Origin of the sequence: Marinobacter sp., from assembly GCF_033722195.1 — a bacterium.
Classification (GTDB): Bacteria; Pseudomonadota; Gammaproteobacteria; order Pseudomonadales; family Oleiphilaceae; genus Marinobacter.
In genome coordinates, this window is record NZ_JAWVZL010000023.1 from 1 (window position 1) to 44,378 (window position 44,378).

Annotated in this window: 31 protein-coding genes; 8 read left to right on the plus strand and 23 right to left on the minus strand. The window is 63.1% G+C overall.

What is annotated here, in order from left to right:
- The first annotated feature begins 329 nt into the window (after positions 1 to 329).
- The 3 genes from R3280_RS06515 to R3280_RS06525 are packed head-to-tail and all read left to right on the plus strand — an operon-like array spanning position 330 to position 3,464.
- A complete protein-coding gene (locus R3280_RS06515; RefSeq protein WP_318997808.1) occupies positions 330 to 878 on the plus strand; it encodes a peptidylprolyl isomerase in 549 nt (182 codons plus the stop codon).
- 2 nt (positions 879 to 880) lie between these two features.
- Complete coding sequence (gene mnmC, locus R3280_RS06520) at positions 881 to 2,779, plus strand: bifunctional tRNA (5-methylaminomethyl-2-thiouridine)(34)-methyltransferase MnmD/FAD-dependent 5-carboxymethylaminomethyl-2-thiouridine(34) oxidoreductase MnmC (RefSeq protein WP_413468746.1); 1,899 nt, start codon at positions 881 to 883, stop codon at positions 2,777 to 2,779.
- 52 nt (positions 2,780 to 2,831) lie between these two features.
- Entirely contained in the window at positions 2,832 to 3,464 is a 633-nt protein-coding gene (locus R3280_RS06525; protein ID WP_318997779.1) for a CBS domain-containing protein, read from the plus strand.
- Positions 3,465 to 3,506: 42 nt separating this feature from the next.
- Here R3280_RS06525 and R3280_RS06530 read toward each other — a convergent pair whose 3' ends face one another.
- From R3280_RS06530 to R3280_RS06550, 5 genes are all read right to left on the minus strand, one after another.
- Complete coding sequence (locus tag R3280_RS06530) at positions 3,507 to 6,398, minus strand: hypothetical protein (protein WP_318997780.1); 2,892 nt, start codon at positions 6,396 to 6,398, stop codon at positions 3,507 to 3,509.
- Positions 6,399 to 6,568: 170 nt separating this feature from the next.
- The gene (gene ligA / locus R3280_RS06535; protein ID WP_318997781.1) at positions 6,569 to 8,593 is read right to left on the minus strand and encodes an NAD-dependent DNA ligase LigA; all 2,025 of its coding nucleotides are present in this window, start codon (positions 8,591 to 8,593) and stop codon (positions 6,569 to 6,571) included.
- Between the two features lie 339 nt (positions 8,594 to 8,932).
- A complete protein-coding gene (gene zipA, locus R3280_RS06540; protein WP_318997782.1) occupies positions 8,933 to 10,015 on the minus strand; it encodes a cell division protein ZipA in 1,083 nt (360 codons plus the stop codon).
- 137 nt (positions 10,016 to 10,152) lie between these two features.
- A complete protein-coding gene (gene smc, locus R3280_RS06545; protein WP_318997783.1) occupies positions 10,153 to 13,647 on the minus strand; it encodes a chromosome segregation protein SMC in 3,495 nt (1,164 codons plus the stop codon).
- Positions 13,648 to 13,670: 23 nt separating this feature from the next.
- The gene (locus R3280_RS06550) at positions 13,671 to 14,342 is read right to left on the minus strand and encodes a GntR family transcriptional regulator (protein ID WP_318997784.1); all 672 of its coding nucleotides are present in this window, start codon (positions 14,340 to 14,342) and stop codon (positions 13,671 to 13,673) included.
- A 264-nt stretch (positions 14,343 to 14,606) separates the two neighbouring features.
- Here R3280_RS06550 and R3280_RS06555 point away from each other — a divergent pair, with 264 nt between their 5' ends.
- Positions 14,607 to 15,539, plus strand: a complete 933-nt coding sequence (locus R3280_RS06555) for a GGDEF domain-containing protein (protein WP_318997785.1) — start codon at positions 14,607 to 14,609, stop codon at positions 15,537 to 15,539.
- A gap of 12 nt (positions 15,540 to 15,551) precedes the next feature.
- Here R3280_RS06555 and rluB read toward each other — a convergent pair whose 3' ends face one another.
- The 13 genes from rluB to sdhC all read right to left on the minus strand — a co-directional run bounded on the left by rluB (position 15,552) and on the right by sdhC (position 30,799).
- A complete protein-coding gene (gene rluB, locus R3280_RS06560) occupies positions 15,552 to 16,499 on the minus strand; it encodes a 23S rRNA pseudouridine(2605) synthase RluB (RefSeq protein ID WP_318997786.1) in 948 nt (315 codons plus the stop codon).
- A gap of 32 nt (positions 16,500 to 16,531) precedes the next feature.
- Positions 16,532 to 17,191, minus strand: a complete 660-nt coding sequence (scpB, locus tag R3280_RS06565; protein ID WP_318997787.1) for an SMC-Scp complex subunit ScpB — start codon at positions 17,189 to 17,191, stop codon at positions 16,532 to 16,534.
- A 44-nt stretch (positions 17,192 to 17,235) separates the two neighbouring features.
- Positions 17,236 to 18,063, minus strand: coding sequence for a ScpA family protein (locus R3280_RS06570; protein ID WP_318997788.1), 828 nt, complete (start codon positions 18,061 to 18,063; stop codon positions 17,236 to 17,238).
- Positions 18,064 to 18,093: 30 nt separating this feature from the next.
- Positions 18,094 to 19,308 (minus strand): tryptophan--tRNA ligase, encoded by a 1,215-nt coding sequence (locus tag R3280_RS06575; RefSeq protein WP_318997789.1) that lies wholly within the window; start codon positions 19,306 to 19,308, stop codon positions 18,094 to 18,096.
- Positions 19,309 to 19,483: 175 nt separating this feature from the next.
- Positions 19,484 to 20,356, minus strand: a complete 873-nt coding sequence (gene sucD / locus R3280_RS06580; protein WP_318997790.1) for a succinate--CoA ligase subunit alpha — start codon at positions 20,354 to 20,356, stop codon at positions 19,484 to 19,486.
- Positions 20,356 to 21,522 (minus strand): ADP-forming succinate--CoA ligase subunit beta, encoded by a 1,167-nt coding sequence (gene sucC / locus R3280_RS06585; RefSeq protein ID WP_318997791.1) that lies wholly within the window; start codon positions 21,520 to 21,522, stop codon positions 20,356 to 20,358. The genes sucD and sucC overlap by 1 nt, the downstream gene beginning before the upstream one ends.
- Before the next feature lie 170 nt (positions 21,523 to 21,692).
- Entirely contained in the window at positions 21,693 to 23,135 is a 1,443-nt protein-coding gene (lpdA, locus tag R3280_RS06590) for a dihydrolipoyl dehydrogenase (RefSeq protein WP_318997792.1), read from the minus strand.
- A 36-nt stretch (positions 23,136 to 23,171) separates the two neighbouring features.
- Entirely contained in the window at positions 23,172 to 24,416 is a 1,245-nt protein-coding gene (gene odhB / locus R3280_RS06595) for a 2-oxoglutarate dehydrogenase complex dihydrolipoyllysine-residue succinyltransferase (protein ID WP_318997793.1), read from the minus strand.
- Between the two features lie 25 nt (positions 24,417 to 24,441).
- On the minus strand, positions 24,442 to 27,279 hold the full coding sequence (locus R3280_RS06600) for a 2-oxoglutarate dehydrogenase E1 component (RefSeq protein WP_318997794.1): 2,838 nt from the start codon (positions 27,277 to 27,279) through the stop codon (positions 24,442 to 24,444).
- 313 nt (positions 27,280 to 27,592) lie between these two features.
- The gene (locus R3280_RS06605) at positions 27,593 to 28,297 is read right to left on the minus strand and encodes a succinate dehydrogenase iron-sulfur subunit (RefSeq protein WP_318997795.1); all 705 of its coding nucleotides are present in this window, start codon (positions 28,295 to 28,297) and stop codon (positions 27,593 to 27,595) included.
- A gap of 13 nt (positions 28,298 to 28,310) precedes the next feature.
- Entirely contained in the window at positions 28,311 to 30,083 is a 1,773-nt protein-coding gene (gene sdhA / locus R3280_RS06610; RefSeq protein ID WP_318997796.1) for a succinate dehydrogenase flavoprotein subunit, read from the minus strand.
- Between the two features lie 3 nt (positions 30,084 to 30,086).
- Positions 30,087 to 30,431: a succinate dehydrogenase, hydrophobic membrane anchor protein gene (sdhD, locus tag R3280_RS06615; protein WP_318997797.1), complete on the minus strand. Its 345-nt coding sequence runs from the start codon at positions 30,429 to 30,431 to the stop codon at positions 30,087 to 30,089.
- On the minus strand, positions 30,416 to 30,799 hold the full coding sequence (gene sdhC / locus R3280_RS06620) for a succinate dehydrogenase, cytochrome b556 subunit (protein ID WP_318997798.1): 384 nt from the start codon (positions 30,797 to 30,799) through the stop codon (positions 30,416 to 30,418). Before sdhC ends, sdhD begins: the two co-directional genes overlap by 16 nt.
- A 705-nt stretch (positions 30,800 to 31,504) precedes the next feature.
- Here sdhC and gltA point away from each other — a divergent pair.
- Both gltA and R3280_RS06630 read left to right on the plus strand, forming a co-directional pair.
- On the plus strand, positions 31,505 to 32,779 hold the full coding sequence (gene gltA / locus R3280_RS06625) for a citrate synthase (RefSeq protein WP_318997799.1): 1,275 nt from the start codon (positions 31,505 to 31,507) through the stop codon (positions 32,777 to 32,779).
- 118 nt (positions 32,780 to 32,897) lie between these two features.
- On the plus strand, positions 32,898 to 33,779 hold the full coding sequence (locus R3280_RS06630) for an NAD(P)-dependent oxidoreductase (protein WP_318997800.1): 882 nt from the start codon (positions 32,898 to 32,900) through the stop codon (positions 33,777 to 33,779).
- Between the two features lie 72 nt (positions 33,780 to 33,851).
- Here the strand turns inward: R3280_RS06630 and topA are convergent, their stop codons facing one another.
- The 3 genes from topA to fadB all read right to left on the minus strand — a co-directional run bounded on the left by topA (position 33,852) and on the right by fadB (position 40,078).
- The gene (gene topA, locus R3280_RS06635) at positions 33,852 to 36,485 is read right to left on the minus strand and encodes a type I DNA topoisomerase (RefSeq protein ID WP_318997801.1); all 2,634 of its coding nucleotides are present in this window, start codon (positions 36,483 to 36,485) and stop codon (positions 33,852 to 33,854) included.
- Positions 36,486 to 36,720: 235 nt separating this feature from the next.
- Entirely contained in the window at positions 36,721 to 37,896 is a 1,176-nt protein-coding gene (gene fadA / locus R3280_RS06640) for an acetyl-CoA C-acyltransferase FadA (RefSeq protein ID WP_318997802.1), read from the minus strand.
- Positions 37,897 to 37,930: 34 nt separating this feature from the next.
- Positions 37,931 to 40,078, minus strand: coding sequence for a fatty acid oxidation complex subunit alpha FadB (fadB, locus tag R3280_RS06645; RefSeq protein ID WP_318997803.1), 2,148 nt, complete (start codon positions 40,076 to 40,078; stop codon positions 37,931 to 37,933).
- Between the two features lie 467 nt (positions 40,079 to 40,545).
- Between fadB and R3280_RS06650 the strand changes: the two genes are divergently transcribed.
- Together R3280_RS06650 and R3280_RS06655 are read left to right on the plus strand one after the other, a co-directional pair.
- Positions 40,546 to 41,352 carry a hypothetical protein gene (locus tag R3280_RS06650; protein WP_318997804.1) on the plus strand — a complete coding sequence of 269 codons (807 nt, stop codon included), beginning with the start codon at positions 40,546 to 40,548 and terminating at the stop codon, positions 41,350 to 41,352.
- 192 nt (positions 41,353 to 41,544) lie between these two features.
- The gene (locus R3280_RS06655; RefSeq protein WP_318997805.1) at positions 41,545 to 41,976 is read left to right on the plus strand and encodes a universal stress protein; all 432 of its coding nucleotides are present in this window, start codon (positions 41,545 to 41,547) and stop codon (positions 41,974 to 41,976) included.
- Here R3280_RS06655 and R3280_RS06660 read toward each other — a convergent pair whose 3' ends face one another.
- Both R3280_RS06660 and R3280_RS06665 read right to left on the minus strand, forming a co-directional pair.
- The gene (locus R3280_RS06660; RefSeq protein ID WP_318997806.1) at positions 41,977 to 42,654 is read right to left on the minus strand and encodes a DUF6901 family protein; all 678 of its coding nucleotides are present in this window, start codon (positions 42,652 to 42,654) and stop codon (positions 41,977 to 41,979) included.
- On the minus strand, positions 42,651 to 44,378 hold a 1,728-nt coding region (locus R3280_RS06665; RefSeq protein WP_318997807.1), incomplete at its 5' end, for an ATP-binding cassette domain-containing protein. The genes R3280_RS06660 and R3280_RS06665, both read right to left, overlap by 4 nt.

A 44,378-nucleotide genomic window follows, 5' to 3' on the forward strand; every position in this document is an offset into this window, starting at 1 on the left:
GGCTCCGGGTCCAGAAACGCTTCGCGTCATTGGGTTATCTTTGGTGTCGATGCGCCGTCCCGGTCAATCAAGGCAATCAGACAGTTACTTTATATTGCCTGACAATCGAGAATTGTAAACCCATGCTCTGCCGGATTCTTAACTTATCGCCATCAGCGGCGCCGGGGATCTCTGGTAGAATGCGGAAGCTGGAGAACACGGTTTTCTGACTCAATATTCAAGGATGCAAGGTAACGATGAAGCTGTCCCTGGCCCCACTGACTACCCTCCTGTCGATCGCCCCCGCACGCCTGAGCGCGCTGACACTGGCTGCGGTCTTCCTGATTGGCATGACCGGCCCACTGAACGCCGCCGAGCCGCAAGCCCCGGAAGCGGACCAGAGCCTGCCCCGGGTCGTGATCGAGACCACCGAAGGCAACATCGAACTCACCCTGCGACCGGATGTGGCGCCCGAAACCGTCAGCAACTTCCTGGCTTACGCAGAGGCCGACTTTTACCAGGGCACCATTTTCCATCGGGTGATTCCGGGCTTCATGATCCAGGGCGGCGGGTTCTCCGAGAACCTCGAGCGCAAACAGACCCGTGATCCGGTGCCCCTGGAAGCCAAACCAACGGTGAAGAACCTCCGCGGCACCATTGCCATGGCGCGCACCGGCGACCCGGACTCCGCCACCTCCCAGTTCTTCATCAACCTGGTGGACAACGACTACCTCAATGCCGGCGCCCGCGGCCCCGGTTACACGGTGTTCGGCAAGGTAACCTCCGGAATGGGCGTGGTGGATACCATCGCCGGCAAGGCCACGGGCCGGCGCAACGGCATGGCCGACGTACCCCGCGAACCCGTGATCATCAAAGACATCCGCCGCCTGGGTTCCTGATGATGAACACGGCTAGCCCCAGGCCCCCTGCCCTGGTCGCCGCCGAAATCGACTGGCAAAGCGGCCAGCCGGTATCGGCCCGCTATGGCGACGTCTATTTCTCCCGGGACGATGGCCTGGCGGAGAGCCGTTACGTATTCCTGGCACAGAACCGACTGGCCGAACGCTTTGCCCGCCTGGGCATAGGCGAGGCCTTTGTGGTGGCCGAAACCGGCTTCGGCACCGGCCTGAATTTTCTGGCCACCTGGCAGCTGTGGCGTGACAGCGCAGCGCCGGAGGGTGCGACGCTGCACTTCGTCTCAATGGAACGCCATCCCCTGACACCGAATGACCTGGCCCGGGCCATCGCCCTCTGGCCGGAGCTGGCGCCCCTCGGCGAAGCGTTGCTGGCCCAGTACCCGGCGCTGACCGAGGGCCTGCACCGGCTCACCCTGGACGGGGGTCGGGTCAGGCTCAGCCTGTATTTCGGCGATGCGCTGGCGGCCCTGTCGGACCTGCGTTTCACCGCGGACGCCTGGTTCCTGGACGGCTTTGCCCCGGCCCGCAATCCCGATCTCTGGGCCGAGCAGATCACCAGCGCCATTGCCCGCCACAGCCATGAGGGCACCACTCTGGCCACCTTCACCTCGGTGGGCCGTGTGCGCCGGGCGCTTGCGGACGTGGGCTTCGTCATGAGCAAGAGTCCGGGTTACGGGCGCAAACGGGAAATGCTGACCGGTGTTTTCACGGTTCCCGGCAAGGAGGCCAGGCCCCAGGCTGCGGAACCGGAAGCGGTGATCATCATCGGTGCCGGTATCGCCGGCTGCCTGCTCGCCCACAACCTGGCCCAGCGCGGACGCCGGGTGACGGTTCTGGATGCCGGTGACGACGCCGGTGCCGGCGCCTCCGGCAACCCCCAGGGCGCGCTTTACGTCAAGCTGGGAGTTGACTTCAATCCCCAGACGCAGCTGGCGCTGTCGGCGCTGCTGTTCAGTCAGCGCTTCTATCCTCTCAACGCGCCTACTGCCTGGCACGGTACCGGTCTGTTCCAGATGGCTTACAACCACCAGGAGGCCGACCGCCAGCAGCGGTTCCTGGAACGCAACGACTACCCGGACACCGTGCTGACACCGGTGTCGGCGGCAGAGGCGAGCGAGTTCTGCGGCCTGGCGGTGCCGGCCGGCGGACTCTGGTTCGCCAACAGCGGCTGGCTGACGCCGAAAGCGCTGTGTCGCGCCCTGCTGGATCACCCCAACATTCACGCCAAGCTGGGCTTCCGTGTGACCCGGTTGATGCCCTGCAACGGGCGCTGGCATGTGTCCGGCCAGGTCGGGCCGCAACTGGCGGCGCACACCGTGGTGCTTTGTGCCGGCCACAAGACACCGGACCTGCTGCCCGCCAGCGGTGGTTTCCGTTTCCGCGCCATCCGGGGCCAGGTGACCTCGGTGCCGAGCGAGGCCCTCCACGCGCCCCGGGCCGTGATCTGCGGGTCGCGGTATCTCAACCCCAACCATGACGGCCAGTGCCTGACCGGCGCCACCTTTGACCTGCACGATGCGTCCGAGAACGTGTCCGCCGACAGTCACCTGGAAAACCTGCGGGAGCTGTCCGGCAACCTGCCGGCCCTCTGGCGCGGCCCGCAAGCGCCCTCCCCGGCGGCGGTCAGCGGACGGGTGGCGTTTCGCTGCACAACCCATGACTACCAGCCCACGGTGGGCACCCTGACGAGCCGCACGGGCAAAGTACTGGAAGGCATGGAAGTGTTCACCGGCCTGGGCAGCAAGGGCCTGGCCTATGCCCCGTTGCTGGTGGAGTTTCTTGCCGATCGCCTGACCGGCCAGCCGGAAGCGCTGCCGTTGTCGCTGTCGCAACGGTTGGGCCCGGAGCGCTGCCGGGTGGCGGATACGCAGAAAAGCGCTTGAGGTTTACGGCTGACGGCCGATAACCAGTGAGTGAACGACAGGGGGAGGCCTCATGGCCATATTTGTAAGTGAACCGGGAAGACCCATCGGAACTCGGCTGCCTGAGAGCGCCCGCAGTCGCCGCACCCCTGCCGTCACCGAAACCGACGAAATCCAGAAGCCCCAGCCCGGCTACAACGAGAATACCGACCCGGCGTTTCTCAACGCCCAGCAGGTCACCGCGCGGCGGGCCCTGGCGGAATACGGCGAGGCCAGCGAATCCAGCCCGGAGGCCCAGCGGCCCTACCTGCCGGTGTCCCGTATCTGCTCGACTTACCTGTACAGCGTGGAAGCAACGGACACCATGGCCACCGCCCTGGCCACCATGGACGAGCACGGAGTGCATCATCTGGTGGTGATGACGGAGGGTGAAGTGGCGGGCCTGATCGGCTTGAGCTGGTTACTGGACTGGATTCACCGCAACCGGGCGAACGCCGCCACCCAGACCTTTACCCAGGTGGAGTTGCCGGCCTTCCTCACCGCCACGCCCGAGACCGACGCCCACCAGCTGGCCCGGCTGATGCTGGCGCACCAGCTCAACGCCGCCCTGGTACTGGATTTCAACGGCGGGGCCAAGGGGCTGGTGACCAGTACCGATTATCTGCGGCTATACGCCGACATCAGCCGCCAGGAAGGTTCGGTATAGCCCGCGAAACAGCCACCACCCCACAGTTGGCCGCCCTTCCCCTCAGGGAGTGAGCAGCCGGCCCTCGCCGGTGAACAGGTTCAGGGACCAGGTCTCGCTGCCGGACGCGCCCTCGCGGATCAGGGTGATCAGCTTGTCACCGCGATACTGCACCAGGCCATCGATGCCGGCCGTGATGTCGCGCTGCACCCGCCAGCGGGTTTCCAGGCCCGGCCTCAGAACCGGCGGGCTGACGGTGTCTTCGCTCTCCTCCACATCGATGCCGTCGCCGTCGCCGCCTCCGTCACCATCACCCCCGCCCTCGCCTGCCTGCGAATCGGCCTCCGGTTCCGGCTCCACTTTCTTCAGTCGGGCCAGTATGGGCTGCCGGCTCCCCAGTGAGGCGGTGGACTCCGAACTGAACCGCCCGGTGGTGAAGCCCGCGGTGACGATGTCATCGTTGAACGGCACCAGGAAGTCGAACTGGTCTGTCGCGGCATCGGCCTGGTCGTTCAGGGTCAGCGCCGCCAGGGACTTGCCCAGGGTCGAGAAGCCCAGCACCGAGGCCGCCGGACTGCCCAGGGCCTCGCTGGTCAAAGTGGCGGTAACCAGGCCATCGCCATCGGTCTGTTCTTTTCGGGCATAGCCATTTGGCGCTGCCGTCAGCCAGAGTTCGCTGCCCCGCAGGAAGGCGTCCTGGATATTGTCATTGCCGGCGGTACCCAGCTGCCGCACGGTAATGTCGCCGCCGGCCGAAGACGCGGTGTAGAAATACAGGTCCACCCCTCCGAGGGCCGGTTCGCCGGCCACCTGGCCGGAGCTGGTGCCGACCAGGGTGGCGCTGCTGCTCTGGACACTGATGGCGTGAACCCGGTCGTCCAGACCCGAGCCCACCTGCCGGGTCCAGGCCAGGGCGGGCACTTCGGTGCTGCCGCTCAGTTCAGTGCCGATCCGCTGCACGTAGCTGTCCAGTCCGCCCCGGTTGGTTCTCTCCGGCCAGCTGCCGCTGGTCTCGCCACCAACGAACAGGGCGCCGGAGCGGTCCATGGCCAGGGCTCGGGGCAGGTCATCGCCGGCGGTACCGGTCTGGAACCGCCACACCGGGGCGTAGCCGCCGGCCATGCTGTCGTAGCGGAACAGGGCCTGGACACTGTCCACGCCGCCGCTGTTGCTGGCGCCGGCCAGGGCGCCACGGCTACCAAAGGTGACGGCGATCTCCTCCCGGGTCACGGTGGCGTTGCCCACATCGGCGGGCCGTTCGTTGTAGCTGAGCAGGGGCGGCGCCTCGGAATCGGCGGTGACACTGGCAACAACCAGGGAATCAACCATGTTGCCCTTGCGGTCATAGACAACCAGCAGCGGTGTGCCTGCGGGTTCGCCGCTGAAGCCGGTGAGGTCCACCCCCACCAGGGCAATCCCGCCATTGCGGGCCAGAACCAGGTCGGTGGGGGCAAAATCGCCACTGGAGCCAACCTCAAGACTGCTGAGCAGCTCGTTGATGGTCAGCCTGAGGCCGGTGTCCTGGGCGGCCGCGTAGAACTCCCGGCCGTCCTGGAAGCGCTCATCGGCGTTGATCACCATCAGCTTGTCGTCGTCCACCGGCACCATGCTGTCGTTCGGCGCCGCCACCCGGAAGGTCAGGTGGTTCTGGCCCGGTCCGAACACCAGTTCCTCCACCTGGATCCAAGTGCCGGGCTGGTCGGTATCCGGCACTTCGATGATGTAGTCGTCACCCGGGACCGCGGTGGAAACCTCCTCCTGTCCCAGCCGCACTCGGTAGCTGGCGTCGCTGTCCAGGCGGTTCTCCAGGCGGGCCCTGTACTGCCGGTTCTCCTCGGCATTAATGACATCCCGCTGGTAGCCGGCCTCGGTCTCGAACACCACCGAGGTCTGGTTGTCCCGGATGGTGAGGGTCCGGCTCACGCCGTCATCGCCACTGCCCAGGGCGGCCAGGCCCTCCCGCACATCGGTCAGATCGATGGAAAACAGCTCGCTGGTTTCCGGCACGTCATCGGACACCACCTCCAGTCGGATGTAGCACTCGGTGATGCCGGGCTCGAGGGTCAGCACACCCCGGGTCAGGTCGCCATTGGCGTCGGGCTGGTACTGCAGGTATTCCGGCACTTCAAGCCGGCCTTCGCTGTCGCTGCCCATGGCCACCACGTCCTTGCCAATCATGGCCCGGCCGCGGTTCACGGCACTGTGGGTGCAGCGCTGGTGCGGCGCCGTGAAGCTGCCCTCGCAGCTGCTGGGGTCGAAATCGGAGGTTAGCTCGAAGGCAATCCTGATGCGGGTGACCGAGGGCTTGGCCAGCAGGACCTTGACCAGCACCGGCGTGGTTTCCTTGCTGCGCTGGGCGGACGCCGGCGGTGGCGTGATCACCTCGCCCTGGTCGTCGTAGACCTCGGCGGTAAACTGGTGCAGGCCGGTGCGGCGGTCGCCGTCACCCTCCACCTCGCCCAGATCCGGCAGCTCGCAGACGTTGGCATCGTCGGAGGCCTCTACGTCCGGGTACTCGCCTTCCTCGAAACCCTCCGATTCCAGGGTGACGGTGTTGTGTCGCACGTCGATATCGAACGGTTGCAGGCCAACCCGCTCGCCATCCGTGGTAAGCAGGGTGACATCCACGGTCTTGCCCAGATCCTGCTCACCCCGATTGCCGCCGGTCAGCCCCGGAACGCCGCGCATGATGATGCCCTGGCGGGCCTTGTTGCTGGTATCTTCAAGCGCCAGCCAGGACGGCGCATTGGTGAGGGAGTACTGCAGGATGCCGTCACCGCCGTAGACCCCGAAATTGTAATAGTACTCCACGCCCAGGTAAGCCACCGGCGCCGGGCTGCCCAGAACCGTGGGCTGTTCCGGGTCTTTCTCGGTCTTGCAGGCGGTGAGCGCAAGGGCGGCAACGAGGGTGATGAGTACCCGGACCGGGCGAAGGGTATGGGATTCGGCGCGCATGCAGGCATCCATGTCAAAGGACGTTGTTGTTATGGTGACGGCCGGGTTACAGACCGTTACAGAACGTCGTCATGGTAATCAATTTGCCTGATGCGCTATCTGCGCGAGTTCTCAGATTGGGGTTGCGGGTCCCGCGGGACCCGCCGGTAAAAGGTCGTGGCGCCGACTACCTAGAGGCCGTGGCTGGACAGCAGCTCCTTGAAGCCGTCCTCGTCCAGGACCTTCACATCCAGCTCCTTGGCCTTCTCCAGTTTCGAGCCGGCGGACTCCCCGGCCACCACGCAGCTGGTTTTCTTCGATACGCTGCCGGCCACCTTGGCACCCAGCTGTTCCAGGCGCTCCTTGGCCTCCTCCCGGGTGAAGTCATCCAGGGTACCGGTGAGCACCCAGGTCTCACCTTTGAGCGGCATGGCCTTGCGGTCGGTCTTCTCGCTCTGCCATTTCACGCCGGCGTCCCGCAGGCGCTCGATGATTTCCTGGTTGTGGTCCTGGTCGAAGAAGCTGCGGATGTGTCCAGCCACCACCGGCCCCACGTCCGGCACTTCCTGGAGATCCTCCTCGGAGGCCTCCATGACCGCCTCCAGGTTGCCGAAATGCCGCGCCAGGGCCTTGGCCGTGGACTCCCCCACTTCCCTCACGCCCAGCGCGTAGATGAAGCGCCACAGGGGCGGCTCGGTGGAACCCTGGATGGCCTCCACCAGATTGCTGGCGGACTTCTCGCCCATGCGCTCCAGCTTGGTCAGGTCCTCCACCTTGAGGTGGTAGAGGTCCGCCACATCACGGACCATGTCCTTTTCCACCAGGATATCGATCCATTTCTCGCCCAGGCCCTCGATGTCCAGCGCCTTGCGGGAGCCGTAGTGACGGATCGACTCCTTGCGCTGGGCGGCGCAGTAGAGCCCGCCGGTACAGCGCGCCACCGCCTCGTCCTCCGGCTGGATGACGTCGGAATCACAGACCGGACAGGTATCCGGCAGCTTGATCTTGCGGGCGTTGCCGGGGCGCTTGTCCTCCACCACCTTGACCACCTGGGGAATCACATCGCCGGCCCGGCGTACGATCACGGTATCGCCGATCCGCACACCCAGCCGCTCGATCTCGTCCATGTTGTGGAGGGTGGCGTTGCTGACCGTGACGCCGCCGACAAACACCGGCTCCAGCCGGGCCACCGGCGTGATGGCGCCAGTCCGGCCGACCTGGAACTCGACGTCCTCGATCACCGTCATTTCCTCCTGGGCGGGAAACTTGTGGGCAATGGCCCAGCGCGGCGCCCGGGACACGAAGCCCAGCTCCCGCTGCAGTGACAGCTTGTTGACCTTGAACACGATGCCGTCGATCTCATAAGGCAGATCGTCCCGCTTGTCCTCCAGTTCCTCATAGGCCTTCAGGCACTCGTCGGCACCCTTGGCCCGGCGCATCTCCCGGTTGACCCGGAAGCCCCAGTCCTTGGCCCGCTTGAGGCACTCCCAGTGGTTGTCCGGCAGGTCTTTCTCGTCTTCCACGGCGATGCCGTAACCGCAGATCTCCAGCGGCCGGCGTGCGGTCACCTTGGGGTTCTTCTGGCGCAGGCTGCCGGCGGCGGCGTTGCGGGGATTGACGAAGGTCTTCTCGCCCCGGTCCGCCAGCTCCCTGTTGAGCTTTTCAAAGCCCTTTCGGAGCATGTAGACCTCGCCCCGCACCTCCACCAGGTCCGGGTAGTCGTTGCCCCGCAGTTTCAGGGGCACCGAGGGAATGGTGCGGATGTTGGCGGTGATGTCCTCGCCGGTGTAGCCGTCGCCCCGGGTGGCGGCCCGGGTCAGCTTGCCCTTCTCGTACAGCAGGGAAACCGCCAGGCCGTCCAGCTTGGGCTCACAGACGTACTCCACGTCCTCGTCCGTACCCAGGCGCTCCCGGACCCGGCGGTCGAAATCCCTGAGCTCGTCCTCGCTGAAGGCGTTGTCCAGGGACAGCATGGGCACCCGGTGCTCGACCGACTCGAAGCTGGTCTCGCCGGTAGCGCCGACCCGCTGGGTGGGGGAATCGTCGGTCACCAGGTCGGGATGTTCGGCTTCGAGGTCCTGGAGTTCGCGGAACAGGCGGTCGTATTCGGCGTCCGGAATCTGGGGATCGTCCAGCACGTAGTAACGGTAATTGTGGTCGTCAATCTGCTCGCGGAGTTCTTTTATCCGCTTGGCCGCCGAAGAGCTCTTGCCCATACCGTCCGTCACCTCCCCTGAACATGAAAATGCCCGGTCTGGCCGGGCATGCACTGAGGAGCCTCTGATTGACTCCTGAATGGCCTCTGCGGGCTCTGAGGGCTGCAGCTGCAAGGCGCTGCTCGCCGCCAATGGCCGTAGCCCTTGGCAAGAGTAGCAACGCGGCAGATGCAGCCCTCAGAGCTCGCCCTCCGGGGCTTTCAGAGCAATCCACACTCGGCGTTGCGACTTCTTGTAAGGTCCAGACATTACTGCAAAGTCGCGCCTTGATTGTGAATCGCTCTGAAAGCCAGAGACCATTCAGGAGTCAATCAGAGGCTCCTTACAACAGCTGCCGCTTCAGACCCGCTGGGACCGTCGTTTTCGCTCGAACTCCCGAACCCGCTGCCGGCAATGCTCGATGGTCTGGGGCGTCATCACGCTGCGACGTTCGTCTTTCAGCTCACCGCCGAGGTTCCTGACCACACACTGGGCGGTTTCCAGCATGAAGTCGAAGGCCTGCAGTGGATGGCCGGGCCCGGGCATGCTCATGAAGAAGCTGATGCCTGGCGTGGACAGGCTGGCCATGTCGTCCTCACGGAAGGTGCCGGGCTCCACCGCGTTGGCGACGCTGAACTGCACCGGGCTGGTGGTGTCCGCCTCTTCGTGGCGGTGGTAGATGTCCATATCGCCAAGCTCCAGGCCACAGGCCTCGAACAGCTTTTTGAGGGCGGCGCCGTTGAAGGCCTTGTCGGGCCGGGCCAGCACATTGATGACGATGACTTCCTGGGCAGGCGGGCGATTGGCGCCGGCCGGCGGCTGGCGTCTGGCGTTGGCCGCGGGCTCCCGGCGGGCGGTGTCCTCCTCCACCTCCGAGGTGACCACCGGCGGGGCCTGCTCCGGCTGCCTTGCCCTGGGCTCGGGTCGCTCCGGCTTCGCTGCCTTGCTGGAGGTTTCCGGCTCGGGCTGCCGGCGTTCCGGCGCTACCGGCCGGGCCGCACCCAGAATGCCGTCGTCGTCCAGGGGTTCGTCGTCCAGGGCGCTCCAGACGCTGTCCGGCGCCTGCTCCGGCTCGAAGGGCCGATGCTCGGGCTCTGGCTGTACCGGGCGTTCCGGCTTGGGTGCCGGCGCTGTCGGTTCGTCCCTGCCGGCCGTCCGCGTGGAGATAATGGGTCGTGTGGGCTTGGGCTCGGGATTGGCAAACCGGCTGCGACCCGCCTTGCGTTCCGGCCGGCCCGAGGCGTTCACCGGCCGGGCGCCACCGTTGGGTAACTCGGGATTGTACTCGTCCTCCAGCGGCCCATCTTCCAGATCATCCGCCCCCATGCCGGAGGAGATCGCCATCGCGTCCTTGCGGGCTCTTCGCATGCGGCGAATGCCATCGATAATGATGCCCAGAATGACCAGGGTACCTATGGCAATTAACCATTCCCTAAGCGACATAGTGCTGCTGTCCTGTGTGCGAATCCCGTAACGGGGTTACTCTATGCAATGCCTGTAATGAATACAACGCGGGACAGGCTCCCATGGCCTGATTGTCATCTTCCCGTACCCCAGTGTCCACAACGCGGCGCCTGCGGTTACATTTCGGCCAGTGCCGCCGCCTCTTCCACATCCACGGACACCAGCCGCGAACAGCCGGGCTCGTGCATGGTCACACCCATCAGCTGATCCGCCATTTCCATGGCGATCTTGTTGTGGGTGATGTAGATGAACTGAACCTGGCTGGACATTTCCTTGACCATGTTGGCGTAGCGGCCCACGTTGGCGTCATCCAGGGGCGCATCCACTTCGTCCAGCATGCAGAAAGGCGCCGGGTTGAGCTGGAATATGGAAAACACCAGGGCAATGGCGGTCAGGGCCTTCTCGCCACCGGACAGCAGGTGAATGGTGCTGTTCTTCTTGCCGGGCGGCCTGGCCATGATGGTAACCCCTGTTTCCAGCAGGTCCTCGCCGGTCAGCTCCAGGTAGGCATTGCCGCCGCCGAACACCTTCGGGAACAGTCCCTGCAGGCCCGAGTTGACCTTGTCGAAGGTTTCCTTGAAGCGCTGGCGGGTCTCCCGGTCGATCTTGCGGATGGCGTTATCGAGGATCTCCAGGGCCTCCATGAGGTCCTCGTGCTGGCTATCCAGATAGGTCTTGCGCTCGCTCTGGACCTGGTACTCCTCGATGGCGGCCAGGTTGATGGCGCCCAGGCGCTGGATGCGGCCGGCGAGCTTCTCCAGCTCCTCGGCCCAGGCCGCCTCGCTGGCCTCCTCCGGCATCTGCTCGAGGATCTCCCGCAACTGGACATCCAGCTCCCTGAGCTGCTCCAGGTGGTTGGCGGCCCGGATCTCCAGGGCCTGGGACTCCAGCTTGGCCTTCTCCAGGCTGGCCCGGATGTCCTGGATGACGTGTTCGGCGCGGCTGCGGCCCTGCTCGTTCTCCCGCACCTGGCGGTCGATCTCTTCCAGGGCGTCCCGGGCCACCGCCAGTTTTTCCTCCTCGGCCAGGCGCCGGTCCAGCAGGCCCTCCAGCTGAAGCTGAAGGTCCTCCAGCGGCTCCTCGGCCTGCTCGCGGCCGTCCTGGAGCACCGCTACCCGCTCCTCAAGGCGCTCCCGCTGCATCTGCATGCGTTCCAGGGTCTGGCGCAGGCCCTCCCGCTGGCTGGTGAGGGTCTGCAACTGAAGCTGGAGCTGGTGGGCGTGGTCGCGGTCATGGCGGGCCTGCTGCCTAAGCTGGTCCAGGTTGGCCCGCAGGCCGTCCCTCTGGGACAGCAGGCGTTCCTTCTCTACATCGCTGTCCTCATTGGCGGCCAGGGCGTCCTGCCATTCCAGGCGGACCTCCGCCAGGGCTTCCTGCTGTTCCTGAAGCTGCTCGCGGATATCGTCGCTGTCGTCGCGGATGCGCTGCAGGCGATCGTCGATCTGCTCGGCCCGGGCCCGCAGGCCGCTGATGCGGGAGCCCACCTGGCTCAGTTCGCGCTCGGCGTCGTTGAGCTGGCGCTGGGCCTCCTCGCGCTCGGTTTCGTTGCGGGCACTGCGCTCCTGCAGCTCCTGCAGGGCCGCGGTGCTGGTCTCCAGCTCGGCGCTGGCGGCCTGTAACTGATGGTCCAGGTCGTCCACCCGGGCCTGGCGCTCGATGACGCCCACCTGGCCGGCTTCCGACAACGGCATCCGCAACCAGTGGCGGCCCAGCCAGACGCCGTCCCGCGTCACGATGCTCTGCCCCGCTGCCAGCTGAGGCCGGCGGGCGAGAGCCTCGTCCAGGGTGTCGGCGGTCTGGACGTCCGCCAGCAGATCGGCCAGCCCCTCACCACCGCGGATACGGGCCAGCAGGCTGCCGTTGGGCGCCGTAATGGCGCCACCGGTTTCCACCAGCGCCGCGCCCTTGGGTGCCTGGGCCAGGGCCTCCGCCAGCTCACCGAACGCCGGGACCGAAAGACTCTGGGACAGGTTGCCCAGGACCTGCTCGACCGCAAAGGACCAGCCCTCGTCGATGGTCAGTTGCCGGGCCAGCCGCGGGCTGTCCGCGAGGTCGAAGCGGTTCAGCCAGCTCTGCAGCTGGTCATCCTGGCTGCCAAGCTGCTCTGCCAGCAGGCTCTGCTGGGACTCCAGATTGGCGGTCAGCGACTGGACCTGCTGGCGCTGGCGGCTGACCGTCTCCTCCATCGCCCTTTGGCGCTGGCGGCTGTCCTGCAACTGCTCCTGGACGGACTCGATGCGCATCGCCAGCTCTTCGCTGCGCAGGCTGCAGGTCTGCTCCTGTTCCAGCAGGCCCTCCAGCTCGGTTCGGTCCAGCTGGCCTTCCAGCAGGGCCTGCTCCTCCTGTAGCCGCTGCTGGCGGCTTTGCAGGCGCTCGATATTGTCCTCGGTAGCGCGAATCCGGGACTGGGCCAGTTCGGCCTGGCGGCGGGCGTCCGCCGAGCGGCTGCTGAAGGCCTCCCAGGTGGACTGCCAGTCCGCCATGGCGGCTTCGGCATCCTGCAGGCGCTCGCCGGAGACTTCCGCCCGTTCGGCCAGCTCCTCCTGCTCCGGCTCCAGCATGGCCAACTCTTCCTGGACCGTCTCGAGCTTGTGCTCGTCCTGCTCCAGCTCCCGATCCAGCTCGCGCTGATTGGCCAGGGCCTGGTCCAGCTCGGTTGCCAGTTGCCGGCTACGTTCCCGCTGGTGCTCCAGGCTCTGCTCGATACGGGCGATGTCAGCTCCGGCCTCATAGTAGCGGGCCTGGGCCTTGTTGAAGTGCTCGGTGCGCTCCTGGTGATCCTGGCGCAGGGACTCCAGGGCGGTTTCCAGCCGGACCCTTTCGGTCAGCACCCGCTCAAGTTCCAGCTCGGTGTCGCGGATGCGTTCCCGGGCCTGCTGCAGGTCGGTATCCAGGGCCTGCCAGCGCAGCACCGTGAGCTCGGCCTTTTTCTGGCGCTCTTCCTGTTTGTAGGCCTTGTACTTTTCCGCGGCCTGGGCCTGGCGCTGGAGATGCTGCAACTGGCGCTCCAGCTCCTCCCTCAGGTCGGTGAGGCGCTCCAGGTTCTCCTGGGTGCGGCGGATGCGATTCTCGGTCTCGCGCCGGCGCTCCTTGTACTTGGAGATGCCCGCCGCCTCCTCGATGTAGATGCGCAGCTCCTCCGGCTTGGCCTCGATCAGACGGGAGATCATGCCCTGCTCGATGATGGCGTAGCTGCGGGGCCCCAGACCGGTTCCGAGGAACAGATCGGTGATGTCGCGACGGCGGCACTTGGCGCCATTGAGGAAGTAATCGGACTGGCCCTCACGCAGGACACGGCGCTTGACGGAAATCTCGTTGAAACTGACGAACTCCCCCGGTGCCGAGCCGTCGCTGTTGTCGAACACCAGCTCGATGGAGGCCTGACCCACCGGCTTGCGGGCGCTGGATCCGTTGAAGATGACGTCGGTCATGGACTCGCCGCGCAGGTACTTGGCGGAGCTCTCCCCCATGACCCAGCGCACGGCGTCGATGATGTTGGACTTGCCGCAGCCGTTGGGGCCCACCACCGCGGTCATGTTGCTGGGAAAGGGTACCGAGGTGGGATCCACGAAAGACTTGAAGCCGGCCAGCTTGATGGACTTCAGACGCATGGGCGCGCTACCTGCATGGAAACCTACTCCTGTTCCAGGATCCGCAGCACCTGCCGGCGCTGGTGCTCGCCAAACTCGCGGATGGACGCTTCCAGCGCCATCGAATTGCCGGTGCTCGCCGCTTCCACGAGCTGGCGGAAAAACCGCCGGGTTTCGGTGATTTCACCGCGGAAGTTGTCCAGCGCCACGAAATAGGTGCGGCTGATGGCCGGACGGAAGTTCTCGAGGGTTTCTTCCAGAAAGGGGTTGTCCACCAGCGCGAAGGCCTGGCGCATAACCCCGAAGCCGGCCTCGATCACCGCCTCGGTGGAGCCGTTGCGGCTGTCACTGCGATCGATCAGGGTCTGGATCTCGTTCATCTGCGCGGCCATGCCGGTCAGCTCCGCCGCCGACCATTTCTCCAGTACCTTCCGGCCCAGCATACAGAGCAGCTCGATGTACATATCGTAGAGGCTGTTGACCAGTTCAGGGGTGAGCTGGGACACCACGGCGCCACGGCGCGGGAAAATCTCGATCAGGTGGCGGCGCTCCAGAATCAGCAGCGCCTCGCGCACCGAGCCCCGGCTCACATCCAGCTCGCCGGCCACCTTGAGCTCCTGAATGCGCTCGCCGGGCCGCAACTGACCACTGATGATCCGCTGCCCCAGGTGCTGGGCGATCTGTTCAGAGAGACTCTCGGGTGCCTGAAACCGCATAACGTCCTTGATCCGGGGTGCCGTTCGGGGTGGTGAACAAGCTGCGAAGTGTACCACAAGGTAAGCCGCTGTCAGGTATCTTCGGCTGGCCGCGGCCCTGGCCCGGCAGAGCCTTGCCGCCGCCGCGCCGGATTTTTGACTGTTTGGGGGCAGGACTTCCCATCCACCTCAATATTTGTCCCTATCCCCTTGTTTTAATTATTTTTTATTCATGTGGCATTTTTTGTGCTTTGGATTATGCAATCTTGATGTAAGGAGCACGTAATGGCCGGCACCACCCCTTTTGTCGCCCGCAGTAACGACGGTCAGCCCAACCTGGCGGCACTGCGGAAAATCAGCGAACAGTGGCGCGAATCAGATGACGCCTACACCCGCCTGTGCCGGCGCATGTCCACAACGCTGTCGCTGGAGACGCTGATCGGCATCTTCGCCGAGGAACTGGCCGGGCTGGTGGGCTATGACCAGTTGACCTACCGCCACCAGATCGGCCACCAGGATTTCGTCTATGCCAGCGGCATGGGCGGACGCCACCGTTGCGACTACCGCCTGCAACTGGAAGGCGTCAGTTATGGCGGCCTGACCCTGACCCGGCGCCGGCGCTTTGCCGAGGAAGAACTGGCGGCGATCGAGCAAATGCTGTCCGTGGCCATCTGCCCGATTCGCAACGCCTGCCAGTTCGCCCAGGTCCAGCAGGCCGCCCTTACCGACGCGCTGACCCAGATCCCGAACAAGCGGGCGCTGGATGAGGCCCTCAATCGCGAATGCCATCTGGGAGACCGTCACCAGCAGGCCTGCACCCTGATTCTCTGCGACCTGGACCACTTCAAAAGGATCAACGACACCTACGGCCATGTGATCGGCGACCACATTCTCAAGGCCACCGCCCGCGAACTGAACCGGGCCACCCGCAACAGCGACACGGTGTTCCGGTTTGGTGGCGAGGAGTTTGCCATCCTGCTGCCCCACGCCTCTGAGGCGGAAGCCCGTCAGGTGGCGGAGCGGGTGCGCAAATTTATCGCCGAGATACTGGTCAGCTGTGGCGAGCAGCAGGTGGCGGCCACGGCCAGCGCCGGCATCGCCACCCGCATCAGCGGCGAGACCCCCGACCAGTGGGTTGCCCGTGCCGATGAGGCGCTCTACCGGGCCAAGGCCCAGGGTCGCAACTGCACCCGCGTCGCCGAGCGCATCAGCGACTGAACCGAAGCAGATCTAGGACTTGCGTCCGGACTTGGTCGGCCGGGTGCCGCTGACCTGCCATTTGCGCCCACCTGACTTCTTTTCCGGCCGGCTCGGCTGTTTGCGCTGCTTGCGCTTCAGGGCCGCGGCCTCGTCAGGAGTCTGGACCGGCAGCGGCACCGGTTCCAGTCCCACGGTCTTGCTGAGATCATCCACGCCCTTCTGGTTCATTTCCTCCCAGCGCCCGACGCTGAGCCGGCTGGGCAGGAACGCTGGGCCATAACGAACGCGCTTGAGCCGGCTGACCTGCAGCCCCTGGGATTCCCAGAGCCGGCGCACTTCCCGGTTGCGGCCCTCGAACAGGGTGACATGGAACCACTGGTTGATACCGCTACCGCCGGCTGGGGTGATATCGGAGAACCGCGCCACGCCATCTTCCAGCATCACGCCTTCCAGCAGGCGCTGCAGCATGGCCTCGTCCACCTCGCCAAAGACCCGGACCGCGTACTCGCGATCCACCTCGTGGGAGGGATGCATCAGCCGGTTGGCCAGCTCACCGTCAGTGGTGAACAGCATCAGGCCGGTGGTGTTGATGTCAAGACGACCGATGGCGATCCAACGCTGGTCCTTGAGCCTGGGCAGGCTGTCGAACACCGTGGGACGGCCTTCCGGGTCCTTGCGGGTGCAGACCTCGCCTTCCGGCTTGTTGTACATCAGTACGCGGCGTACGGTCTGGGTGGTTGCACTCAGGTCTAGGCGGCGACCGTCGAGCTCGACCCGGTCCGCCGGTGAGGCTTTCTGGCCGGGCTCGGCGGGCTGGCCGTTGACCGTGACCCGCCCTGCCTCTATCCAGGTTTCCACTTCCCGGCGTGAACCGATACCGGCGCGGGCCAGCAGCTTCTGCAGGCGCTCCGGCCCCACCTCGGTCCGTGCCGGGGATTTCTGGGGTGGACGCTGGTTTCGAGGGCGTTGTGACGCCATGGATCTATCCTTTGGTTGGCCAGACGGGTCTGTCAATGCAGGGTCTGGTCGTCAATATGGGTGTCGTCCTGATCGGGCTCGTCCTCAACCGGGCTGTCCGGGGTGTCGAACTCGATTTCGGCCTGAATGGTCTTCTCCACTTCCCGGCCGATTTCCTCCAGGTCCCGGATATCCGCCAGCGGTGGCAGCTGGTCCAGGCTGTTCAGATTGAAATAGTCAAGAAACTGACGGGTGGTGGCGTACATCGCCGGCCGGCCCGGCACGTCCCGGTGGCCTACCACCCGCACCCACTCGCGCTCAAGCAGGGTGCGGACAATGTTGCTGCTTACCGTCACGCCCCGGATGTCCTCGATCTCGCCCCGGGTGATTGGCTGACGGTAGGCGATCAGTGCCAGGGTCTCCAGCAGGGCCCGGGAGTAGCGCTGGGGCTTTTCCTCGAACAGCTTCGCCACCCAGGGCGCATAGGCCTGGCGTACCTGGAAACGATAGCCGCTGGCCACTTTCCTGAGCTCAAACCCCCGGCCCTCGCAGGCCTGTTCCAGCTGGAACAGCACATGCTCCATGACCTGACGGGCCGGACGCTCGTCCTCGTCGAACAGCTCCCGCAACTGCTCCAGCGACATGGGCCGGCCGGCGGCCAGCAGCGCGGCTTCGACGATGGCCTGGAGACGGCGGATGGTGTCTTCGTTCATGGCGTATTCCTGGACTCCTGCGGGGTGACGGTATCAGCGCCGGCTCAGGCCGCGGCCCGGGCCCGGACATGGATGGGGCCCAGCACTTCGGCCTGCACAACCTCAATGAGCTGCTCCTTGACCAGCTCCAGCGTGGCCAGGAAAGTGACCACCACCCCCAGGCGGCCCTCCTCGAGGGTGAACAGGCTCTCGAAGCTGACGAACCGGTCGTCGGTCAGCGCCGCCAGAATGGCCGACATGCGCTCCCGGGTGGACAGCCGCTCCCGCTCCACATGGTGACTGGTAAACAGCTCCGCCCGCTTCAGCACCCCCTGCAGCGCCAGCAGCAGTTCCCGCAGATCCACATCCGGCGCCGCCTGGCTGCTGGGCAGATCCGGCAGTGACGCGCTGGTGGTGAAGTTGTCACGCTCCAGGCGCGGCAACGCATCGACGTCCTCGGCGGCCTTCTTGAAGCGCTCGTACTGCTGCAGGCGACGGATCAGCTCGGCCCGCGGGTCCACCTCCTCGTCGTCCTCCGCCTCCTGGCGGGGCAACAGCATGCGGGACTTGATCTCCGCCAGGGTGGCCGCCATCACCAGGTATTCCGCCGCCAGCTCGAAACGCATGGCCTCCACCGCGCCGATGTAATCCATGTACTGACGGGTGATCTCACTGACGTCGATGTCGAGGATGTTCATGTTCTGGCGCCGGATCAGATACAGCAGCAGATCCAGCGGGCCCTCGAAGGCCTCGAGGAACACCGCCAGGGCGTCCGGCGGAATGTAGAGATCCTTGGGCAGATCCACCAGCGGCTTGCCGGACACGCGGGCAACCGGAACGACTTCCGGCTCCGGGGGCGTCGGGGACTGATTTACCGCTGCGTCTTCCGTCATAACATCGCCTGTGGTGCGGCCGCGTACGACCTAACGGTAGCGCAGGCCCATGGCCGCGCGGACTTCTTCCAGGGTTTCGCGGGCGGCGTCCCGGGCTTCCTCACAGCCCTCGTCGAGGATGGAGCGCACCAGGTCGGGGTTGCCCTCATACTCGCGGGCCCGCTCGTGCAGTGGCCGCTGCTCCTCCACAATGGCGTCGATCACCGGTTTCTTGCAGTCCAGGCAGCCGATACCGGCGCTACGGCAACCGGTCTGTACCCATTCCTTCACTTCATTATCGGAATAGACCTGATGCAGACCCCAGACCGGGCACTTCTCCGGTTCGCCCGGATCGGTGCGGCGCACCCGGGCGGGATCGGTCTGCATGGTGCGGATTTTCTGCGCCACGGTGTCCGGGTCTTCCCGCAGGCCGATGGTGTTGTGGTAGGACTTGGACATCTTCTGGCCGTCCAGGCCGGGCATCTTGGACTCCGGCGTCAGCAGCGCCTGGGGCTCCGGCAGAATCACCTTGCCACCACCCTCGATGTAGCCGTAGAGCCGCTCCCGGTCCCCCAGGGAGATGTTCTGCTGTTCCTTGAGCAAAGCCCGGGCGGTATCCAGGGCCTCCATGTCGCCCTCTTCCTGGTAGCGGCGCTTGAGGGCCCGATACAGCTTGGCGTTCTTCTTGCCCATCTTGACGATGGCACCCTCGGCCTGCTCCTCGAAACCCGGCTCACGGCCGTAGAGGTGGTTGAAGCGCCGGGCCAGTTCCCGGGTGATCTCGATGTGGGAGACCTGGTCGGCGCCCACCGGTACCCGCCCTGCCCGGTACATCAGGATGTCGGCGCTCTGGAGCAAGGGATACCCAAGAAATCCGTAAGTTGCGAGATCTTTCTCACGCAACTTCTCAATCTGGTCCTTGTAGGTCGGCACCCGCTCCAGCCAGCCCAGAGGCGTGATCATGGACAGCAGCAGGTGCAATTCTGCGTGTTCCGGCACCCGCGACTGGATGAACAGCGTCGCCGAGCCCGGGTTCACCCCGGCCGCCAGCCAGTCGATCACCATGTCCCAGACACTGCTCTCGATGGTGGACGGGTCGTCGTAATTGGTGGTGAGTGCGTGCCAGTCGGCGACAAAAAAGAAGCACTCGAATTCATGCTGGAGTTTGACCCAGTTCTTCAGCACGCCGTGGTAGTGACCAAGATGCAGTTTACCGGTGGGGCGCATTCCGGACAGCACACGTTGCTGGGAATCTACAGAACTCAAAGCATGAACTCCTATGGACAGGTCTGTGGCACATGATAAAAGAGACAAGGGCGGGATTATAGACTGATGTGGCCCCGAAATAACCTCCGATTGCATCGGCCCTGCCCCCAGAACGCAAAACCCCCGCTGTCCGAAGCTCCCGGACGCGGGGGTTTGTGTATCTGCTGGCAGTGTCTTACCAGCCGGTCACTTCCTTCAGCGCCTTGCCGATGTCGGCCAGGCTGCGCACCGTCTTCACACCGGCGTCTTCCAGGGCGGCGAACTTCTCGTCCGCGGTGCCCTTGCCACCGGCGATGATGGCGCCGGCATGGCCCATCCGCTTGCCCGGAGGCGCGGTAACGCCTGCGATGTAGGACACCACCGGCTTGGTGACGTTGTCCTTGATGAAGGCCGCGGCGTCTTCCTCGGCGTTACCGCCGATCTCACCAATCATCACGATGGCCTCGGTCTGCGGATCGTCCTGCAGCAGTTTGAGGATATCGATGAAGTTGGAGCCCGGGATCGGGTCGCCACCGATACCGACACAGGTGGACTGGCCGAAGCCGAAGTCGGTGGTCTGCTTGACCGCTTCGTAGGTCAGGGTACCGGAGCGGGACACGATGCCCACCTTGCCGGGCTTGTGGATGTGACCGGGCATGATGCCGATCTTGCACTCGCCCGGTGTGATCACGCCCGGGCAGTTGGGGCCGATCATCCGTACGCCCTTGCGATCCACGTACTCCTTGGCATAGAGCATGTCGATGGAGGGAATGCCCTCGGTGATGCACACGATCAGCTGGATGCCGGCATCGGCCGCCTCGATGATGGCGTCCTTGCAGAAAGGCGCCGGTACGTAAATCACGGTCGCCTCGGCACCGGTCTTCTCGACCGCTTCAGCGACGGTGTTGAACACCGGCAGGCCCAGGTGCTCGGTGCCGCCCTTGCCTGGGCTGACGCCGCCAACCATCTTGGTGCCGTAGGCCAGGGCCTGTTCGGAGTGGAAGGTACCCTGTGCGCCGGTAAAGCCCTGACAGATAACCTTGGTGTCTTTGTTGATCAGGATACTCATTATTTACCCCCTGCGGCTTTAACGACTTGCTCTGCGGCATCCGCCAGGCTGGTGGCGGCGATGATGTTGAGTCCGCTGTCCGCCAGCACCTTGGTGCCCAGCTCAGCGTTGTTGCCTTCGAGTCGAACCACGACAGGAACCTTGACCCCGACGTTCTTGACCGCACCGATGATGCCTTCGGCGATCATGTCGCAACGCACGATGCCGCCGAAGATGTTAACCAGCACGGCCTTGACGTTGGTGTCGGAGAGAATGATCTTGAACGCCTCGGAGACGCGCTCCTTGGTGGCCCCGCCACCGACGTCCAGGAAGTTGGCGGGCTGGCCGCCGGACAGCTTGATGATGTCCATGGTACCCATGGCCAGGCCGGCGCCGTTCACCATGCAACCGATGTTGCCATCGAGAGCCACGTAGTTGAGCTCCCACTTGGCGGCCTCGGCCTCCCGGGAATCTTCCTGGGACGGGTCGTGCATCTCGCGAATCTTGGGCTGGCGGTACAGCGCGTTGCCGTCAACGTTGATCTTGGCGTCGAGGCAGTGCAGCTTGCCTTCCTTGGTGATCACCAGCGGGTTGACTTCCAGCAGGGCCAGGTCGTTCTCTTCGAACAGCTTGGCCAGACCCATGAAGATCTGGGTGAACTGCTTGATCTGGTCGCCTTTGAGGCCCAGCCTGAACGCCAGGTCACGGCCCTGGTAGGCCTGCGGGCCAACCAGCGGGTCGATGGCGGCCTTGAGGATCTTTTCGGGAGTTTCTTCCGCGACTTTCTCGATCTCGACACCGCCTTCGGTGGAGGCCATGAAGACAATGCGGCGGGTACCACGGTCCAGAACCGCACCCAGGTAGAGCTCCTGGTCGATGTCGGTCAGGCTCTCAACCAGGATCTTGCTGACCGGCTGGCCCTTCTCGTCGGTCTGGTAGGTGACCAGGTTCTTGCCCAGCCAGTTGCTGGCGAATTCCTTGATCTCACCCTTGCTGCTGACCAGCTTGACACCGCCGGCCTTGCCGCGACCACCGGCGTGGACCTGAGCTTTGACCACCCAACGGTCTCCGCCGATCTTGTCGGCTGCCGCAGCGGCTTCGTCAGGAGTGTCGCAGGCAAAGCCCTTGGATACCGGCAGGCCATATTCAGCGAACAGCTGCTTGGCCTGATATTCGTGCAAATTCATAATTTTGTCCCGCTTATTGATGGAGGATAACCATTTACGGAAGTCTAACCCGCGCGCCGCGAGTTATGGACGATGCGCCGGGGATCACCTCAGCGCATCTATGCAACGGCCGGAAGCCGGCGTTGAGCCTGTGGGATGCCCCCGCTGACATCCCGGCTTCCGGTCTGGCGTTACTTCTTTTTCTTGCGGTTGGCGATGTGAATCGCGCCGTCATTGACACCCAGCGCCGCCTCGTGAACGGATTCAGAGAGGGTCGGATGGGCAAAGCAGGTCAATGCCAGGTCCTCGGCGCTGGAGCCGAATTCCATGGCGATCACACCCTGGGCCACGATTTCCGAGGCCTGGGGCCCGACAACGTGGAAACCGAGAATGCGGTCGGTCTTGGCATCGGCGATGATCTTCACCAGACCCATGGCGGAGTTGGCCGCCATGGCACGACCGTTGGCCGCAAACGGGAAGGTGCCGACCTTGTATTCCTCACCCTCGGACTTGAGCTGCTCTTCGGTCTTGCCGACCCAGGCCACTTCCGGATGGGTGTAGACCACGTTGGGAATGCAGTCGTAGTTGACCTGAGGCTTGTGACCGGCAATCCGCTCGGCCACCATGACGCCCTCTTCCGACGCCTTGTGGGCCAGCATCGGGCCACGCACCACGTCGCCCACGGCCCAGACGCCGGGGGCATCGGTACGGCAGTGGTCGTCGACAAAGATGAAGCCGCGCTCGTCCAGGTTGACGCCGGAATCCGCCGCCAGCAGGTTATCGGTGTGGGGCCGGCGGCCAACGGCCACGATCAGCTTGTCCACCTTGATTTCCTGCTCGCCCTTGCCATCCTCGTACTTGACGGTGATGACCTTGCGGTTGACCGAGGTTCCGGTCACACGGCACTTGAGCTGGATGTTCAGGCCCTGCTTCTTGAAGTGCTTCAGGGTTTCCTTGGCCACCTGCTGGTCCACCGCCGGCAGGAAGGTGTCCAGGGCTTCCAGCACGGTTACTTCTGAGCCCAGGCGGTTCCAGACACTGCCCAGCTCCAGGCCGATGATGCCGGCACCGATCACACCCACGCGCTTGGGCACTTCGTCAAACTCCAGAGCCCCGGTGGAGGTCACGATCAGGTCGTCCTTCAGCGGCGCCGGCGGGATCTCGATGGGATCGGAACCGGTGGCCAGAATGACGTTGTCGGCCTCATAGACGGTGGTCTTGCCGTTCTTGTCGGTGACTTCCACCTGCCGGTTGGCCAGCAGCTTGCCGTGACCATGTATGGAGGTGACGCCGTTGGCCTTGAACAGGCCGGCGATGCCGCCGGTCAGCTGATTCACGATGCCGGCCTTGCGCTCCATCATCTTGGCGACGTTGACCTTCAGATCCTTGATCTCGAGGCCCTGGTCGGCGAAGTCGTGATGAGCCTCCTCATACTTGTGGGAGATCTCAAGCAGAGCCTTGGAGGGAATGCAGCCCACGTTCAGACAGGTACCGCCGAGCACCTGCTTGCCATCCTCCTCGGATGTCCAGGACTCGACGCAGGCGGTCTTCAGACCCAGCTGGGCGGCCTTGATGGCCGCAACATAGCCGCCGGGACCTGCCCCAATGACAATAACGTCGTACTTATCAGACATGACTTATCCTGTTTTCTGATTCGTTGAGTGTCAGGTTCAGACGTCCAGCAGAATGCGCGCCGGGTCTTCAACCATATCCTTGATCGCCACCAGGAACTGCACCGCTTCCTTGCCATCGATCATGCGGTGATCGTAAGACAGAGCCAGGTACATCATGGGCAGAATCACGACCTGACCGTCCACCGCCATGGGCCGCTCCTGGATCTTGTGCATGCCCAGGATCGCGGTCTGCGGCGGGTTCAGGATCGGCGTTGACATCAGCGAGCCGAACACACCGCCGTTGGAGATGGTAAAGGTGCCGCCGGTCATTTCCTCAATGCCCAGCTTACCGTCTTTGGCCTTGGTACCATATTCGACGATTTTCTTTTCGATATCCGCCAGGCCCATGGCATCGGTATCACGCAGTACCGGCACCACCAAACCGCGATCACTGGAGACGGCCACGCCGATATCCTGATAACCGTGGTAGACCATGTCGTTGCCGTCAATGGAGGCGTTGACCATGGGGAAACGCTTGAGCGCTTCGGTGGCCGCCTTCACGAACAGCGACATGAAGCCCAGCTTGATGCCGTGGCGCTTCTCGAAGCTGTCTTTGTACTGTTTGCGCAGATCCATCAACGGCTTCATGTTGACTTCGTTGAAGGTGGTCAGCATGGCCGCGTTCTGCTGGGCACTGACCAGGCGCTTGGCGATGCTGGCCCGCAGGCGGGTCATGGGCACCCGCTTCTCGGGACGCTCACCGGCGGGGATGTCGGCGGCCGGAGCGGCGGCAGCCGGAGCCTGGCTGGCGGCCGGCTTCTGGGCCTTGCCACTGTCGATATGGGCCTGAACGTCTTCTTTGGTGACGCGGCCGTCCTTGCCGGTGCCTGCCACTGCGGCCGGGTCGACATTGTTCTCGTCCGCCAGCTTACGGGCGGCGGGGCTCAGAATGGCCTCGCCACGGGGCTCGGAAGGACCGCCGGCCGGTTCGGTACGGCCCTCGTCCTTCTTGCCATCACCCTTGTCGGCGGGCGCCTTTTCAGCGGGTGCGGATTCCCCCTTGGCACCCTCCTTGGACCGGCCGACCACTTCACCGCTCTCAACGGTGTCGCCTTCGTCCTTGAGGATCTCCTCAATCACGCCGTCCGCCGGGGCTACCACCTCGAGCACCACCTTGTCGGTCTCGATGTCGACGATCAGCTCGTCACGGCTACAGGCTTCGCCGGGCTTCTTGTGCCAGGTCGCGACTGTGCCTTCGGCGACCGACTCGGGGAAAACGGGTGCTTTTATCTCTGTTGACATCTCTGATCCTTAGTTCGGTAGCTCGTCAGATTTCAAACGCGTCGTTGACCAGTTTCTTCTGTTCTTCGATATGGACGGACAGGTGCCCGGCCGCCGGTGCTGCCGAGGCATCACGACCGGCGTACTCCAGGTACAGCTTGGGATCCAGCCTGTGCAGCGCGTTGCGCATGTGGTGCTGGCTGGAGTACCAGGCCCCCTGGTTCATGGGCTCTTCCTGGCACCAGACCGCCTTCTTGAGCTTGGTGTACTGGCTCAGGATCTCGTCCAGGTCGTCCGCCGGGAAGGGGTACAGCTGCTCGATCCGGAGGATGACCACATCATCACGGCCTTCGGCCTTCTTCTTTTCCAGCAGGTCGAAATAGACCTTGCCACTGCACATGATCAGGCGGTTGACCTTCTTCGGATCGGAAGGCTCCTTCTCCGGCAGCACGGTCTGGAAGGTGCCCTCGGTGAGGTCGTCCAGACCGGACGTGGCCTCCTTGTGACGAAGCAGGCTCTTGGGCGTGATCGCCACCAGCGGCTTGCGCAGCGGTCGCTTGACCTGGCGCCGCAGCATATGGAACGTCTGTGCCGGCGTGGTGGGCACACAGACCTGGATGTTGTGCTCGGCGCTGAGCTGCAGGAAGCGCTCAAGGCGGGCGGAGCTGTGCTCCGGGCCCTGGCCCTCGTAGCCGTGTGGCAGCAGCAGGGTCAGGCCGCAAAGCCGGCCCCACTTGTGCTCGCCACTGGTGAGGAACTGATCGATCACCACCTGGGCGCCGTTGGCAAAGTCACCAAACTGGGCCTCCCAGATAATCAGGGCATCGGGCTGGGTGGTGGCATAGCCGTATTCGAACGCCATGACTGCCTCTTCCGACAGCAAGGAGTCCCAGATCTCGAAGCGGGGCTGCTTGTCGGAGAGCTGCTTGAGCGGCACGTAGGTCTCGCCGTCCTTCTGGTTGTGCAGCACCGCATGACGGTGGGAGAAGGTGCCCCGGCCAACGTCCTGGCCGGTGAGCCGAATGGGGTGGCCTTCATTGAGCAGCGTGGCGTAGGCCATGATCTCGCCGTAGCCCCAGTTGATGGGCATGGCACCGGCGGTCATCTTGCTGCGATCGTCGACGATCTTGGACACCTGGCGCTGTACGGAGAAACCTTCCGGCAGCTGGTTCAGCTTCTTGCCCAGGCGTTGGATGGTCTTCAGGCCCACGCTGGTCTTGCACTTGGCGGTCCACTCGTGGCCGAGGTACGGGTGCCAGTCAACGTAAAGCGCCTTGTTGGGTTCCTTGACCAGCGACTTGACCACGTGATCGCCCTTGTCCAGCGCGTCACGATAGTCCAGCTCCATGCGCTTGGTCTCTTCCTCATCCAGCAGGCCCGCCCCGATCAGCTGGTCGGCGTAGAGCTCGCGGGTGGTCTTCATCTTGCGGATCTTGTCGTACATCACCGGCTGGGTGGCGGAGGGCTCATCGGCCTCGTTATGGCCCCGGCGGCGATAGCAGACCAGGTCGATGACCACATCGCGCTTGAACTCGTGGCGGTAGTCCATGGCCATCTGGGTCACGAACAGGACAGCTTCCGGATCGTCCGCATTCACGTGCAGGATGGGCGCCTGCACCATCTTGGCCACGTCGGTACAGTATTCGGTGGACCGGGCATCTTCCTGCTTGCTGGTGGTGAAGCCCACCTGGTTATTGATGACGATGTGAATGGTGCCACCAACGCCATAACCGCGGGTCTGGGACATCTGCAGGGTTTCCATGACCACGCCCTGCCCTGCAAACGCGGCGTCGCCATGCATGATGATCGGCAGCACCTGACTGCCGTTGGTGTCGTTGCGGCGGGTCTGGCGGGCGCGCACCGAGCCCACCACCACCGGCGAGACGATTTCCAGGTGCGATGGGTTGAAGGCCAGCGCCAGGTGAATCTCGCCGCCTTCTGTCATGACGTTGGAGGAGAAGCCCTGGTGATACTTGACGTCGCCGGAGCCTGAATCTGCCAGCTTCTTGCCCTCGAACTCGTCGAACAGCTCGCGGGGGTTCTTGCCCAGGGTGTTGACCAGTACGTTGAGGCGCCCGCGGTGAGCCATGCCCAGCACAATCTCTTTGGTGCCATAGCTGCCGGCCCGCTGGATCAGCTCGTCCAGGCACGGAATCAGACTCTCGCCCCCTTCCAGGCCGAAGCGTTTGACGCCGGGGTAACGGGACCCCAGGTACTTCTCCAGACCCTCGGCGGCGGTCAGCCGCTCCAGCAGGTGCTTGCGGGTATTGGCTTCGTATTCGGGGCGGGAGCGCACCGGCTCCATACGCTGCTGGAACCAGCGCTTGATGCGGGTATCCACCACGTGCATGTACTCGGCACCGATGCTGCTGCAATACGTTTGCCGAAGGCCGTCGTAAATTTCACCAAGCTTCATGGACTCGGCGCCGAACGCCAGCGAGCCGGTCTGGAACTCCAGGTCGCGGTCACTGTCCGAGAGATCATGGAAAGACAGCTCCAGATCCTCGACCCGGGGCCGTTGCCAGACCCCCAGAGGATCCAGTTGCGCTTCCTGGTGACCACGGAATCGGAAGGCGTTGATAAGCTGCAGAACACGGATCTGTTTGCGGTCCGCGTCGGAGGTGGCGGTGGCGGGTACGCCCCCGGTCGCCAGGAAGCGCTGATTGCGAGAAATATGTTCAAACTGCTCGCGGATCGATGAGTGCGCGACGTCCCTGCCACCCTTGCCATCGACGCTGGGCAGGCGGTCGAAGTAGTTTCTCCACTCTTCCGGGATCGCGTTGGGGTCAGTCAGGTAGGTTTCGAAAAGCTGCTCGACATAGGCCAGATTCCCACCTTGGAGGTGAGATGTCTGCCACAACTGCTCCATTACGCTTTCATGCATCTTGAATAGCTCACCTTGGGCTGGTGCGGGGGAGCCAAATATGGTCGGCCACTGTTATGTCACAGTCAATACGGGATTCTACGGGATCGACTGAAGCCACCACATTTCACACGGATGTTGTCCGTTCCCCAGTGGTTTTTATACTCAGCAAAGCCGTGAGCGGGCTTTTTGGGCCCGGCTCACGGCTTCCGTAGTTTGCTACCCGAATTCACCACCGGCTATAAGCCATTGGTGTAAGGCCGCCGCGTTGCGGCCTTGTGGGGGTAACCTGTCAGCTTCCGAACAAGTATAGCGGGTATGACAATCCCTGCCGTCAGGTGGCGCGCTGCAGCAGCATGTCACGGATATGGCCGATTGCCCTTGTGGGGTTCAGGCCTTTCGGGCACACGCTGACGCAGTTCATGATGCCACGGCACCGGAACACGCTGAACGGATCGTCCAGGTTGGACAGGCGCTCGTCCTTGGCGGTGTCCCGGCTGTCCGCCAGGAACCGGTAGGCCTGCAGCAGGCCGGCCGGGCCGACGAACTTGTCCGGGTTCCACCAGAACGACGGGCAGGAGGTGGAGCAGCAGGCGCACAGGATGCACTCGTACAAGCCGTCCAGCTTCTCCCGGTCTTCCGGGCTCTGCAGGCGTTCGATGGCCGGCGGCGGATTGTCGTTGATCAGGTACGGCGAGATCCGCTCGTACTGTTCATAGAAGATACTCATGTCCACCACCAGGTCACGAATGACCGGCAGCCCCGGCAGCGGCCGGATCACGAGCTTGTCCTTCTTGACCACTTCCGACATGGGGGTGATGCACCCCAGGCCGTTCTTGCCGTTCATGTTGAGGCCGTCGGAGCCACAGACACCTTCCCGGCAGGACCGGCGGTACGCCAGGGTGGGGTCTTTCTCTTTCAGCAGTGCCAGGATGTCGAGGACCATGAGGTCCTTGCCTTCCGGGATGTCCAGATCAACATCCTGCATATAAGGCGCGTTGTCTGTCTCAGGGTTATAACGGTATACGCTGACCAACATCTGTGGGTCCCCCTTAATAAGTCCGAATCTTCGGCTGGAAGGTGTCAACGGTCTTCGGTGAGAAGTTGACATCACGCTTGCCCAGGCGCTTCTCGAGCGGGAAGTACACTGAGTGCTTCAGCCAGTTTTCATCATCACGCTCGGTGTAGTCGTTACGGGCGTGGGCACCGCGACTCTCCTTGCGCTCCATGGCTGAGTAAGCCGTGGCGTACGCCACCTCGAACAGGTTGTCCAGCTCCAGAGCCTCGATACGAGCGGTGTTGAACGCCTTGCTCTTGTCGGCCAGCTTGACGTTGCGGACACGCTCACCGATCTTGTCCAGCTTCTTGAGGCCTTCGGCCATGCTGTCGCCGTCACGGAATACGCCGAAGTAGAGCTGCATACAGTTCTGCAGATCCTTGCGGACCTCCGCCACACTCTCACCCTCGGAAGCGTTGTCCAGGCGCTCCAGGCGGGCCATGGCGCGCTGGATGTCCTCTTCGGTGGCATCGGTGGTCTCGAATCCTTCCCGCAGGCGCTCTTCGATGTGCAGGCCTGCGGCCCGACCAAAGACCACCAGGTCCAGCAGCGAGTTGCCGCCCAGGCGGTTGGCGCCGTGGACGGAAACGCAGGCAGCCTCACCACAGGCGAACAGGCCTTCGATGACCTGGTCCTTGCCGTCTTTATCCTGGGTCAGCGCCTGGCCACCCACGGTGGTGGGAATGCCGCCCATCATGTAATGGCAAGTGGGCACCACCGGCACCGGCTCTTTCACCGGATCCACGTGAGCGAAGGTGCGGGACAGCTCACAGATACCGGGCAGACGCAGATTCAGGGTCTCTTCACCCAGGTGGTCCAGCTTCAGCAGCACGTGATCCTTGTCCGGACCGCAACCGCGGCCTTCCAGGATCTCGATCACCATGGAGCGGGCCACCACGTCGCGGCCGGCCAGATCCTTGGCGTTGGGGGCATAGCGCTCCATGAAACGCTCGCCCTCGGAGTTGATCAGATAACCGCCCTCACCCCGGCAACCCTCGGTCACCAGCGTGCCGGCACCGTAGATACCGGTGGGGTGGAACTGCCACATTTCCATGTCCTGGACCGGGAAGCCGGCCCGCAGCGCCATGCCGATACCGTCTCCGGTATTGATCAGGGCGTTGGTGGTGGACGCGTAGATACGACCGGCACCGCCGGTGGCCAGTACCGTGGCCTTGGCCTTGATGTAGGCCACTTCGCCGGTTTCGATCTCGATGGCGACCACACCCACCACCTGGTTCTCGCCATTCTTCACCAGATCCACCGCGTACCACTCATTCAGGAAGGTGGTGCCGCCTTTCAGGTTGGCCTGATAAAGGGTATGCAGCAGCGCGTGACCGGTGCGGTCGGCGGCGGCACAGGTACGGGCAGCCTGGCCACCCTTGCCGTAGTCCTTGGACTGACCACCGAAGGGGCGCTGGTAGATCCGGCCCTGCTCGGTGCGGGAGAACGGCAGACCCATGTGCTCAAGCTCGAATACGGCCTGGGGACCGACGGAGCACATGTACTCGATGGCGTCCTGGTCACCGATGTAGTCGGAGCCCTTGACGGTGTCATACATGTGCCAGCGCCAGTCGTCGTTGGGATCCGCACTGGCAATCGCGCAGGTAATGCCGCCCTGGGCCGACACGGTATGGGAGCGGGTGGGAAATACCTTGGTGATACACGCGGTGTTGACGCCGGTCTCGGTCAGCTGCAAAGCGGCCCGCATACCGGCACCGCCGCCGCCAATCACGATTGCGTCATAGGATATGGTCTTGATGTTTGCCATGTCTTAATGCCCCCAGAGAATCTGAACACCCCAGACGAGGTAGACGAACATGATCGCCCCACACGCCGCCTGAATCAGAAAGCGTGGCGCCGTCGCCTTGATGTAGTCGGTGGTTACGGTCCAGAGCCCGACCCAGGCGTGCGCGCCCAGCGACACCAGTGCCCCAAGGCTGAAAATCTTGAACCAGGTCTGATCAAACAGCGCGGTCCAGGATTCGTAGGTCACGTCGGTGAACAACATGAAGCCCAGCAGGAACAAGGTGTACAGCGCCAATACGTAGGCCGTGACACGCTGGACCATCCAGTCATAAACGCCACTGCGACCCAGATTCGTTACTGTGCGAACCATACCCAGACTCCTGCCAGAATGATGAGAACAACGGAAATACCGATGGTGAGTTTGGACGAAAGCCGACCGCCCTCTAGCGTTTCACCGATCCCCATATCCATCAGCAGGTGGCGGATGCCGGCCACCAGATGGAACAGCAGCATCACCAGGATGCCCCACACGATCAGCTTGGCGAGGAAGCTGTCCATGATGGCTTCAATCCGGCTGAAACCCTCCTGACCATTCAGGGAGACGTCCAGACCGTAGAGCAGGAAGGCGATGCCGAAGAATATGGCGACACCACTGATCCTGTGGAGGATGGAAACGATGGCAGGTAACGGGAAATGAAACTTGCCGAGATCGAGATTTACTGGTCGTTTGCTATTCACAGCGCTCTCACACTCTCTTTTTTGTACCGCGGGTCGGCCGGGCCGATGCGGAGAGGTTGGTATGTACGGCTCGGCGGGCGAGCCTGGTTCCAGCCACCCACAGGATGTGGAGTGACAGACCGTTTTTCACTTCAGAGCTTTGCGACTGCCTGTTTTCCGCTGTAATGGGTTGCAAGCTAATCGACTAATGGAGGGATAACGCCATCTCAGACGTCATTTCAGGCGCCAATGCAAGAAATGTCCCCGATTCCGGGCTAGGGATTATAAGGAGTACCCCTTTCAATTACAAACGCGCAACCCGCGAAGAACGTGTGGTTGCAGTGCCTGGAGCGCGCTATGACCACCATTGTGAAGGGCTATCTTTCGTCAATGCTGCCTAGGTCTAAGGACAGTCTGACGTTCTCCGCCCTCGCCCTCCCCAGGAGCCACCCATTGGCCTTTATGAGCGGCTTCCATTGACAAAAAAAGCCAACTCCCTATATTTTGCCGCCAGCTTTGCAAAGATCCGGGACTGTAGCCTGACATCCAAGCGCCCAGCACGGCCATCGGAAGAGCCTCGCATCCCGTTGAAAGGCATAAAGAAATAAAAATGAACGAGCCAGCAACGCAGCATCTGGACTGGCTCGCGGTGACGGAGCGCGCGCAACCTGTGCAATAATACAGCCCTAATTGCGCCGTAAAATGCTGATAAATTAGGAGAGCACCATGACCGACAGGAAAGCCACGCTTTCGGTGGGTGACAAATCAATCGAGCTACCGGTTTACTCCGGTACGGCCGGCCCGGATGTGATCGACGTCCGCGCCCTGGTTCAGCAGGGGGTGTTCACCTACGACCCCGGCTTCATGTCCACGGCGGCCTGCGAATCCAAGATCACCTATATTGACGGCGCCAACGGCGTGCTGCTCCACCGGGGCTACCCCATCGAGCAGCTGGCGGAGAAGTCCGACTACCTGGAGGTCTGCTACCTGCTGCTGCACGGCGAGCTGCCCACCCCGGAAGAGAATCAGCGCTTCCGCGACACCGTCAAGAACCACACCATGATTCACGACCAGATGCGCAACTTCTTCCACGGCTTCCGCCGGGACGCGCATCCAATGGCCATCATGTGTGGCGTAGTGGGCGCCCTGTCCGCCTTCTACCACGACCAGATGGACGTCACCAACGTCCAGCAGCGGGAAATTACCGCCCATCGCCTGGTCGCGAAGATGCCGACCATCGCCGCCTGGTGTTACAAGTACGCCAATGGCCAGCCCTTCATGTACCCACGGAACGACCTCTCCTACGCCGAGAACTTCCTGTACATGATGTTCGGCGTGCCCTGCGAGGAGTACAAGCCCAACCCGGTACTGGCCAAGGCCATGGACCGGATCTTCATCCTGCACGCCGACCACGAGCAGAACGCGTCCACCTCCACGGTGCGTCTGGCGGGCTCGAGCGGCGCCAACCCGTTCGCCTGCATTGCCTCCGGTATAGCGGCGCTGTGGGGACCCGCCCACGGCGGTGCCAACGAAGCGGTACTGGACATGCTGGCGGAGATCGGCGACGAGTCCAACATCGAGAAGTACGTGGCCAAGGCCAAGGACAAGGACGACCCCTTCCGTCTCATGGGCTTCGGCCATCGGGTCTACAAGAACTTCGACCCCCGCGCCAAGGTCATGCGCCAGACCTGCCAGGAAGTACTGGCGGAACTGGGCCTGGACGACGATCCGCTGCTGCGTATCGCCCAGCGGCTTGAGAAGATCGCCCTGGAAGACGACTACTTCGTACAGCGCAAGCTCTACCCCAACGTGGATTTCTATTCAGGCATCATCCTCAAGGCCATCGGTATTCCCACCTCCATGTTCACGGTGATCTTTGCCCTGGCCCGCACCATCGGCTGGTTCTCGCACTGGAACGAGATGGTCAGCGGCGACTACCGCATCGGCCGGCCCCGTCAGCTCTACACGGGCCCCACCGAGCGCGATCTGCCCGAAAAGTAAGCAATACCGTTCACCGGCCACGGCCGGAACCGGAAAAGGCCGCTGGAGACAGCGGCCTTTTTTGTTGCTGCCGAGTCTGCAATTATTGGGGCCTACCAATAACAAGGAAACTGACACTATGTCTGAAGCGGTCACATTCATTGGTTTGGGGGTCATGGGCTACCCCATGGCGGGTCACCTGGCGGCCGCGGGCTGCCGGGTCCGGGTGTTCAACCGCAGCGGTAACCGTGCGTCCCAGTGGGCCGGCGAGCACGATGGCCAGGCCGCCGCCACCATTGCCGAGGCCGTGGCAGAGGCGGATTTCATCATGACCTGTGTCGGCGCCGATCCGGACCTGCGGCAGATATACCTGGGCGAGGACGGCATCATCGCCAACGCACGTCCCGGCGCCGTGCTGGTGGATCACACCACCGCCTCGGCCACCGTCGCCGAGGAGCTGGCGCTGGAGGCCCGCAAGCACAGCATGAGCTTCATCGACGCGCCGGTATCCGGTGGCCAGCAGGGTGCCGAGAACGGCAAGCTGACGGTCATGTGCGGCGGTGACCCGGAGGCCTTTGCCGCTGCCGAGCCGCTGATCAACCATTACGCCCGATCGGTCAAGCTGATGGGCCCTGTCGGCGCCGGCCAGCGCACCAAGATGGTCAACCAGATCGCCATCGCCGGCCTGCTGCAGGGCCTGTCCGAGGCCATTCACTTTGCGGAACGGTCGGGCCTGGACGTTGCGGCGGTGCTGGAGGTGATTTCCAAGGGCGCGGCGCAGTCCTGGCAGATGGAAAACCGCGGCGACACCATGATCGCCGGCGAGTACAACCACGGTTTTGCCGTCAACTGGATGCGCAAGGACCTGGACATCTGCCTGGACGAGGCCCGCAAGTCCGGTGCCTCCATCCCTGTGGCGGCGCTGGTGGACCAGTTCTACAGCGACGTGCAGGCCATGGGCGGCGGCCGCTGGGACACCTCCTCCCTGCTTGAGCGGCTGCGAAAACTGCGGGGCAACTGAGCATGAAAAAGCCCTGGCCCGAGGTGTTCGGGTCAGGGCTGTCGTGTTTCCCGGGGCTTGTCCGCTCCCGCCCTACTTGTCTTTTTCCTGCCACTTGCCCTGGCTGTACCAGGCCGACCAGCCGGTGGCCTTGCCGTCTTTCTCCGACATGACGTACTGCTCCTTGGTCTTGCGGCTGTAGCGCACCACCGCCGGGTTGCCCTCCGGGTCTTTTTCCGGCGCCTTGAGCAGGAAATGGTACTTGGGATCGATCTCATCCTTGTGGGGCTTGAGTTCCTTCACCAGGGGAGCCCGGGTCTCCCGGTTCTTGGGAAACTTGGAGGCCGCCAGGAACAGGCCCGAGGCGCCGTCCCTCAGCACGTAGGTGTCGTCCACCTTCTCGCACTTGAGTTCCGGCATGGGCACCGGATCCATCTTGGGCGGTGCCGGCTCGCCGCTCTTCAGCAGCTTGCGGGTGTTCTTGCACTCGGTGTTGGTGCAGCCGAAGTACTTGCCGAAACGGCCGGTCTTGAGCTGCATCTCGGAGCCACACTTGTCGCACTCCAGGGTGGGGCCATCGTAGCCCTTGATGCGGAAACTGCCCTTCTCCACCTCATAGCCGGAGCAATCCGGATTGTTGCCGCACACGTGCAGCTTGCGGGTCTCGTCAACCAAGTAGCTATCCATGGCGGTGCCGCATTTGGGGCAGCGGCGCTTCTTGCGCAGCAGCCGGCTCTCGCCCTCGCCTTCCACATCGTCGTCGGCACTGACCACCTCATCTCCGGACACCAGGTTGATGGTGGTCTTGCAGCGCTCCTTGGGGGGCAGCGAGTAGCCGGAACAGCCCAGGAACACCCCGGTGCTGGCCACCCGGATCTGCATTGGCCGCTCGCAGGTGGGACACGGAATGTCGGTTTCAGTGGGGGTATTGCCCCGCATGCCCTCGTCAGGCTGGCTGGCTATCTCAAGCTGCTGGCTGAAGCGGTCGTAGAAGCTGTTCAACACCCGTTTCCAGTCCACTTCGCCGGCCGCGATCTCGTCCAACTCCTCTTCCAGCCTTGCGGTGAAGTCGTAGTCCATCAGGTTGGAGAAGGACTCCGACAGCCGGTCGGTCACAATGTCCCCCATCTTTTCGGAGTAGAAGCGGCGGTTTTGCAGCCGCACGTAGCCCCGGTCCTGGATGGTGGAGATGATGGAGGCGTAGGTGGAGGGCCGACCTATGCCCTGCTTCTCCAGTTCCTTCACCAGGCTGGCCTCGGTATAGCGCGGTGCGGGCTTGGTGAAATGCTGGGTCGGGTCCAGCTTCTTCAGGTCCAGCATCTCGCCCTCCCGAATATCCGGCAGGGAGACATCCTCGTCCTTCTTGGCGGACTGGGGCGCGGCCTTGAGGAAGCCGTCAAACTTGATGATGCGGCCACGGGTCCGCAGCTCGTAGTCCCCGGCGGCCACCACCACGGAGGTGCTGAGGAATTCCGCGTCCGCCATCTGGCAGGCAATGAACTGGCGCCAGATCAAGTCGTAGAGGCGCTCGGCGTCCTTTTCCAAACCGCTGATGTCGGCGGGCCGGCGGCTCACGTCGGTGGGCCGGATGGCCTCGTGGGCCTCCTGGGCGCCCTCCTTGCTGCCGTAAACCCGGGGGGACTCTGGCAGGTACTTCTTGCCGAACTGCTTCTCTATGAAGTCACGTGCGCCGCTGACGGCATCCTGGCTGAGGTTGGTGGAATCGGTCCGCATGTAGGTGATGTAGCCCGCCTCGTACAGGCGCTGGGCCAACATCATGGTTTTCTTGACGCTGAAGCCCATCCGGTTGCTGGCGGCCTGCTGCAGGGTCGAGGTAATAAAGGGGGCGCCGGGACGCGAACGGGTGGGCTTGTCTTCCCGCTTGGCGATCTTGAAATCGGCGGACTTCAGGCGCTCCACATGGGCCTGGCTCTCGCTTTCGCTGACCGGGCGGTAGGCCTTGTCGCCGTAGCGGGTCACCTCGAAGCGGATGGGCTCCTTGGCGGCCTTGGCGTCCAGATCGGCGTGCATCTGCCAGTACTCTTCCGGCACGAAGGTGCGGATCTCGCGCTCACGCTCGACAATCAGCCGAACCGCCACCGACTGTACCCGGCCGGCGGACAGGCCCCGGGCCAGCTTGGCCCAGAGCAGGGGCGACACCATGTAACCCACCACCCGGTCCAGGAACCGCCGTGCCTGCTGGGCGTTGACCCGATGGGTGTCCAGCGACCCCGGGTCCTTGAAGGCCTCCTGTATGGCGCGTTTGGTGATCTCGTTGAACACCACCCGCCGGTATTTGTCGGGTTCGCCGCCAATGGTCTCCTGCAGGTGCCAGGCGATGGCCTCCCCTTCCCGGTCAAGATCCGTTGCCAGGTAGATGTGGTCGGCGGACTTGGCCAGACGCTTGAGTTCGCTGACCACCTTCTCCTTGCCCGGCAGGATTTCGTAGCGGGCTCGCCAGTCGTGGTCCGGGTCCACGCCCATGCGGGCCACCAGCTGCTCACGGGCCTTGCGCTTCTTGTACTCGGCCTTTTCTTCCGGATTCATCTTGCGGGTCTGGGCCGCCTGGCGGGCACGTTCCTTGGGGTCGGAATGGGAGCCGCTGCCGCTGACCGGCAGGTCGCGAATATGACCAACACTGGACTTGACGATGAAATCCGAGCCCAGGTACTTGTTGATGGTTTTCGCTTTCGCTGGCGACTCGACAATAACGAGACTTTTACCCATATCGGAGATCTGAATCCTTGGCGGTGAACGGCGATAATGCCGACAACAGTAAACTCGCAGAAAAATCAGGCGGCTGGCAACGGCTCTGAGCGCCACATTATATAGGTGCTCTGTTTTACAGGGTCAAGATGAGCAAGACAACCCATTATTTGTGCCCTCCGGGCCGATTGGGACCACAGTCCAATAAAAAAGCCCGGCGGTGCCGGGCTTTTCGGGGTTGGTGCTCAAACCCTGATCAGAGGCGCTCCCACACGGTGGCAATGCCCTGACCCAGACCAATACACATGGTGGAAACACCCAGGGTACCGCCCTTGGCCTGCATGACGTTCAGCAGGGTGGTGGAGATCCGGGCACCGGAGCAACCCAGCGGGTGACCCAGTGCAATGGCGCCACCGTTCAGGTTGACCTTCTCTTCCATCACGTTCAGCAGCTTGAGGTCCTTCAGGACCGGCAGCGATTGACCGGCAAAGGCTTCGTTCAGTTCCCAGAAGTCGATGTCCTCGACCTTGAGACCGGCACGCTTGAGGGCCTTCTTGGTGGCCGGTACCGGGCCGTAGCCCATGATGGCGGGATCACAGCCGGCAACCGCCATGCTGCGAACCCTGGCAATGGGCTTGAGGCCCAGTGCCTGTGCCCGCTCGGCGGACATCAGCACCATGGCGGAAGCGCCATCGGTCAGCTGCGAGGAGGTACCGGCAGTGACGGTGCCGCTCTTGGGATCGAAGGCCGGCTTGAGCTGGCCGAGGGATTCCACCGTGGTCTCCGGACGGATGGTCTCGTCGTGCTCGATCAGCACCTTGAAGCCATTCTCGTCGTGACCCTCGATGGGCACGATCTCGTTCTTGAAGCGACCTTCCACCGTGGCCTCGTGGGCCAGGCGGTGGGAGCGGGCGCCGAACTCGTCCTGCTGCTGACGGTTGATACCGTGCATCTTGGCCAGCATCTCCGCGGTCAGGCCCATCATATTGGAGGCCTTGGCGGAATACTTTGAGGCCGCCGGGTTATGGTCGAAGCCCTCGGTCATGGGCACGTGGCCCATGTGCTCAACGCCACCGATCATGAACACATCACCGTTACCGGTCATGATGGCCTGGGCGGCGGTGTGGATCGCGGTCATGGCGGAACCGCACAGGCGGTTCACGGTCTGGGCCGCGGATTCGTGCGGCAGACGGGTCAGCAGAGAAATCTGCCGCGCCACGTTGAAGCCCTGCTCCTTGGTCTGGTTTACACAGCCCCAGATCACATCTTCAACTTCTTTCGGGTCGAGCTTCGGGTTGCGTTCGAACAGCGCTTCGATCAGCGCCGCCGACAGGTTCTCCGCACGTACGTTACGGAAGCAACCATTCTTGGCACGACCCATCGGAGTCCGCACGCAATCGACGACGACAACGTCTCTCGGATTAAGGCTCATAGATCTGTCTCCGTTCGGAAATCTCGTTCAGGGTTCAGCCAAAGAACTTCTTGCCAGTCTTGGCCATTTCACGCAGACCTTCAGTGGGATGGTAGAGCGGCCCCAGGTCGGCGTACTTGTCTGCCAGCTCGACGAATGCGGCAACGCCCATGTCGTCGATGTAACGCAGTGCACCACCACGGAACGGCGGGAAGCCGATGCCGTAGATCAGACCCATGTCGGCGTCTGCCGGTGACTCAACAATCTTGTCTTCCAGGCAGCGAACGGTTTCCAGGCACAGCGGAATCATCATACGGGCGATGATGTCGTCTTCCTCGAAGTCCTTCTTGCCCTGAACCACAGGCTCGATCAGCTTGTAGGTTTCCTCGTCGACCACTTTCTTGGGCTTGCCCTTCTTGTCGGTCTCGTACTTGTAGAAACCCTTGTCGTTCTTCTGGCCGTAGCGCTTGTTCTCGTACATCACATCGATGGCGGTCTTGCGCTCATCCTTCATGCGGTCCGGGAAACCTTCGGCCATCACTTCGTTGGCGTGCTTGGCGGTGTCCATGCCCACCACGTCCAGCAGGTAGGCCGGGCCCATGGGCCAGCCGAACTTCTCCATGACCTTGTCGATCTTTTGGAAATCGGCGCCGTCGTGGACCAGACCGGCGAAACCGCCGAAGTACGGGAACAGCACGCGGTTGACCAAAAAGCCCGGGCAATCATTCACCACGATCGGGGTCTTGCCCATGGCGGTGGCGTAGGCCACGGTGGTGGCGATGGCCCTGTCGCTGGTCTTCTTGCCGCGAATGACCTCAACCAGGGGCATCATGTGCACCGGGTTGAAGAAGTGCATGCCGCAGAAGTTCTCCGGACGCTTGAGGTTCTTGGCCAGCAGGTCGATGGAGATGGTGGAGGTGTTGGAGGTGAGGATGGTGTCCTCACGGACCGCGTCCTCGGTCTCACGCAGCACAGCGTCCTTGACCTTGGGGTTCTCGACCACGGCCTCGACCACCAGGTCGACGTTCTTGAAGTCGCCATAGTTCAGGGTCGGGGTGATATTGTTGAGCACGTCGGCCATCTGGTCGGGGTTCATCTTGCCTTTCTCGACCCGCTTGGCCAGCAGCTTCTTGGCTTCCTTCAGGCCCAGGGCGATGCCGTCCTGGTTGATGTCCTTCATGATGATCGGGGTGCCCTTCAGCGCAGACTGGAAGGCCACGCCGCCACCCATGATGCCGGCGCCAAGTACGGCGGTCTGCTTGAGCTGGTTGGCTTCCTTGCTCCAGGCCTTGGCCTTCTTCTTGAGTTCCTGGTCGTTCAGGAACAGGCCCACCAGGCAGGCGGCGGTGTTGGTCTTGGCCATCTTGGCGAAGCCCTTGGCCTCCACTTCGATGGCCTGGTCCCGGTTCATGCCGGCATGCTTCTGCATGACCTTGATGGCTTCCACCGGAGACGGATAGTTCTTGCCGGCCTTGCCGGCCACGAAGGCCTTGGAGATCTCGAACGCCATCATGCTTTCCATGGCGTTGAGCTTGATCTTGCCTTTCTTCTCTTCACGACGGGCCTGGTAATCGAACTTGCCGTCGTTGCACTGGTTGATGATCTTGATGGCGGCGTCGACCAGCTTGTCGCCTTCCACCACGGCATCCACGGCACCCACTTTCAGGGCCGCATCGGCACGGTTCTCGGTGCCGCCGCTGATCCACTCCACGGCATAGTCCACACCCACCAGGCGGGACAGGCGCACGGTGCCGCCGAAGCCCGGGAAGATGCCCAGCTTGACTTCCGGCAGACCCACCTTGGCCTTGGAGCTCATGACCCGGTAGTCAGTGGCCAGGCACATTTCAAAGCCGCCGCCCAGGGCCATGCCGTTGATGGCGGTCACGGTGGGGAAAGGCAGATCCTCGATGGCGTTGAAAACGCTGTTGGCTTTGAGATTGTTGGCCACCAGCTCTTCTTCGGAGCCGGCGAACAGATCGGTGAACTCGGTGATGTCCGCGCCCACGATGAAGCTGTCCTTGGAGCTGGTAACAACCAGGCCCTTGATGCCCTTTTCCGCTTTCAGTTTGTCGGTAGCGGCGCCGAGCTCTTCGATGGTAAGGCGATTGAACTTGTTCACCGACTCGCCCTGCAAGTCGAAGTTCAGCTGAGCGATTCCGCCTTCGATCTTTTTAACCGTGATGGCTTTACCTTCGTAAATCATCAACTGATCTCCAGTCTGTGTTGGAAACTGCTTGCGGCCCGAACCGGCGTCGGTTCGGGTCCGTGTTTGCAGCGAAAATTCGGTCACTGCCCGATCGGTCGATCCAAAATTCATACAGTCGTTTGAATCGCGAGGGCACACGATGAAAAAAAACCGCCCGTTTGTCAATTTGTTTCTTCGCGGAACGACGGCAACAGCGCCTGACCAAGCCGTCGTAAAAAAACAAGTAACACAGGTTCCGGTTTTTTATTTCTTTACATTTGAAGACCGGATTACCAGCAAAACCGCTTGCTTGGCGCTGCCAGTTACATTAAGTTCTGTTTCAGACTTTAGTATCACAGCCGCCAGAACAAGGTGCCAGTACCGGGGGACCCGCCAGCGTTTGCAGCGTCACCTGAGAAGGTCAGGCATCACCAGCCCAAGGGCTCTGCACAATAATAATACGGACACCAACGGAGATGCTTCCGATGAAAGACACCCGCATTCGCTCACTGATTATCACCTGCCTTCTCATGGCCTGTGTCTCCCTGACCGTGAAGGCCCAGGAATCCGACGCTCTCTCCAATCTCCATGAATTCCGCATCAACAACTTTGTTGCGCTGAACGCCTACTACCAGTTCAGTGCCTCCGGCGCCACCGACACCCTGAACGAGGTGGTGGCAGGAATCAACAGCGCCAACAGCGCACTGAACGCCATCAACGAATCCGGCCAGGACATCTTCAACAGCGACCAGCTCGGCGCACTGACCACCGAATTCGAGCGTTTCAAGGAATTGATGCGCCAGAACATCAACGATGTCCGCACCAACGGCTATCCCGACCTTCGCCTGGTGTCCGAGATGGCCAACGAGGCCGAAGAACTGAGCGTTATCTCATCCCAGCTCTACAGCTCCGGCCGTGAGGCCCGGCCGGACGCCAGCAGCCCCCGTATCGAGGCGGCCCGTTCGGCAGCCGTGCTGATGGCCAAGATGATGGCCAAGTACTCCGCCCGCTCCTACTCGTCGGTATCGCAGACCTTCCAGGGCTCGGCCACCGAAGCCGCCCTGGACGAGCAGGCGCGCACCTTCGACACCCTGATCCAGACCCTGACCGCCGGCGAGACCAGTGAAGAAGTGCGCCGGGCGGTGGACGATGTGGCGACGAAATGGCAGTTCATCCGCAGCTCCTACATCAACTTCAACGACGACAACGTGCCTTTCATCATCGATCGTTACTCCAAGGGCATCCTGGAAGGCCTGTCCGACACCATCGCCATGCTGAAAGCCACCGCCTGATCCGCTGCCTGCCCCGGAGGGGCCACCCGGCCCCTCCCCGACCTCTCCTTCCTTGCTCAGCTCCGGTCACCCGCCATTGTCTTGACCCCGGTCAGTGAAGAAAACGCCAATCTGACCTACAGTTGGGGTATGGAACTCTGTCCGGCCAAGGGCCGGAACCATCCGGTTACCGTAATGGAGGAACGCACTGTCATGAGCCAATACAGCAAGATTCTGGTCGCCATCGACCTGACCGAGGAGGCGCCACAGGTTCTCAAGAAAGCCCAGATGATGCGGGAAGCCCATCAGGCGGAACTGGTGCTGGTGCATGTGGTGGAGCCGGTGGGGTATGCCTACGGCGGGGACATTCCCATGGACCTGACAGAACTCCAGGACCAGCTCGATAAAGCCGCCAAGGCGCAACTGGAAAGCTACGGCAAGGAATACAACGTCAGCAAGGAGAACCAGATCGCCACGGTAGGCCGACCGGAATCGGAAATTCACCGGCTGGCTGAGGATATGGACATCGACCTGGTCATCGTGGGCAGCCATGGCCGCAAGGGCTTCCAGCTGCTATTGGGCTCCACCGCCAACGGCGTCCTGCACGGCTCGGTCTGTGACGTGCTGGCGGTGAGAATCCAGTGATCAGGGCGCCGCTTCGCCCTGAATGCGGGAGGCCAGCTTGCGAAGCTGGCTTTCCAGCGAAAAACTGACGCTCGAAGCCATCGAGAAGAAATTCAGCAGGGCCTTGAGATTGCTGTCGCCCTGGCACACCGAATGGATGCGCTGCCACAGCGCCTGATTCACCAGTTGCAACCGCTGGTTGCGCTCCACCAGACCTTTCAGTTCCCAGTCCGGCTGCCGATGGCTGCGCTTCTCGAAGTACTGCTGCAGCAGGTAATGGGACACACTGCGCATGATGAACTCGTCGGAACTGGCGAACGGCAGGTGATGCACCGCCATGGGCTTGAGTTCCGACAGCACGGGACAGCCGCTGGTGGCCATCTTCAACCCCAGCAGTGATCGCAGCGCTTCTTCCAGGGCGGTTTCCTTCTGATAGCTGCGGCGCTCGTCCTGCACCGTCACCGCCACCCGCTGGTAGGCATCCTCATCCTTGAACGCTTCCACCACCGGCAGCATGGCCACCGCCGCTGGGCAGTGGGCGTGCTCGGATTTGCGCAGGGGGCAATTGGAACACTGGCAGTGAGCCAGCCTGGTCCACTGGGGCAGGTTTTTCGCCGAATTCGCCGGTACCGGCTGGTCCGTGACCCGGAATTCGATGGTGCGGCTGTCCTGCAGTTTGAAGCTGTAAGTTACGTTCATTCGTTGGCCTGTTGCTCCAGATCCATCCAGCGCTCGATGGTGGCTTCCAGCTTGGCCTCAGTGGCAGCCAGCTGCTCCAGCGCCTGGGTTACCTCGTCGGCGGGGCGGGTGTAAAAGTCCGGATCGTTGACCTCGGCCCGCTGCCTTGCCGCGGTCTCCTCCAGAGCCTCTATTCTGCCCGGTAATTGCTCAAGCTCCAGTTTCAACTTGTAACTGAGTTTGGCGGGCCTGGGCTTATCCGCGGGGGGTTTGGCGGCGGCCTTCTCCGGCGCCCTGGTGGCCGGTGGCTGGCTGATCTTGCCAGCGCCGCGCTGAGGTTTGTGTTCGGACGGAAACTCCCCGCCCTGGCGCCGCCAGTCGGTGTAGCCGCCGACAAAGTTGCGCACGGTGCCGGTGCCGTCCAGGAACAGGGTGTCGGTCACCACGTTGTCGAGGAACTCCCGGTCGTGACTGATCACCAGCACCGTGCCCTTGAATTCCACCAGCTGGGATTCCAGCAGTTCCAGGGTTTCCACGTCCAGGTCGTTGGTGGGCTCGTCCAGTACCAGGATATTGGCGGGCTTGCTGAACAGCTTGGCCAGCAAGAGCCGCGCCCGTTCGCCACCGGAGAACACGCTTACCGGTGAACGGGCCCGCTCTGGTGAGAACAGGAATTCCTGCAGGTAGCCCAGCACGTGCTTCTGCTGGCCGTTGATCTCGATGAACTCCCGGCCCTCGGAGAGGTTGTCGAGGGCGTTGCTGGACAGGTCCAGCTCACTGCGCAACTGGTCGAAATAGGCCACCTCGCGATTGGTCCCCAGCCGGATATGGCCCTGGGTCGGCGCCAGGTCACCCAGGATCAGGCGCACCAGGGTGGTCTTGCCGGTGCCGTTCTCGCCGATCAGGCCGATCTTGTCGCCCCGGAGGACGGTCAGGTCCAGATTGCGGATGATTTCCTGGCCGTCGGCATAGTGGAAACCGGCGTCCCTGGCCTCTACCACCAGCTTGCCGGAGCGGGCCGCATCCTCAACCGCGAAACTGGCGGTGCCACCCCGCTCCCGACGCTGCCGGCGCTCCTCCCGCATGGCTTTCAGCGCCCTGACACGCCCCATGTTGCGGGTTCTCCGGGCTTTGATACCCTGGCGGATCCAGGCCTCTTCCTGCTTCAGGCGTTTGTCGAACAGGGCGTTCTGGCGCTCCTCCTCCTCCAACGCCTTCTCCTTAAGATCGAGATAGCGGTCGTAGCTGGCGGCAAAGCTCACCAGCTTGCCCCTATCCAGCTCCACCACACGTGTCGCCATGCGGCGAATAAAGGCCCGGTCGTGACTGACAAACAGCAGCGCCCCGCGGAATTGGGCCAGGGCCTCTTCCAGCCAGGCAATGGCCGGCACGTCCAGATGGTTGGTGGGCTCGTCCAGCAGCAGCAGGTCGGGCTCGGAGACCAGTGCCCGGGCCAGCAGGACCCGCCGCTGCCAGCCGCCGGACAGGGTGTTCAGGCGCCGGTCCGGGTCGATACGGTATTGCGCCAGAATGGCGGTGACTTTCTGGTCGAGGCGCCAGCCGTCCAGCGCCTCCAGCCGCTCCTGTACCACCATGAGTTCTTCCAGGCTGGCCTCGTCCGCCACCTGGGACAGGGTGTGGAAGCGCGCCAGCAGATCCCCGGTCTCGGGGAAGGCGCTGGCCACCACCTCATAGGCGGTGCGGGTTTCGTCCGCCGGCAGGTTCTGGGGCAGCACCGCCAGCAC

Bases quoted from the DNA above. Each gene is read 5' to 3' on its own strand.
- R3280_RS06570 (WP_318997788.1), bottom strand. From the start codon at position 18,063: ATGACGGAAGACGCAGCGGTAAATCAGTCCCCGACGCCCCCGGAGCCG.
- R3280_RS06655 (WP_318997805.1), top strand. From the start codon at position 41,545: ATGAGCCAATACAGCAAGATTCTGGTCGCCATCGACCTGACCGAGGAG.
- gltA (WP_318997799.1), top strand. From the start codon at position 31,505: ATGACCGACAGGAAAGCCACGCTTTCGGTGGGTGACAAATCAATCGAG.
- sdhD (WP_318997797.1), bottom strand. From the start codon at position 30,431: ATGGTTCGCACAGTAACGAATCTGGGTCGCAGTGGCGTTTATGACTGG.
- fadB (WP_318997803.1), bottom strand. From the start codon at position 40,078: ATGATTTACGAAGGTAAAGCCATCACGGTTAAAAAGATCGAAGGCGGA.
- R3280_RS06630 (WP_318997800.1), top strand. From the start codon at position 32,898: ATGTCTGAAGCGGTCACATTCATTGGTTTGGGGGTCATGGGCTACCCC.
- ligA (WP_318997781.1), bottom strand. From the start codon at position 8,593: ATGGGCAAGAGCTCTTCGGCGGCCAAGCGGATAAAAGAACTCCGCGAG.
- fadA (WP_318997802.1), bottom strand. From the start codon at position 37,896: ATGAGCCTTAATCCGAGAGACGTTGTCGTCGTCGATTGCGTGCGGACT.
- smc (WP_318997783.1), bottom strand. From the start codon at position 13,647: ATGCGTCTGAAGTCCATCAAGCTGGCCGGCTTCAAGTCTTTCGTGGAT.
- zipA (WP_318997782.1), bottom strand. From the start codon at position 10,015: ATGTCGCTTAGGGAATGGTTAATTGCCATAGGTACCCTGGTCATTCTG.
- R3280_RS06600 (WP_318997794.1), bottom strand. From the start codon at position 27,279: ATGCATGAAAGCGTAATGGAGCAGTTGTGGCAGACATCTCACCTCCAA.
- rluB (WP_318997786.1), bottom strand. From the start codon at position 16,499: ATGGCGTCACAACGCCCTCGAAACCAGCGTCCACCCCAGAAATCCCCG.
- R3280_RS06550 (WP_318997784.1), bottom strand. From the start codon at position 14,342: ATGCGGTTTCAGGCACCCGAGAGTCTCTCTGAACAGATCGCCCAGCAC.
- sdhA (WP_318997796.1), bottom strand. From the start codon at position 30,083: ATGGCAAACATCAAGACCATATCCTATGACGCAATCGTGATTGGCGGC.
- R3280_RS06525 (WP_318997779.1), top strand. From the start codon at position 2,832: ATGGCCATATTTGTAAGTGAACCGGGAAGACCCATCGGAACTCGGCTG.
- R3280_RS06530 (WP_318997780.1), bottom strand. From the start codon at position 6,398: ATGCGCGCCGAATCCCATACCCTTCGCCCGGTCCGGGTACTCATCACC.
- R3280_RS06555 (WP_318997785.1), top strand. From the start codon at position 14,607: ATGGCCGGCACCACCCCTTTTGTCGCCCGCAGTAACGACGGTCAGCCC.
- mnmC (WP_413468746.1), top strand. From the start codon at position 881: ATGAACACGGCTAGCCCCAGGCCCCCTGCCCTGGTCGCCGCCGAAATC.
- topA (WP_318997801.1), bottom strand. From the start codon at position 36,485: ATGGGTAAAAGTCTCGTTATTGTCGAGTCGCCAGCGAAAGCGAAAACC.
- sucC (WP_318997791.1), bottom strand. From the start codon at position 21,522: ATGAATTTGCACGAATATCAGGCCAAGCAGCTGTTCGCTGAATATGGC.
- lpdA (WP_318997792.1), bottom strand. From the start codon at position 23,135: ATGTCTGATAAGTACGACGTTATTGTCATTGGGGCAGGTCCCGGCGGC.
- R3280_RS06650 (WP_318997804.1), top strand. From the start codon at position 40,546: ATGAAAGACACCCGCATTCGCTCACTGATTATCACCTGCCTTCTCATG.
- sucD (WP_318997790.1), bottom strand. From the start codon at position 20,356: ATGAGTATCCTGATCAACAAAGACACCAAGGTTATCTGTCAGGGCTTT.
- scpB (WP_318997787.1), bottom strand. From the start codon at position 17,191: ATGAACGAAGACACCATCCGCCGTCTCCAGGCCATCGTCGAAGCCGCG.
- R3280_RS06660 (WP_318997806.1), bottom strand. From the start codon at position 42,654: ATGAACGTAACTTACAGCTTCAAACTGCAGGACAGCCGCACCATCGAA.
- odhB (WP_318997793.1), bottom strand. From the start codon at position 24,416: ATGTCAACAGAGATAAAAGCACCCGTTTTCCCCGAGTCGGTCGCCGAA.
- R3280_RS06515 (WP_318997808.1), top strand. From the start codon at position 330: ATGACCGGCCCACTGAACGCCGCCGAGCCGCAAGCCCCGGAAGCGGAC.
- R3280_RS06605 (WP_318997795.1), bottom strand. From the start codon at position 28,297: ATGTTGGTCAGCGTATACCGTTATAACCCTGAGACAGACAACGCGCCT.